We start from the raw sequence: 57,671 nt of genomic DNA on the forward strand, positions 1-57,671 counted from the left end.
AGGAAAATAATTGCAGCAGTTGATGTAATATTCAAAGCTGTTTGGACGGGATGCTTTGCCTGGTGTCATGACGATCGGCAAGATCATCTCTTCCATATCAGAGAATACATTGGATTTAAACATACCGCTGCTCACTGAAATATCTTTACCAACGGTCCTGACCGCCCCTTCGTTTGTCAGTTCCTTATAAAAGACTTTATCAGTGACATGTCTTCGTTTATCTCCTTTATCATAAATACAGTTATCTATTTTAAAATTGACCACATTAAAATCCATGCTCACCGGACTTTCATTCGTTGGCACAATCGTATTGTAAAGCAATGGGTTTAGTGCCGGTGTAAAAAAGGTAAGCACACTCCGGCGGTTCATCTTATGCTCATGCGTATCCTTTTTATCCAGGTAGATGTACTGTCTTGACTCCGACTCTCCCAGTCCTTTTGAAGTAATTTTATTGGTCACCCCATGGGTATTCAGGTAACTATGGATCGCATCAGAACGCGCCTCAGAAAGGTTCTGGTTATAAGCATCTCCCTGCCTGATGTCGGCATGTGATTCAATCAGCATTGGTGTCCCCGGACTAAGCTTTAGAAATTTCACCAGATTGTCAAGTACAGGTTTTGCTTCAGATTTGATCACAGACTGATCAGTATCATAGTAAACCTTGAGGTCAAACTTGAATTTCGTAATGCTCTTTGCATAGTTCAATTCCTTTTTATGATCGAAAACGATCACATCCGCTCCCCTGTCGCTAATCCAGATCCGTTCAAAGCCACAGCCAAATTTCTGAATAGAAACTTCCGCTTTTCCGGTTTTCGCCGTTTTAACCGCAGTACCAAATGTCTTCTGCACAAAGGTTCCAATCTTGTTGTTCAGGTATAAATGTGTGGCATGCATAAACGCCCCCTTGGCATCAGGAATATAGCCATTTACGCCATCCGACTTCAACTGAATATAAAACTGCTCTTTTGCCTGCTTAAATCCAATTTCAGTATTCCAGCCCATCGTATCTGCAGCAGGAATATTCACATCAATTTCTCCGTTCACACAGCGCACGCGATACGTCTTTTTTAAAGGCAGATCAGTTCCCACTTCCGCATTAAAAACTACTACAGTACAGTAATTTCCGTTTAAACCTTCCGTTTCCAGATGCAGTTTCAATGCCCTGCCATATTCTGTAGGATTATTGATCGTAAGCTGTGTATCATTTCCGGGTTCATCCAGTGTCCATTGGGAACTCACCACTTTCGGCGGACAATAACCACCCACATACAAGCCCGTATTGTTCTTTGGATCTTTTATTCCAGACAGACAGGCCTCTACATAAAACAGGTAACTGCCGCATTTTTTTCTGGTGATCTGACATGCATAACATTCATCTGAGGGGATAGATTTCTTAAAGAATTCCAGTCTTCTGTTTTCGCCAAGCCTGAACCAGGTCATGTTTTTCTTCTTATCCGCAGCAGTAGTCCCGGGGAACCACTCTCCAACTTCGAAATACACCCATTGGTCGGGCGCAATAATCAATTTCTGATTAGGTATAGAGCGATTGGTATATACCGTTCCCTTTCCGGTCCATCTGATTTTTTTTACACCTTTTAACATACTTTTTATACCTGAGGGTTAGAAAATGTACTATTGGCATTACCTTCATCATTGAATTCAGGCTGCGTCACTTCCCTGATGTCAACAGCCGGATTTAAAGCTTTAGACACAGCTGGTTTTGCCTTTTCAAAATTCTCACTGCTCGCTTCTGCAATCTGCCCGTGGTTGAGAATTAAAATGCAGTCCTTTCCTCCAATCGGACAGGTAGCCTTACTGTCTTCCAGCAAAATCTTACCTCCATGGGTCAATGTGGTCTTCTCGTAAAATCCCGTCCATTCTGTGATCACTGCCTGGCAGGGTTTATTCATTTGCCTGGCACAGCTTCCAAAAGTATTTTTTTCCAGGGTAGCGCCAATATCCTTGTTGCTCGCAATCAATTTCTTTGATGCATCCTTATCGTTAGCATATTCTTTCTGGTGCGTCAAGACCTTTAATTTATCCGGCACAGTCCCAAAATTGCATTGACATATTGCCCCTTGTACTACCAAATGTTTTTCTGCCATGGCCTTCCTTTTTAAATTCTTTATTTACCAAATAGTGTATTAAACATTTTCGAAATCCCGGATTCAGAACGCTGTTCAGGGCCATCTAAAAACACGAGGTTCCCTGCTTTATGCGGATCAGTATTTAGGCTTCCCTGTTCTTCTGCTTCTCCCGTTCTAAACAGCAACAGCTCTACCGACTGCTTAACCGGACCGCCCGGATTCCATGTCGCTACTATAGATTGAATCGACTTAGTCTGTGCCGACAATAAATACCTTGCGGTATAATCACCTGTCAAGGCCTCTCCTTCTTCGATCTCCGGCATCGGCCGTTCGTCTTTAACGGTCCCCTTATGCCTCAGTATGATCTCTCCCGAATCATTCAAATAAGGTTCAGTGAACTGTTCGGTTTCAAAACTCATTCCTGCACCTTCTCCGGTCACAGGAAAGAACAAATCATCCTTAACCACTAAATCCGATGTATAAGGCTTATAAATAGAACAGAAATAACTGCTGATGAACAAATCTTTTCTGAAACATTCATTTAAAGACCATTCATCATAAATCACCTCTTCCATCAATTTTAAATACCGTTCTACCGCTTCTCCTTTAAAGTATTCCTGTAGTTTCCTTTTATGGGTAGGCCATCTTTCTATAATCTCCTCCCGGTTATGCACTTCCAGGTACGCCCCATCAAAGTCAACAGCAACCGACAAGGGATAAAACACCTGCCCTGCCTGATAAGAAAGCTCATCTATCGTCGTATTTGGGGCTACATCATTGATGTAAACCATGCTTGTGCGTTCTATTTTGAAAATCCTTGCCACCTCAGGAATGGTTTTGACATAGCTGACCATCAGTTCATATTTGACTGCATCTTCACTCTCCCCTTCCTTATAATTGATCAGCAAACCGTAAGACCTGCTAAAATAAGGTGCCACCAACTGCAGCTTCAGCGAAAAATTACCGCCAAACTGTACCGCGATCTGATCGCTTTCCATCGTATTTGTCTTTTCTTCCATATCCTGATCAAACTGACTTATCTAAAAAAGCTTTGGGTTTTTATCTCCTTAAAAGGGATTTCCTTATCCCCGATCTTCAGCTTTACCGTCGCATCCTGTTTACCTTTATCCAATAAGATCAGCAATTCCCCTTTTTCATTTTCCTTAAGATTTGAAAACACGGCAAAAGCTTCTTTTTCATCAAATTTGATTTCCGTTCTCAATTCTCTTTTCTGATCATCCAGCCAGTAAACATTCAGCTCTTCTATTACCCCGGCCTGCTGATCAGTGATGTGCTTTAAAGCCTCCCCGAAAACAAAATCACGTTCCTTATTGAAATAGTCCAGGTCTATCCGCGTAATCGTGGCCGTACTTTCGATCACTGCTTTCCAGAGATACCGTTTTCTCAAACCTTCCCAATAGTCGTAGGGAATCTTTCCGTTTTTTATCGCTGTCTGAATCTCTTCCGGAAGCTTTTGCAGCCTTGCATCGATGTATTGCAGCATCGTCCCATCCATATCGGGATAAATCTTCTTCCAATCCAGCTCCCCGACCGGACTTGCTTTAAAATGGCCGACCTCCACCTGCTTATTTCTAACCCCCGACAACCAGACGACGACATCGCCTCCGGGAGCCATTCCCACCTTAATCATTTGATAAGTACCACGCCCACCTTCCACATCATCCGGATATCCTTCCGCAAACAGCGAATCTATTTTCCTGGTATCCAGCTCAAATTTGCCGGCATAATTTTTCTTTTCAGCATAAGAGATCCAGGACAATTCCAGTCGCTGAGGCGCTTCTTTTAATTGTTCTCCGGCAATATTTACAGAGCCGTTCTCTCCCCAGCCATAGTCTACCGTTCTTCCATTGGGGATGTAGATACTGCCTTTAGTTCCGTAATAGAAAAAACCGCTGTAAATTTCTGCCGGATAATTTTCCGGCGCACATTCTGTAGGTAACCATTCGTATTTTTTCATCTTTTCCTGACAAGAGCTTATGGTAAATGAGCTGAGCGTAATTAATAATAAGAGGAGTTTTCTCATGGCCTTTTGTTAAAAACAACCCTTTCTCTTTCTCCCTGATCATTGATCGAAGGTTCTTTTCCAACTCCATCCCAGCTGGAAGAAAAATGCAGGTATCTGTTCCTTAATTCGTATAACATGTTCCGGTCTCTTACCGTTTCATTGTATTTGGCAGCTGGATAAACGCCATGGTCTACCATATTTTTGATGGATTGCAATTGCCCGGCAGTGTTAAAGACCAGGGCCGGAGCGGTCTTGAGTATGGCAAAATTCCTCAGTCTCGTGTACACATCCACTAAAGAAAGGTCCGAATTGCGCAATGGTGCTGCCGGTATTTTATGCTTGCTATCGATTTGCCCATCTTCGAATTCACAAATTTTCTTTCCGAATTCGAACATCAGATGAAGCGGAATAAGGCTGTATTTATTACTCAACACCCTGTTTCCAACGAGTTTATAAGGATCAGGCTGCGACATTTGCTGTTCCCTGTACCAGCCCTGTGCAATCAGCTTGTTCTTTTCCGCATTGATGAGTTTTTCCCTGTTCAGGAAGGACAACATTTCTTCTGCGAGGGAGACTTCCTCATTCACATTATCCCGGTAACTTCCCCCCACATCCGAGTGCACACCAGGGAGGGAGATTTCAATTCCGGTAGAAACTGAAGTCAGCTCGAATTTCTCTCTATGTTCATCAGCAGCAGTCAGGTGAACGATATTGGAGGCCTGATCGATGGCATTCAGGTTCAGTTCCGTGACATCATTGCTGTGCTTGATCCCAAAGGCAGAAACGGTATCATACAAACCTGCAAAACGGATCTTTACCCGGCTTATCTTTAACTTTTTCAGTTCCAGATGAACCCCAAACTGTCCGCGTGCAGGCATTTCTTCTTTGGAAGCGGGAAAACCGTCCGTATCAAAATACAAGGCAGTGCCATCTTCGGTTTCCGACTTTCTCGCCTTATAAGGTGCCTTGGTGATCTCATAGACAAAATTCCTTGCTGCAGCAGCGCCCCTGCTAAAACCAAATACGTCGACCGTAAGGGTATCTATATTCTTGCTGCTGCGTGCCTTGATCTGTTTCGCCAATTCCTCACAACCACGCTTTACCTTTGCCCTCACTCCGGTTACCCCGGTGCCTGTCCCCATATTGGGAACATTGTCAAAATTATCATCTGAAGTTCCGATCCCCTCCACATAAATAGAAAAGTAAAGTGCTTGTTTCTTGTACATTTTCTCGAGGTGGTCTACATTGGTACGGTCATTTTCATAACTCGTATTGTCCTGCCAATACATCTTCGTTCCTGATACCTTCCGATAAACCTCACTATTCCCGGATTCGCGATGGGATACATTTTTCCTGTTGTTTCCGGTTCCGTCAAAGAAAAGCCCCACGGTGATGTTCACCAGGTCTTCCTTGACCACCATTTTATCCGGATCACCGTATTCAATCCCATCCGTGGAAGTCTCCTGAATCTTTTGTCCAGCATTGGTATGAATGTCCTTTGCATAGGCCGTATAATCCTGAGCTGCAGTTTCCCGCATGGTCCCATTCGCTATTTTTATGATGTTGCCTTTCCCAATCATGATGCCCTGTTTTACCGATCAACGATCTAAAATAAATTACTTTTATCTCCGCTATTGTTCTTAATGGCTTTGGCGGCATGTTTAACCACATTTCCTTCCGCGCTGTTATACGTCAGGTTCCCTGTGGCTGTCTTGGTGATATTGGTTGCCTCACTTTGGTAGGCTTCCACCGCCATCTCGGTAATATTCGCGGCATACAGCTGATAATCGGCGCTCACCCTGATCTCATGGTTTACGCCTACCTGTGTATTCATATTGTTTCCTGCAGTGGTCAGGATATTTTTTCCAACCTGTATGTTCAGGTTCTCCGCCACATTGATCTGCATGTTCTTCGAATTCAAGGTCATGTTTTCGTTTGCAGTGATGGTAATGTTACTGCCGGTGGTGTCGATGTGGATGATGTTTTTCTTGACATCAGTAATGGTGATCCCATGCCCCGATGGCCCGTCATTGAACTCAATCAGGTGTCCGCTTCTGGTGGCAATACTTTTCATATGATTTGAACTCGAACCTCCGGCACCTGTATTTCCATGGAAGATACTTCCCATCACAAAGGGACGGTCGGGATCATTGTAACGGAAACCCACCACCACCTGATCGCCCACCTCCGGAATAAAGACATAACCCCTGTTTTTAGAAAAAGGTTCACTTGTTCCCGCATCAGGAGTCAGTACCCGGATCCAGTCTGTAGTCGAATTGTCTTTCTGCCAAAGCATCTGTACTTTTATCCTTCCTGTTTGGGAGGGATCATTGTTATCGGTAACGATGGCAATCTGGGCTTCTGCCTGGGGTGCCTGAATATGTGCAACCGGCAACACCTCCGTATTGGAAGGCACACCTTTAAAGGTATTGTTATAACGTCCCAGGCCATCTATCTGATGTGTAATTTCGGTTACCAAAAATTTCCCTACGGAATCCTGACTAAATGCCGCAGCACCCACCCGGTGAGACACCTGCACATCGGCAATGCTCCCGATATTGAGTGCTGTATTCGTACTCTCTCCAGTAAGATCGGAAAGATTGGATGCCATGGCTGCCTTATGTTTATCGGCCAGTTGTTCCAGCTGACTTTTATTCTCGACCCTCGGTTTAACCGGTGCATTCACCTTACTTTCAAATACCGAATTCGATTCCTGAAAAGCATGTTGTGCATAATCGTTTAATCCTTTACTGAGGTTCGCTGATCCGGTAGACAACCTGTTGTCTTCCTCAGAACGATAGGAATAGTAAGAGAACTCCATCGGCTGAATCCTCACCGCCATGTTCATGAAGTTCAGGTTTTGCCCATGTACGAGGGAAACCGAAGTTGCTGAAGAAGGTTTTCCAAAATGTAAGACCTTTCCATCATAATAGAAAAACTCTCCATATTCAGAGCTCAGCCTGTTTAAGAAAGAGAAATTACTCTCCTTAAACTGAGTGATGTATTTTAAAGCTGAATCGTAACCTGGTTTGATGCCAAACTCCATTTCATTGCCAGCCAGTGACGAAGTGATTTTTTTTACGATCTCCTCCAGCTTCATCTCGCTGTAGGAAACCAGGTTCCCTCCCGTTTCCAGCAGAATGGTTGGTGAGAAGCCCTTGATGATCAGGTTTCCTCTTAAGCCATGACTCTGCGCCAGGTTAACTTCACAAACCAGGCCCTTAAAGTCCATGTTTCCCTGGTCAATGCTGACAATAAAACTTTTCCCTACCCAGGATTTAGACTGGTCAATCCGGAATGATCCGGTTTGTTCAATCACATCCTGGTTAATGATGAGTTCAAATTCATGGTGGCGGTTAAAGGCCTGAGTAATTCTCAGTGAGTTAAAATGAATGATTTTCGCATCATCAATGTGTATTTCCAGATTTATTTTCTTTTCCATCCTTCAGAACTTTAGCGGTTAGGTTGATTTTTAGCTTAAACGGGTTATCCCGGGCCACTTAAAACTGAGCATCTTTTTTCCAGATGCTGTAGTGTGCGTATTCCCAGGTCCCCTGATTTTGCCGGTACCATACGGTGATGTTATCCTGACTATTGTAGGCCCAGGTATATTCTTTAATCTTTATATCGCGGGAATTACGTTCCCCTTCAGGCACGTAATTGTAAATTTCTATTCTAAATTCAGAGAGTGGCCTGGAAAGGTCAAAAGAATCGGTAGCCAAAGGCTTCCCGAACTTCCGCAATGCCTCTTCCGGCGACAATCTTTTTAAAATTGTTTCATTGGAACCAGCAAGCTCCCGGTCATGAACAGACCCTGGATTTCCAAGGCATCCCATCAGCAGCATCGCGCAAAATGCGATCAGGTGATATGGCGCTCTAATGACCATAGCTCAGTTCGAATTTAACTCCAGGAATGAGACCGTTGATGGTTTGTTTAATGAAAGCCAGGTGTGTTTGTTTAAGTTCTGTGCCGGTATTCATCATCCCCGGAAAATCACGAAGCGAATTTTCCCAGGCAACACCTTCTGCACGATAACTGGTAGGATGGTAACATACAGGAGTTCCTTTATGCCCGAATGCATGAGCCGGAGGGCATTGATCAACAGAATCCAGCTGTACTTTCCGCGTATTCCAGCGGAGATCGGTTTTAGGATAGGTTCCTGCGCTGATCTTATTGGCCGCTACTGTCCAGTGCGCACTATTGTCGAGGACCCAGCTGACGTCAAAAGAAGTTTTGATCACAGAGGGATGGTAATTTGAAGGCAATATCGATCCGGGGCTCAGCTTCAGCAATAGCTTCGCTCCCCAGACTGATCGAATGAGCCTTTCCACCTTGCTATGAAAATCTTTCGTTTCCGCATACGTCCACTGGCTTGTACCCGGAACATTGTTCCAGTCGTACTTCCAGCGCTGCAGCACTTTAAATTCATTTCGGGCAAGGTCGAATGTAATGCTAAAATAAGGGGTATCCTTTTTATAGAGTATCATAGGTAGATGATTCTAAGCGCATTAAATCAATGAATAGTCAAAGCCAGTCCGAAGACCGGCCTTAATTTACCTTCCCACTAGGCTTTTGGCCAATCGTTGGTATGCTCAGCGTTGCCCAGTTTCAATTTCCTTGCAGAAATGACAAAGCTTAAAGTCATAGGGGTATTGTCATTCACCGCAATTCCTTCATTGTACTGAATGATATAACCATCTTCAAATGAAAGTTCCTTCATCTTTGCATCCTCTTCCCCTTTTTTGAAGATGATATTTCCTGATAATGCTTTGTATTGGTTGTTTACCATTGATTCAATGATTGAAGTATCCTCAGTAGATTCCACTTCAATGTGAATAGTTCCACCATAAACACCTGAAGATGGGCGACCTTTTGCGTCAACATCTCTGTTTAATGAAAAACTGCATTGCAGCACATCGAATTCTTTAGATCCTAAAGTCAATCTGGTTTTAAAAGCCATGATAGTATTATTTTAATTTGTCAATAATGTTGTGAATTGATTTCTTCCCTAAAATTAAATCAATATCTGATATAACAGTATGCTGCTATAAAAAGATGAGGAAATAAAAGGAAGGCAGGTTACGCTTTCGGCCAGTCGTTGGTATGCTCAGCATTGCCAAGCTTCAGTTTACGGGCAGAGATCTGGAATTTCAAGGTCATTGGGTTGTCCCCAACGATATTGATTCCTTCGGAATACTTAACGATGTATCCATCCTCAAAATGAAGTTCTTTCATCTTCGCATCTTCTTCTGTTTTTTTGATCAGAAGCGTACCGGTTAAAGGTTTGTATTGATTGTTTACCATGGACTCCACGATTGAAGTGTCTTCGGTCGATTCAATCTCTATGTTGATTGTTCCGCCATACACTCCGGAAGAAGGTCTTCCTTTTGCATCTACATCACGGTTGAGGGAATAAGAACAATGAAGTACATCGTACTCCTTGCCCGAAAAGTTTAATCTTGCTTTGAAAGCCATAACTTTATTTTTTGGGTGAAATATTTTTATTTACTATTCACAATAATAACAAAAAGTCTGCCAATATCGAAATTCCGACTTCCTCCTTGCTGAACAAGCCCCAGCGGCTGATTGGGGACGCTGCCCCCATTCCTTTCTGTTGAACATCTCTGCAACCTGTCTAAAAACTGGACAAGGATATGGCTTATTTTCAAAAAAAAGCAGGACCAGCAATTGGTCCTGCGTATTTTTTACGGATTGGAAAAAGCCTATGCTTTTGGCCAGTCGTTGATATGTTCTGCGTTACCGATCTTCAATTTGCGCGCCGATATTACAAAACTTAAAGTCATTGGCGTATTGTCGTTAACGGCAATACCCTCATTGTACTGGATGATGTAGCTGTCTTCGAAAGACAATTCCTTCATCTTTGCGTCTTCTTCGCCTTTTTTAAAGGTGATCGTGCCTGAAAGTGGCTTGTACTGGTTATTTACCATAGATTCGATCACTGAAGTATCTTCTGTAGATTCTACTTCAAGATGGATTGTTCCACCGTAAACACCTGATGACGGACGTCCTTTTGCGTCTACGTCCCTGTTCAATGAAAAGCTGCACTGCAGCACATCGAATTCTTTTGAACCTAAGTTCAGTCTGGTTTTAAATGCCATGATAATGTTTTTTGAATGTTAAACTTCCTGAATTTGAATTATGCCTTTGGCCAGTCGTTGGTGTGCTCAGCGTTGCCGAGTTTCAGTTTACGGGCAGAGATCTGGAATTTCAAGGTCATCGGGTTGTCCCCAACGATATTGATTCCTTCGGAATATTTCACAATATATCCGTCTTCAAAATGAACTTCCTTCATCTTCGCATCTTCTTCTGATTTTTTGATCAGTAAAGTTCCGGTTAAAGGTTTGTACTGGTTGTTTACCATTGCTTCGATGACAGAGGTATCTTCAGTTGATTCGATCTCGATATCGATCGTTCCACCATACACTCCGGAAGAAGGTCTTCCTTTTGCATCTACATCACGGTTTAGGGAATAGGCACAGTGAAGTACATCGTACTCCTTGCCCGAAAAGTCTAATCTTGCTTTGAAAGCCATAACTTTTGGTTTTAGGGTTGTTATTTAATTAACTAGTCCTATAACGTCAAAAAGTTTGCCATTATTACCTAATAATCAAGAGGATATCGGAAAATAAATAAAAATATTTTCAAAACGCGCTTTCCGGCGCAATAAGTCATTTTCTTCCTGAAAAAATAAAAATCCTTTCTTTTCGCGGTCTTACATCATCTTGGAACCGAAGCTCTCCAGTTTCCTCAGCCATTTCTTACTGTAATCATTCTCAAGGGAATACAACTGACCAATGGTACTGGTATGGACCGGATGAAAGCGGCAGTTTTCAAAAACGTTTCTTTTTATAGACAGGTAAGTTACTTTCTTGTCTTGTTTCCAATACTCAAAAGTCTCTTCATCCAGAATCGAGATGATGCGTGCGGATTTGCCGCTGAAGTTATTGCTGATGTTCTGGAACTTGGACACAAAAACCTGATCAGGCATAAAGAGCCTGTCGAAAAAACCTTTGATCCGTGTAGGGATAGATGATAAATATACCGGACAGAATAAAACGACATGGTTTGCCCACATGATCATGTCCAGTGCGCGCTTCAAATCCGGCTCCAGTTCAGGAACCCGGTTGTTGAATTGCTTATTGGAATTAAAGATCAGGTCAATAATTGCAATTTCCTTTACATGTGCACCGGCATCCGCGGCTCCTTTATGGTAGGCCTGGATCAGGTGGCTTGTCGCAGCGGTCTTTTCAGGATCACCATTGATGATCAATACTTGTTTCATTTATTCCCCGGCCTAAGTAAACATTGAGGTGCTAAATTATAAAGAAATTGTTAAGTCAGGAAATGCAATCCGGCTTAAAAAAAAATCCGGAGCAGATTTATTCAATCTGTCCGGATATTGTTTAAAAAAGAAAAAAATTATTAGCTATTGCTGCGCATATTCTGAGCTCCAGGTGGTTTCCTCATCCTCCCCTTTCTGACCATCAAGTTTCACCACGAAACTTTTTGCAGGGAAATAAGGAGTAATGTGAATGTCCAGGTGGATTTTATCTTTCTGTACTTCATCACGCTCAAAACGCATGATTTTAAAACGCTCGATCAAACGCTCAGGTCCCTGAATGCCATCCAGGAATTTCACGATCTGTCCGCGGAGGTCCTGTTCTGTCTTAGAAGTCCAGTTTTCAAATGCCCTTCTGTTCAGGAAGTCGAACAATACTTTGGTCACGTAATCAAATACACGTACTACAGAATAAGTCTGCAGACCGATGTTATCTCCGTTGAACAAGGTCTTGGCCGAGAAGGCCATTACTTTTCCATACTCGTTTACCATAGGCACCAAACCAATCCTTTCCAGGTGGGAGATCTCGCTTTTCTTCAGGTCAAACTTCACACCGTCGATATCGTTGATGGCACCATGTTTTTTACCTGCAGTTACCTGCGACATCAGGGTGTAATACATCTTACCAGCCAAAGCTGCAGATCCCGGTACGGTTAAATCGTCTTCTTCACCTACTTCAGCAACTTTCCCTCTTCCTACCAGCCAGTTACAGGTCATGATGGTATTTGATTTGAAGGCATCGCCACCGGTCAGGTTCGCAGCTGTAAACAAGTCAATCACATCATCCGGCTGATCAAGATCCGCGAAATCAGTTACGAGCATTGCCTTGTTTTCATAGGCGATCTTGCTCCATTTTTCTACCACTTTATTGGAGCCCATATAACCAGGGATTACCATTAAAGAGTAGTTCTCGCGAAGGTCAAGCCTGTCGTATTTTTGTTTCAGCTCATCGCTTACATAATCGATAAACCTTGGATTGTCCAGGTCTTTGATCTGGTCCATTGAAGCATTCATCATGATCACATTCTTCACTTTGTCTGCTTCTGTATTTTGATAGAACAGGTTTACTGAACGGTAGGCCTGCTCCAGCTCTCTGGTACTTTCCAATGCAGAAGCAATGTTCTTATTCAGGTTTTCTTCTGCATTTTTCAATTTCTCTGTGCTTTTATCTACCATAGAAGCTACAGAATCAGAACCCTCCAATACGTCAATCCACAACTGGATTTTCTTTTTCAGTTCTTCTCTTTCCTTTTTCTTTTCATCACCGGTCAGGAAGATCTGCTTTCTTGCTTTTCTTTCCGGATTTAAGTTCTGTAAACCATCTACTGTTGCTTCCAACAGATCAAAACCACCTACTCTTGCCAGTTTATCCAAACTGTCCTGAAGGGAAAGTTTCTCCTGACTTTGCTTTTCCGCGGGCTTAAATGCCGTTTCCTGTGATGAATCCTGTGCTATTTTTTGTTCTTCTGGAGTTGCCATGCTAATATTTTTAAGTCGTTCTTCGGGGATTACTGAATTATTTATTCTCTTCTAATTCAGCCACAAAATTTTTCAAAGCACTGATAAAAGCACTTTTTGTTTCTTCATCATCAAGCGTAGCTTTCAAAGTCTTGTTCGACTTCAGTTGCTTGATCACATTCAGGGACATTTCCCTTTCGATGTTCACATTGCTCAGGTGGGTACTTTGGGTGATGATGTGCTTCACGGCAAAGTCACCAAGGTTGCTGAAATGAAGGGTCTCAGGTGTGGTAGATCCGTCTTCTCTTTCAAATGCAACATTTACCTTTGGTTTATAATGGTTAAAAACTTCCTGTACAGTTTTCAAACCCTCTACTTTTTCAGGCTTGATCGGATCATTATCTGTCAGCTTCTGTATGAATAAAGTTTTATTATAGGCAATGTCTGCAAACGCTTCGGAGGTATCTATTTTTCTTTCGTTACCGCCAATTTCATAGTTAAACATAGTGTTGATATTTAAGGGTTTAAGATCTTTTTTTTATTAAAAATATTGAATTTAATTAAGAAAACATTATTTACCTATATTTTGTTTTCCAGTTCAGTTACAGCGCTTTGACCGATAATTTCCCATTCCAGACGCTCCTCGTTTTCGTGTTTTTTAATCACAATCAGGTTTCCTTTTTTCAGTTCTCCGGAGATGATATATTTGGAAATCGGCCTTCTCAGCTCATTCCTGATCACTCCCGACAACTGCCTGGCACCGTATTTTGGGGTAAAACCACTCAGGGCCAGCATCCTGACCGCTTCCGGTTCTATCTCAAAAGCAATGCCTTGTTTGTCCAGTGCATCGATTAAGCTCTTCAGCTGAATTTCAAAGATGCGCACCACATTGTGCTCTGAAATCGGTGCAAAAGGCACAATCTCCGATAAACGCGCTAAAAACTCAGGTCTGAAATGTCGGGCCATGATTTCCATCAGCTGTTGTGAAGTAGGGATCTCTCCTTTGGCCACCTGCTCCGCAATCCATTCACTTCCAATATTCGAAGTAAACAAGATCAGGGAGTTGGAGAAGTCACCTTCTTTACCCAACCTGTCGTGCATATGTCCTTCATCTAAAATCTGAAGGAAAGTATCAAAGACCGAAGGGTGTGCTTTTTCAATCTCATCAAAGAGCAGGACCGAATAAGGCTGCTGCCTGATTTTATTCACCAATAAACCACCTTCTTCATAACCCACATATCCCGGAGGCGCACCATACAGCAAGGCTGCAGAATGTTCTTCCTTAAATTCGGACATGTCAAAACGGATCATTGCTTTCTCATCATTAAAGAGAAACTCGGCGATGGATTTGGCAAGTTCTGTTTTACCGGTTCCTGTTGGCCCCAATAAGAAAAACGATCCGATCGGTTGTCCTTTTTTGTTCAGTCCGCTTCGGGATTCCAGAATCGCATCCGAAACCGCCCTTAAAGCCTGGTCCTGTCCAACTACCCTTCGCTTCAGAAACTGCTCCATATTCAGGAGTTTTTCTTTTTCCTGAGCCTGGATTTTTCCTAAAGGAATTCCGGTTTTATAAGACACCACAGAAGCGATGTCCTGCTTGTGGACTTCATCCGTTTTCTGCGCTGCCAGTAATTTTAACGCTGCCAGGTTCTTGCTCAGGTAATCCCGATACTCTTCGATCGTTTCAAAGGCTTCTACCTGCGTTTCGTCGGTCAGCTGACCCAGCAGCACCGGGCTCACCTTATCCATCAGCTGGCTGTACAACCAGCGGTAATCTGCCAGCCTGGTTTCGGCTTCTTCTTCCAAAGTTTCCAGCTCGTTAAGCCTGGCGGACAATTCTTCCAAAACTTTGTCAGAAGTATCGTTCATCATTTTCATGGCGGCCATGGTCCTGTCCAGCAAGTCAAAAGCGGAATCCGGCAGACGGCGGTCTTTCATATAACGTTTTGCCAGCCTCACACATTCAGGGATCGAATCCGGCTGAATTTTCAGCTGGTGGTGGTCCTCATATTTTTCCTTTAGTTTCTCCAGCATTTTAATCGCTGAAGCCTCATTCGGTTCATTGACCTGCAGCACTTCAAACCTTCTGCTGAAAGCCTGTTCAGGTTCTATAATTTTACGGTATTCATCAATCGTGGTTGCACCGATCACGGTGATTTCTCCTCTGGCCAGTTCCGGTTTGAGCAAATTGCCCACTCCCCCACCAATAGGACCTTTATTGTCAAGAAGGGTATGGATCTCATCAATAAACAACACCGCTTTATCAAATTGTTTGATCTCTTTCAGGATGTTCTTCAGGCGGTCTTCAATCTCCCCCTTATAAGAAGCGCCTGCGATTAATGAACCCAGGTCGAGTTCAAAAAGCTGAACTCCTTTGAGCAGTTCAGGAACGTTATCTGCAATGACATCCTGTGCAAAACCATCCACAAGCGCAGTTTTACCTACCCCTGCATCACCGGTGATGATCACATTCGGTTTGGTGCGCCTGCAAAGGATCTCCATGATCATCCTTGCTTCCCGGTCCCTGCCGATGATCGGATCTGTCTTTCCATCTCTGGCAAGGGCAATCCGGTCGATACAGTATTTGTGCAATGCACTTGCTGCACCCGAAGATTTAGCTTCTTTCCCAGCTCCTCCTGCCGGGGAAACCACCTGCTGAATTTCTTCATCCTTGATGTACAGGTCCAGCAGTTCTCTTTCCCTGATCGGGAATGATTTCAACTCATCTGGTTTAAAACCGATGGTAGGCTTACACAATGCCGTAAGGACGCATACCGGTGTAATCAGGTCCAGCCCCAGCTTGATCCGGATGTGATCCGCTTCTTCAAAAACCTTTGCAATCTCCGGACTTCCTTTGACTTCGTCCGGAGCCGAAGCCGTCTTATCCAGTTCTTCGATTCTTACTTCTGCCCATTCGCTGATGTATTCCTCATCTTTGCCGATAGACGATAAAAACTGTCTCAAGCCCACCTCTTTATGCATCAACCCTTTCAACAGGTGTGCCGCAGTAAATTCCGGGTTATGGTATTCCTTAGCCAAAGATTGTGCAACCCTGATGGCTAATTTTACTGATTCACTGATATTTGTAAGACTCATAATTTAAATGCTAAGGGGTTTCTTTTTCAACAGGTGCAACAAAATTCTGCTCCGTGATGTAGTAATAAGTCTTTCCGTTGGAAATGAACTGCTGACCAACCTGAGTACTTCTCTTGATGCGCTCACTCGAACCGATCAAAAATTTCAAATAGTTCTCAAAATCTACCTGCGGCATTTTACTTCCTCTCTTCAAATCCACCACCGTGTATTTGTTTAACAGGTCATTTTGAATCGGTAAACCCGTTACCGTCCTGAAATATTTGGCCAGGCTCATTTTCCTGATGTCGCTGTTGGAAACGTCCATGTCTAACAACTGACGTTGAATATTGATGTAATTCTTTACCAGTTTACTTCTGAAGGAAGACTGATCCGGCTGAAGGTTCTGACCGATCATTAAAGAAAAAATATCGTTCAGTTGTTTGAATTCCATGGTATTTAAGACCACCGAGTATTGCAACAGGGACTTATTCTTGGCCACAATGTCGTCGGCAACTGAATTGGTCATGTAATATTTAAATGCATTGTGCGGCATTTTATCCGCTACATCACCATATACCGGAGCTTCCAGCTGTGATTCTACGGTAACCGATAAATTCTTGCGTTCTATCCCGGTTAAGCGGAAGGCACTATCCAGGGAGCTGATCTGGCTGTTGATGTCCATATCCGTTTCTTTGATGAAACGTTTCAGGGCAATGTTCATGGATTCCGCAGAATTCACAGATCCTTTTGTCGGGAAAACTACCCCACCCTGAATCAAACTGTTTTTAGGGTAATCCAGGTAGTAAGAAATGGAATCCAGTTTACTTGTATTGTAAGCCTGAGTACTATTTAATCCTTCTCCTTTTACCAAAAATCTTTTCTTTCTGTCTGCCGCATAAACTGCTGCGTCAGATACTAATTTCTTAGACTGCAATACAAAGTTGTTAAACAACTGATCGTAATCGCTATACATCTGGATGGCCAGCAATCTCGCGTCTACCTGTGCAAAATCTTCTGTCAGCTGGTTCAAACGGTAAGCTGTAGCACCTTCATTTCCGGTACTTCCGATCAATACGATCAGGTTGGTTTCATTATGGTGATTTTTTAACAGGTTTAAGCCTGCTTTAATCCCATCATAAACCGGCTGGTGGGCAATCCTTCCATTGCATCCTTCTGTTTTCTTCGCTTCTTTAGAAAGGAAAGACATCAGTGTTCTGTAATCCGGGGATAAAGACGGAGAACTTAAAATTCCTGTAGCCGCGCAACTTACCCCATCTCTGTAAACCACAGCACCATAGCTTAAATTGTGTTTTTTACCATATTCATTGAAAACATTTTCAAATGACTGAATCGTGTTCGTCAATCCGGAGAAATACCTGGTCATCGGACTTCCGCCGTCGACTACAAAAACCACATTGATTTTATGAATGTTCTTTCTCAGGTCAAGATAGCTCAGGTAAGGCAATGCCGAACCGCTGATCGTGATGACTTTATTGTCAGACTTGTTGTATACATCGGCTGCAGTTCCCAATACATAACGTCCGTTTCCTTCTTCCGCAACTACCGGAGAGCTTCTCAGGATCAGGTCGTTTGTACCCAGAAGCGGGTCCATATGTACGCCATGAAGGGCGAAAGCCACAGAATCACTTTGTTCGTAAGAGTTGATCTGTAAAGGAGAAATGAATAACCTGTTCCCCCAGTTATGAACTGCATCCGCTGCAATCCATCCATAAACACTTTTTCTGGCACTATCTGCCACGAGCTGATCTTCATTTCCAATCAGGTATTTCTTTCCATCTTCAGATTTTTTGAAAATGTAAGAGATCTCATGCAGCCTTATTTTTGCCGAACGTTGTTTCAACTCCGGAGAATTGTAAACATAAGCAGAATCGGTATTGTCATAATAGAACTTAGACTCTGTCATCGGCATTTTACCATTGATCACAGCGATGGATTTCTCCGGATAACCGGATTTCTGATTGGAATAAGAACGCTGCCAAAGCAAAAGCTTTGACTTCGGAATCCAGCCATAGCTGATCGCGCTTTTTTTATCATTGATCTTTCTGCCCCTGATCATTCCTGCTTTGTACTTGATCAGTTTCAGGTATCCGTTTTCTTCTTTGGATACATAAAAAGGCTCCATAAAGTTCAGTTTCTTCATGATCAGACTTCCGCCCGGAGCGGTGGTCGTATAGTTTTCATCCCTGTCGGAAAAAACGATCCAGGGTAAGTTTGTCGTTTTGCCGTCGGTACTTAAATCCGTATTCGCAGATGGCTTTTCGAAAGCCTTGGGCATATATTTTACTTTCTTCCCAAATGCTGCCGGCGACTGTGCCATAACAAAAGCAGCTTGGGTGATGAGTACTAAGAGGGAGATAATTCGTTTCATAGATGGTTATTTTACGGTCTTGGCTGAATGTTGTTTGATATTTACCAGGATGGCACAGTTAGAAGTAGGGCTGATGGTCAGTTGTGCTTCATCTACGACGATTTCACCACCAAAAGTTAATCCCATACAGTAAGAATAAAAGTCGCTGGACTTTTTCACGTTATCCTGTTCTACAGCAACAGTCACCTTTTCGCTGTTGCACATATATTTCCTTGTCAGGTAATAATAATTAGAGTTAAAGTCAGCACCATTGGCAATGGCCTGCAGCCTCGCCCTGATGTCATCAATCACTTTACGTTCACCTTCTCCCGGCAATACCAGTTCAGTATCGATCACTGCGTTCGGATCGGTAATAAAGATCTTATGGTACACTGGTCTGTGTCCTCTGTCGGTGGTGAGCTTCACCATGTATTCTCCCGGTGCATGGAAAGTGTACAATGCAGTTCTTCCTTTCACATCCACACGTCCTGTTTCTCCAAAAGCCCATTCATATAAACCGGCTTTTCCTTCGGCTTCGAGTCTGACCTCTTCATTAACCACACCCGAGGTAGGACCGTTAATGCTCACTACGGTATCAACGGCCATACTTACCGTATCCCTTATATTTACCGGGAATTGCTCGCGCAGCTCTCCGTCAACGGTTAACCTTACGATGTAAGAACCTGATTTCAGATAGCGGTAGCTTCCGTTTTGCGTATTCGATTTGGCGCCATTACCAAATTCCCAGAGCCATTTTTTGGCATTTTTTGTATTGTCTGTAAATACAAGGTCTTCATTTAGGTAAAGCTCATCTTTTAAGATCCTTGCATCAACATTACGTTTATCAAAGACGGAGCTCTTAAAGAAAAAGATGATTGCTGCGAGAACGAGTATTGCGATAAATATGTACAGGAATATATATCCCTGCGAATTACTGCTCACTGATTTTCCATTGGTAGTGGTATCGGCCATATGCTTGTGGTTTGATTGTTTTTATTCGGTTATTTCTTATTTCTGGTTGCCCATGGTTTGTTTCAAACGATCGGTAGACAGGTTACAGTCCTTCAGGGAATTTTCGACTATTTTCATGTCATTGTTATTTCCTTTCAGTTCTCTCCTATCGTAAAAAAAGTCATTGTACAACTGTGAGGCCTGAAGAAATGTTTTATAGCGTAAGTCTGAAGCCCTTCTCTCGTAATTTGACTTGATGGAGTTCAGCGAGTTCTTGATGTCATTCTCCAGGAAAACAGCTTGCACCCCCGGATCGAAACTGATGATTTGTTTATAAGTCGTGTCTACTGTAGCACGCTGATCTTTGACTATTTCTTCAAATTCCGCATTCTGCGACAACTTATCTGCGAGGTCCTGTTTGGACACCATCCTACCATCTCCATAATCGTGGAAAAGGCCGAAGCTCAAAAGTGTAGCGGTAAACAGGAAAATTCCGATAAAAAACAAAAACTGCTCTCTTCTTTCTTTTATACTAAGTTTGATCATCGTGCTTATTTAAATATTCCTGATTTCAATTTCTTGTTTCCGGCCAGATTTGTCTTACGGCAAGATTCCAACTGGTACTTTAAGCGCGCGATGGCCACTTTCGTCCCCAATAAAGAATCCTGAATCACTGCCATCTGTACGACATCATCGGTCATCTTTTTGTAGAGCTGAAAACTGCCGGCATCCGACTTCTGTTCTTTGATGATTTCCCGGATCCTGAAGTTTTTGTTCTGGATGTCTTCCAGTATGATCGCCTGATTGTTCATTTCAACAGAACCAATAACAGTAGAACCGTTTTTGGACAATTGCTGGAAGCGCTGCAGGATCATGTCAAAATTGGTGTTGATCTCTTTTCTTTTGGCGAGCAGCATATCTGTTTGCTTCACTTCCTTTTCCAGCAACTGGTATTCAAATTTTGAGGATACAAAAAACAGGTATACACAAAGAATTGCAAAAGAAGTAAGCAGGATAAAGTTTAAAACAAAGAGCCGGTAAGATCTGCTAAGTTCCTGAGCGTTGATTGGTTTCATAGTGGGATGGTTGGTTTGGCATTGAGCTGCATTAAGTTTTTAAATACGAAAACATATTTTTATAATTTTCTTATAACGTCACCCTATTTCATTTTTTGGACGTAATATTGATTAACCATTTACCAATTATTGTTCCATTTAAGCATAACGCCATGTCAGATTTCTTATACAATAAACCATTTCGACTAAAAAACATCTTCGAAAACAAGGATTTAAAAGAGGCTGATATAGGGAAATCTATCTCTCAGAACATAGAACTCATCATTTTCACCAGGTATGGGGAACACCGGCACAACCGCAATTTCGGATGCGAAATCTGGGACCTGGATTTCGAATTAATTGTAAGTGAAACCACCTGGGAAGAAAAATTCCGGCAATCCTTATTGCGTTCCATCACGCAATATGAGCCCAGATTGTACCAGGTAGAGGTAGAAATTAAAATGAGTGAGGTAGAGAAGATATTTTCCATCAGAAATGTTACAGAAATTAAGAAAAAGGTAGATATCTCTATCTGGGGAAAAATGAATATAACAGGAGAAAAATATTATTTCAACACTGGTCTGTTTTTAAGCCCATTATCCAGCTAAATCAAATTGTTCTATTTTAAGGATACTATGCACACAATTATAGACAGTCCCATTAATCCATCAAATTAATCATTCTCTAAAAGATGAAAAACATATTTTACTCTTCAAAAGACGAAATCCGAAATAGAATCCTTAAAAATGCACAAGACTATTGGGGAATAAAGAATACCAATGATTTTGATCCATTGGTAAAACTGATTATCGAAGCCCTGAGCACCGAAATATTCGGGGTTTCCAATGATGTTAAAAATCTGGAAAACAGAATACTCGACAAAATCTCCAGAATTCTCGCCTCAGACACCTTAACCTCTGCCCTTCCTGCCCATGCAATCCTTCATGCAAGGCCATTTGAAGCGATAGAGACCATTGATACCAAAACTCAGTTTTTCCACCGGAAAAAGTTAAAAGACAAAAATGAATCGAATAAGGAAAATGCCATAGACGTATTTTTCAGTCCGCTGAAACCGGTAAAAGTATTCAACTCCGGGGTTTCTTATCTCGCCAACGGGAACAACTTGTTTCAGATCGACGGGCAGCACAACAAACTACTCCTCAGCAATACCATTCCGGGGAATTCACTCGAAAACAACACGATCTATATCGGTGTGGAAGTGGCGCCCGGACTCCCGACATTTAAAGGCATGAGCTTTTATTTTGACTGGAGAAACTATGTCGTGAATGACCATACCTACGACCTCCTTTCTTTGTCCAAATGGTCGATCAACAATGCTCCGGTCAACATTTCCCTGAACAAGTTTCATATGGAACCGGAAAACAATTTCCAGTCACCCTTTGAAAAGCACGATGTGCTGAACCTCCTCAATGAAGACATCCAGGCCTTTTACTCCAGTCGCTTTCTAAGCATCGACGACGAGAATATTTTCCTTCCTCATCCTTATTTACAACTCTATCCAAAGGAGTTTGAAAATGTCTTTCAACCGGGAAGCCTGGTCAACTTTAAAAAGCCGGTCCTTTGGTTTAAAGTGCAGTTTCCGGCAGCCATATCTGATGTGATGCTCGATGAACTTCACATCTCGACCAATGCCTTTCCGGTCGTGAACAAGCGGATGTTTGAGATCAAACACCGCCTGAAAATGATGACCAATATCATCCCGGTAAAGCTGCAGGACCATGAACAGTTCTTATCCGTACAGACCCTCAGTGATAAACTGGGGAACACCTATACAGAAATCCCGCATACCCATTATGACGATCGTAATGTCGGCTCCTTTTCCATCCGTTATGGCGGTTCAGAGCGTTTCGACGGCAGGAATGCGAAGGAGGTTGTCGACTATCTTTTCGAGCTTCTGAGGGACGAAAAGGCTGCTTTTTCTGCTTATGGTTCTGACTTTTTAAACAGCTCATTAAAGGACCTCGAACAAAACATCTCCATTATTGAGCAGAAAACAAAGGCACAGCTGAGCATGATCAAAGAGCTGCTGAACTATGTGATTGTAAAGCCATTGAACAATGCAGACATCATGTTTCTGGAATTCTGGACCACCAATGCGGAAATGGGAAATCAGATTCGTTCGGGAAGTCATCTGCAATCCTTTGAAAGTAGTAAAGTGATGCCGGAAAGTCTGTTTCTACTGAGCAATTCTAAAGGCGGAAGGGCACGCTTAAATGCAGGAAACCGCGTTCAGGCCTATAAATACGGCCTCACTACCGGAAACAGACTCGTGACTCAATCTGACATTATTAATTTCTGTTTCTATGAACTGGGCACCAAGATCAAGGCGGTAAACATCCGGAAAGGACTCATGTCGACACCAAACCCAAAAGAAGGTTTCATCAAAACGACAGATATTGTGATCACGCCCAGTCAGCAGAACGAACTGAGCAGGGAGGAATGGAAGTCCATGCTGGAGCTGACGAAATCAAAACTTGAAATCCGCAGCACCATGAACATCCATTACCGTCTGATCCTCGATTAGAGGTAAACGGTAAAACCGAGATAAGCATTTTCACTATCCGCACCTAAAGAACCCAACCTGTTGGCCTCAGCGGCGAGCAGGTTGACCTTCACCTCGGTCTCTACGGGAACCAGGTAAGATACCGCAAGGTCGATGATGCGGGAATGGGCAGTCCCGGGCATAAAGCTGAGCAGGCGTTGTGTAGTTGTAGGCCCAATATTAATGATCATTTCCTCTTCATCTGTTGCAAAACTGTTGCCGATGATGGAGTTGATCCCAAGCGCACCGAAACCAAGTTTAAACTGCATATGCTCGTCTATTAACTTAGGCTTAACATTCGATTGCTTCATCAATACCTCCACCGGAGTCTTGAAAAGGACCGAAAGCAGCTGACCAAGGAAGGTAACGTCGTTGCGTTTCTGATGAATGACCGGCAAAAGGTGCATCCAGATGATGCTTTGTTCTTTATCAAATAACTCGAATTCTTTCCATTCTGCGGCAAAGATTCTGGTGAGCTCGCTATAAGTTGTTTTTTTATCCAGTCTGTTTTCATACAGCTCCAGAATGGTCTTCAGGTGATTGATCTCTGCTTCGAAAGGCATGAAGAACTTTCTGGCATCTTTTTCCTCCGCTCTTCTAAACTGAACATCTTCAACCATTTGCTGCTCCGACATTCCGGAGCTTCCGGTAGGTGGATTATGAAAAAGGCCTTCCGGCAGCATGTCATATAAGCCTTCCTGATGGCTTTCAATATTGATGCAATCCTTGCGTTTACTCTCAGAATAATAAAAAACATGGCTACCGATTTCTTTGGCAAATGCCCTTTTTCTGGGACCGGCAGGAAGTACGGCAATCTGATCGGCCTCGAAATCTCCCGCTTCGATCAGTTCCGCAGCCAGGGCTGTAGCCTTAAAATCCGTCTGGAGATCATTTTTCAAATGTAAACTGTCTTTCATATATTTATTTACCGCATACTTAAACCTACATACCCTAATAATTATACCATTTTTATATTAAAAAATTTAAGGTACTATATTTGTTAACAGATTAAGCATAAATCATCAAATACTATTTAATGGACGTTCAATCATTTTTTATTCGTTATTTACTTTTTCCCTTAATCTTCATCGTCTCCGCTGCGCTACTCTCTATTGTCAACAAGAAAAATCAATTTCTAAACAACAAAAGACTGATAGTAAGTATTTTAGTACTCAGTGTATTCCTTGCACTTCCCGGGTTTCTTGGCTTTTTAAGCTTTGATTTTATGCCATGGGGATATATTATTTGTCAAATCTACTATACAGGACTCGGAATTCTGTTTGTCTACCTGTTCACAAAATACTACCCAAAGGAATTGCTTGAGAGAAAGTTCTTTGTAATATTTGCGATATTAATTAGCTGCCTGCTGAGCTTCTATCTTTTCCAGCTGGCCTTCAACTGGCTTAGCGACATTCACTTTGGAATCTGGGCTGCAACAAGCCTGGTCACCTTCTTTGTCCCGGTGTTATTCTGGTGGGCCTATGTGGCGCTGATCAGCATTCCAACGGAAATTTATAAGATCTGGCAATATCCATCAAGCCCTTTGAACATCAACATGGACCACCTTGATTTTGACCGCATGCTGGTATTGGAACTGGAACTTTATAAAAACACCAACGATCCTGAACCCCTGAAAGTAAAAGCGAAAGCACCGGAAAACATGGTATTTGGCGATTGGTTCTATAAATTCATAGAAGATTATAACCTGAAATTCCCTAAAACCCCGGTGAAATACATGGGGGAAGATTTTGAATCGTTCAAATGGATATTTTTCATCAAAACTTCTTTCTTTAAGAAGAACATTTTTATTGATCCGGACCTTGACATCATCAACAATGGCATTACAGAAAAAATGACCATTTATGCAAAAAGAGTATCTGAAAACGCTAATAAACCAGAAAAAGTAGGTGACGAATCTATTTTTATATAACCGACGACTATGATTTCACCATTAAAATATAAGCCCGTTAACTGGGTGGACGGCATGAAGCTTTCCAGCAATCATTTTATTGCTACAGATCAATTTAACCAGGACTTTGTAAGAGATGCGAATTCCGTATTTATAAACCACTTCAACTATGGTCTGCTCCCTCCTTTTGCAGGGCAGCGCCTGTCGCATGATATTGAGATCATGGAAAAGGCCACAAACCATATTGAGGTTAAAGTAAGACATTGCAATGCCATCACTGCCGAAGGTTGCAGAATAGACATTGAAAGCTCTTCCAACTTTGAGGACCAGCTTACTTACAGCCAATATTTTAGCAGTGAAAACATAGACCATTCCAGGGTGATGGTATTCAACATCCTGCTGATGGTAAACCCATTTGAAAGAATGCCTTCAGGAAATCCTGATCCGGAAGACAACCCGCCGAGGTATCCGGACATTTCCAAAAACTACAGCATCATCATCCTGCCTGCTTCAGAAATGGCACCTAAAGCCACAGACAGCTATCACCTGACCATCGGACAGCTGATACAGGAAAGCGGCAGAATTACCATCAATCACAATTATATCGCCCCCAGCAGCAGCATGATCAGTCACCCTGGCTTAACGCGGTATTATGAACTGTTCAGTAGCCTCATCAATGACCTGCAGCTTGCGGCCTTTAAAATCATCGATAAGACCACCGGAAAAGATTCCATCACACCATTGGGTAAAAATATCCGTTTGCTGTCAGAAAAACTGCTGGATTACATCGCACAGATCTTCTTCAATTACAGGAATTTCGGCTATCAGCAATCTCCGGTCTATATTGTAGGTTATTGTTCAAACCTTGCCCATGTGTTCTTTACCGGAATCAAACTGGTAGAATCTAAGGAAAGAGAAGAAATGTTAAAGTATTTCTATGAATGGAGAGATGTAACACCAGGAAACTTCGAAGAAATCCTTGCGCGGATGATAGAGATGGTCTATGACCATCAGAATATCTATGCTTCCATGTCCATGACCGAAGAGTTTTTAAAGGTCATGGTTGCCCTTTGGAATAAGCTGGGTATGCTGGAATACATTGGTCAGCGCAAAGAAAACATTGTTGTTGCAGAACAACAGGTGGTACAACAGGTTCAGACGAAAAGAAGCTGGACATTACTGGATTAACAGCATCCGAAAAAACACCTCATTTTACATACGTACAGAATCCCGTTGGAAGCAATTTCAACGGGATTTTTTTTGGGGTAAAAAAGGGTTCAGACCAGTCCATGGACAAGTAAAAGACAGCCGGCAGGAATACACTTGATAAGCCCGTTTTTCACTCGTTGCTGACCCGCCTTTAACACGCTTTCAAGCGGGCTTGCACCGAGTATAGACCGAGCTTAGACCGAGGTCAGACCTAGCTCAGGGAAAACGGGGTATTTCCCAGTCTTTTACCTGTCTTTCAACAAGCCCAAAGGCAAAGTTTTATGCGCCTTATTCCTGAGATGGCTTTACATAAAAGCGCTCGGTTTTCTGTGGTATTTCTATAAGTGCGCTACATTAGGCATGGCATTTTCGAACAGCTCTCCGATTGATTCCAGATAACCTTTCCTTGTCTCTTCATCGCAAACAATTACGTTAGAGAAAAACCGGTGTTCCAAAATTCGCAGTCCTGTAAAACCAAAGGTATTTTCAGCCACAGTTCTCATGGCATCGAAAATCCCTTTGTCTGCATAATTCTGCTCTTCTGAGCCCACAGTATTGAGGATATAAAGGTCTTTGCCCTTTAACATCTGTTCCAGGCCATTTGCTCCGTAGCGGTAAGCGAATCCATAGCTCAGCACACGGTCAAAGTATCCTTTCAAAATGGCCGGCATTCCCGTCCACCAAACCGGATGAACAATAGTGATGAGTTCTGCCCAAAGAAAGTGTTCCTGTTCTACACGAATGTCTTCAGGAACTGTCCCTGATTTAAAAGACAAAAGATCCTCCGGTGTCAGGACCGGGTTAAAGTTTAACGCATAGACATCGCGGATTCTCGTTTCCTGTCCTGCGGCTTGCGCATATTGATTTACAGACTCCTTAATCGCATGGTTAAGGCTCGCCGGATTTGGATGGCAATAAATAATGAGGTGTTTCATGGTTCCTTAAATTTGTTAAGACAAACTTAGGACACCTGCAAACGGGGGTATTGTAAGAAAACGAAACAGCCCCTTTCTTCCGAGTAGTAAATACTTTTACCATCCTGAAGAAAGGGGCTGAATGTTTATTTCAGTGCGATTTCAATTTTTTTCGAAGCCTGGTTCCTAAAGACTTCTACCGTTGCTTTCTGACTCAGCTGTAAGCCCATCTGAATCGTCATCAGGTCTTTCATATTCTTTACCGGCGCATCGTTAAATTTCAGGACCACATCATTAGGCTGCAACTTTCCATAAAGGATACTTTTCTTTGGAACTTCCAACACCAGCACGCCTGTTTCTGTGGCCATCCCTGTTGCTGAGCGCTCCCCAAGGGTATTTAGGTTTTTTACTTTTGCACCAAGGAAATCATAGCTATCCTGCCCTTCTGTTTTCATCTCTGAAATCAATACCGGTAATTTCACCGGCTTCACCAAAGCTTTCAGGGAAAGAGAAGTGACCCCAAAGTCGTTCATCGGAAAATTCTTAAAGCCCAGCTTCAATGCAGGAGAACCTGGTTTTACCCGATAGTCTCCAATACTTGCTTTTATGAATTCAGGGTCTCCAAATGCAGAACGCGCATCAGTACCTGCCTTTTGTGCCGCAGCTAATGCCTGCTCATCCGGAAACAGGTTCGCGTCTACTTCTTTGCCCCAGTCGTTCACACGGATCGGGAAATAGTTGCGGGTTACAATGTTATGTCTGAATACATCACCGCTCTTGTTAAACCATACATGTGGATGAAAGGAATTGTTCAGGATCACATTGTTTTCTACCGTTCTGAAGAACCCTTCACGAAGTTTCAATCCTCCGTTCAGGCAAACATTGTTGTAGATATGGTAGTTTGAGGAACCATCATCCAGGTCAATATCCCATCCATGATCACAACGAAAACGGTTGTCATGAATCACGATAGGTTTAATCACATCCGCAGTGATCAATGCAGGATTGTCTTTTGCAATCCCCGCCATCACTGCATAATCCGGATGCCAGTAGCGGTCGCGGCCCCAGGAGTTAAAAGCACCATGATCTCCCGATTCCAATACCGTATTGTAAACATCATTGTATGCGATCAGGTGTCCTCCCCAGGTGCCTTCACTAACGTTTATTCCTGCCCTGGGCACATCATAAATCGTGTTGTGGCTCACCTTAATGTCCATAGCCATGGAAATCTCCACTCCTGCAACCTGCTTTTCTACGCTTCCAAGGCCATACATCAGGGTATTTTCTACCGTACAGTCTGAAGGATAATTGTTTGTTTTTGGTCCCGGGACCCGGTCTATTTCATTTAATGGTACAAACTGTCCATATTCAAAACTTGGAGAGCGGACCGCTTTGGGATCGCCAACAAAGCACACACCACTTGCTCCGGCGAAGGCAATATGACATCCTGAGACCAGGTTGTTCCGGTTGTAATTGCTCATAAACACGGCGTTACCACCAACCGTATTGAAGAAACAAGTCTTAATCACGCAGTGCTCCGCACCTTCCATCACCACTGCTCCTCCGCGATAAATGGTCCAGTCACTCCGCAGCAGCGGCTCCTTTGTTTCCATAAAGGTTCTTAAAGTATGACTCAGTTCCATACCTTCAATCTGAATGTTCTTTACCGGTTTTTCTGCTGTTCCGCGAAATTCAAAGAGTGATTTCAACTGTGGGATTTCGACCACTGCTTTTGTTAAATCTGTTTTTTGCTGCGGATAGAAATAGAGGACCTTTTCTCTGTTATTGTAATACCATTCTCCGGCGGTGTCCAGCTCTTCAAAGATATTTTCTACATAACGGTATTTATCGTGCATTCCCATCTGACGGTTGTTCTGAAAGCCACCTTCCAGGGTTAATTTCCCTTCCCCGTCTTTTCCGGAAATCAGGTATTGGTATCCGCCCCATTCGTGCTTATGGAGGGCATGCACAAAACCGCCTTCCGGATGGCTCCATCCTTTCACCCGTTCAGGACTGATCGCATCGGCCGAAGCGCCACCAAAGAACCTGATGTCCGGGTTATAATTCGGATACCTCGCCATGCGCTGCTGTTTTCCATTCAGGAACAACTGATCGAAGGACAGGTCCCCGCTCAGCTTAGCTTGTTTAATGAGGCCTTTATAAGGTTCCCATTTGAGCTGTAAAGGTTTTGCGCCACTTACTTTCACCTGCTCTCCCGGGTAGGACTTATAGGTGACCTGCTCCCCACTATTCCGGGAATCCAAACCCGTAAAAATCACCGGGGCTGTCAGGTAATAGGTTCCCCCACGCACATAAACCGTTATGGCACCCTTCATAGACCTTAGGGCCATTTGTGCCTTTTTAAAAGTGGCAAAAGGCTTTTCTTTGCTGCCAGGATTTTTGTCATTTCCCTTGCTGGAAATATAAAGCTCTTTAGCAAAGCTGTTGCTGCTTAAAAATAAACACAGCAGGCAGCTGAGTAAGGAGATCCGGGGCCTTGTCGTACGTTTCATAAATCAACAGGATTATTTTTTAATTATTTATATACTGGGTTTTGAGCAATGTTATTGTTGACCACCTCTTTATCAGGAATCAACCAGATTTGGTTATAGGCACCGATCGGATTGATCAGCCCTGCCCCTCTTCTGTTTTGAATATTTTGCAGGCTATTCGTCCTTTTCAAATCAAACCAGGTGCTCCCTTCCAGGCAAAGCTCCCATTTCCTTTCCATCCATGCTGCTTCCCGAAACTGCTGTTGCGACAATCCGCTTAAGTCCGGCACATTGGTCAGGTTTGCTTTATCTACCCTTGCACGTTTTCTGATTTCGTTGATATAAGTATAGGCCGCTCCCGGTCCGTTTACTTCATTTTCCGCTTCAGCAGCGATTAAATACATTTCTGCCAGTCTGAGGTAGGGAAAGGTATAACTCACGATTGCTCCTGAGGAAGTGGTTCCGGAAGCTACACCGGAAACATCTGCGAATTTCTGAAAGAAAGGCTTCAGGGTTGTTCCATTCGGGCCTGCAAAGTTTTGAACAATTCCCCATTCTTTTCTCCGGTCGCCGGTAGCAAAGCTATTGATGAACCAGTCTGCAGGAACAAGGATCGGGTTATAGGTGGCCGCAGTTAAGGTCAGCCCATGTACCGGATTTCCTCCCAGGCCAGTCACATACAGTTGCTCCCAGATCGACTCAGAGGTATAACCTGTTTTATGAAATACGCCTGCAAAATCATCGGCCAGTTTGAACTTTCCGGAATTGATTACCGCTACAGCTTTCTCTTTTGCATTGGCAAAGTATTGTGTCTGCTTCAAAGGATTTCCACCCATCGTGAGGTAAACCTTAGCTAATAATGCCGTAGAAACCAGTTTATAGACCCTGCCCTGAGCTGTTGTCGACTCAGGAAGGTTTGCTTCCGCATAATTTAAATCTTCCAGGATCAGTTTATAAATTTCGGTCTGTGCTGTTCTCGGCATTTGTAAATTGGCATAATCTGTAATCGGCTTTACAGGCATAGGAATGTCACCATATAGCTGTACCAAATAAAAATAAGCATATGCCCTCAGAAAACGGGCTTCGGCCATCAGTTGTTTTTTCTTCAGCTCTTCCAGCGGGCCTTTAGGCAATTCGTCCAGGATAAAATTTGCATTCTTGATGATGGAGTATGCGCCTCCCCAGGCTTCTCTGGTATTGTAATAAAAATCTGCCGGAGCGTTCTGGTACATCGGCAGTGCCTGTTCAAAAGCAGAAGCGGGAGCACCATAAATATCGGTACACATCTCCAGCATCATCGCCGTGTTTCCGGAGTACAGGGGCAGGCCTGAATAAATCCCCACTACGGCAAGTTCATAACTATCAGGGTTCTTAAAAAAATTATCCGGGGAAATAAAGGTCTTAGGATCTTCCTCCAATGCCTTTTTACATCCGGAAATGACGCTGGTCATCAACAATAAGGTAAGCAGGGAATAGGTGATATATCGTTTCATGATCTGTTCTTCTAAATGATTAAAAATTAACTTTAACACCAGTGGTAATCGATTTTGCAGCAGGATAATTTCCCCTGTCCCATCCGTTTACCGTGGACACAGACCAGGAAACTTCCGGATCATAACCCGAGTAATTAGTGATGGTAAAGTAGTTCTGGGCACTCGCATACAGGCGAATAGAAGCGATGTTCAGGGCCTTCAGGACTTTTGGGGAGAAGGTATATCCCAGTGTCACATCTCTTAGTTTCAGGTAAGAACCGTTTTCCACCCAAAGGCTGTTCGCATAATCTCTGGTATTCTGCATACTCGCACTTGAGGGCTTATCGCCGGTATTACTTGTTCCGGGTCCTTTCCATCGGGCATCAAAAGCTTCCTGTGTTGGCGTCCAAAGGCCATTCAGTGTCAGGTTATATTTCCGGAACTCATTTACGATCTTATTTCCAAAAGAGCCCACAAAGAGCAAACTCAGGTCGAAGTTTTTATAGCTAAAGCTGTTGTTAAAGCCAAAAGTGAATTTAGGCGTCATATTGGCCAGCACATGTTTGTCCGAATCGTCTACCCTTCCATCACCATTGTAATCCAGAAACCGGTATTCTCCTGCATGTTTTTGGGGTTCTCCATTTGCTACCGCTTCGGCATCGGTCTGGTAAACACCAGCTACCGTTTGTCCGTAGAAGGAATGCATCGGCTGACCAAGAATCATCGGGAACCAGTTTCCTCCAGCCCTCACCTCTTTATATAAAATTGGGCTGCCATTAGCGGCCTTTCCCAAATCAGTCACTTTATTGGTATTATGGGAGAAGGTCAGGGAAGAAGACCATTTGAAATCCACTCCTTCTATATTTCTGGTGTTCAGCTGGAATTCAAAACCACGGTTTTGTACAGAGCCCAGGTTTTGAAGCACGGAACTAAAACCCGAAGACTGAGGCAGGTCTACATTTAACAACAAATCATTGGTCTTTTTATCGTAGTAATCTGCCGTAAGCTGGATTCTATTTTGGAACAGGCCCAGATCGATTCCCAGGTCGAGCTCTTTGGTGGTTTCCCATTTCAGGCTTCTGTTCGATAATGAGCCCAGCTCATAACCCAATACCGGTTGGTTATTAAAAACAGGGTTTACTGCCCTTACCCTGGCCAGGGTCTGATAGGGATCAATCGCCTGGCTTCCGGAAGCGCCATAGCTCGCCCTCAGTTTCAGGTTGGAGATCGAGGCATTGTTCTTCAAAAAGTCTTCTTCCGATATTTTCCAGGCCAGTGCCGCGGAAGGGAAAAAGGCGTACTTGTTGTTTTCTCCGAAAACCGAAGAGCCGTCGAACCTTCCCGTAAAAGTCGCAAAGTACCGGCCCATGTAATCATAATTGATTCTGCCGAGATAAGAAAGCAGGCTTCTTTCTCCAAAAGAAGTAGTAGGCAATGCTTTGTTGGTGGCTCCCTGAATGTTATTATTCAGGTAATCATCCGTCACAAATCCCGAAGCTATATTGCTGTTCAATCCTTCAGCTTTATCATACTGATAACTAAATCCGGCCAGCAGGTCCAGGTGATGCGCGCCAAAGACCTTATTATAGTTCAGCGTATTTTCATTGACAAAAGAAGAGCTGTTGGTATAGCTTTTAGCCGCTTTACCAGCCGGCTGTCCGAAAGTAATGCTTGGCGGGTTATACGTATCGATCTTATTGTTGTTGGCATCGATACTTACACTGCTTTTAAACTTCAGGTCTTTAATCACTTCATAGGTAAAAGCGGCACTTCCTAAAATCCGGAGGGTATTGCTGGGATTGTATTGTTCTTTTGCCACGCCTACCGGATTTGTTTGTCCCCAGCTCACGCCTGTAAAGACCGTATATTTTCCATTGGCATCGTATACGCCCTGGGTAGGCGGCATCACCATCGTCTGAAAAGGCACCCCACCAAAATCTGCACCGGCATAATTGGCCTGTTTATACCGGTCCTGAACGATCGATAAGTTGGTATTGAATTTTAATTTTTCAGTTAATTTCTGGTCCAGGTTGATTCTGGAAGAGAACCTTCTGTAGTTTGAATTTTCGATGATTCCATTCTGATCGAAGTAGCCCAGCGAAGTATAATACTTTGTGTTCTCAGAACCTCCGGAAAAAGATAAGGTATGGTTCTGAACAGGCGCAGTTTTGTAAACCAGGGCCTGCCAGTCTGTACCTTTCCCCAGTGCCCTGATTTGATCATCAGTAAAAGGCAGGGCTTTGCCATCATTGGCAGCCACTTCATTCTGGAGCTGTCCGTATTCCGAGGCATCAATCAGGTCTTTTCTTTTTCTGAGGTTTTGAAAACCATAATATCCATCATAATTCACCTGCAATTTTCCGCTTTTTCCGCTTTTTGTAGTGATCATGATGACCCCATTCGCTCCTCTGGAACCATAGATTGCAGTGGAAGATGCATCTTTCAGCACATCAATCGTGGCGATATCATCCACATTGAGCTGGGCAGAAAGCCCCTGAGATAAAATCCCATCGATCACATATAGGGGTGCATTATCACCGCTGATGGAGTTGGTTCCGCGAATGGAGATTTTCATTCCTTCACCAGGCTGTCCTGAGCCCTGGTTCACCTGTACACCAGCCATTTGTCCCTGTAAAGTCTGGGCCACATTGGAAATACCCTTTACCTGCGTGATCTTTTCAGACCCGATGGAAGATACCGATCCCGTCAGGTCGGTCTTTTTTACCGCACCATAGCCGACCACTACCACCGATTCCAGCTGTGCGGGTTCCTCTTCCAGAACGATGTCCGACATTGCGGCCCCTTCTACCTTTATTTCTCTCTTTTTAAAACCTATAAAGCTAAAAACAATCAAATCTCCGGGGTTTGCGCTGAGGGAGAACCTGCCTTGTGTATCCGTGCTCGTTCCCTTTCCGGCGATTCCTTTCAGGGTCACGCTTACTCCCGGCAGCGGTTGTCCTTTCCCGTCCAGCACCCTTCCTTTGACTTCAATCGCGAGGACAAGGGGGCTATTTAACTGATCGCCGGGCAGCTCCTTTTCAACAATGGCTATATTTTTACCAATCACTTTAAACGTTAAAGGCAGGTCTTTAAGACATTGGGTCAACACCTCATTAATGGATGCATTTTTCAGTTTTACCGAAACATTTACACGGCTTGCATCATAGTTCTTTATGAAGAACACATAATCCGTTTGTTTTTCGATCAGCTGGAAGACTTTATCCAGCGTGGTATGCCGTTCGTTGAGGTTGATCTGGCTATATCCTTTTGCACTCGCGTACATCAGGCCTATCATCATCAGGAAAGTGGTTAATTTCATGACTATAAGTATTTTTCTTGGGCGCCATGTTTGGGGCATAGCTAGGTTAAAAGCATTTATTTTCATACTTTTGAGTGTTTGGGTTAATACAAGAATTCGTTTCCAATTGATTTTTTTATTCCTGATTTCATCAGAAATCCGGGTTGACTCAAATACTTACCGTAGAAGTACTTCGAATACTTCTGCGGTTTTTTTATGTCGTTCCCCTAACGGTGGTTCACCGTGTCCTGAGTGCTCTTTTCATGTGTAAGTTTGGTTTAGATTTGGTTGTTTTGTTGGTTATTGTCTATTTCTTTTTAGCCGAAGGAGATAGAATGCTCATTTTTTTTCCTTCGATCTTAAAATTAACTTTCGAAAAGCTGAGGAGTTCCAGGGTCTGTGCAAGGCTGGTATTCCGGTGAACCTTTCCGGAGAACAAGGTTGGCGGAACCTCTCCCGTATAGCTCACCTCTACATCATACCATCTGGACAACTGACGCATCAGCGTTTGCAGACTGGCATTTTTAAACATAAAGTATCCTTCTTTCCAGGCGATGGCCATTTCGGTATCAACCTCCTCCACTTCGATCCTGTTTCCTTTAATTAGCGCCTGTTCTCCAGGTTTAAGTACTGCCAGATGTCCGGATTCCTTTACCTTCACGCTCCCCTCCAATAAAGTGGTCCTGATGCCATTTTCATCAGGATAGGCGTTCACATTAAAATGCGTTCCCAATACTTCTACCTCCTGTTTATTGCTGAGCACTCGGAAAGGTTTTACTACATCATGGGCAACTTCAAAATAGCCTTCCCCTTTCAGTTCCACCCTTCTTTCTCCGGCAACAAACCGGGTGGGGTATTTCAGCGCCGAAGATGAGTTTAGCCAGACTCTGGTTCCATCGGGTAAATTGATCTGATACTGTCCTCCTTTTGGGGTTTCTATCGTATTATAGGTGATGGGGGCATTTGCATTTTGAGCGCTGGAAGGATCTATAGCGTAGATCAGTTGTCCCTCTGCTGTTTTACTGATATTGATTCCTGCCTGTTCTGCAATCTTGCCTTCTCCCACATCGGTCAGGATGACCTTCTCGCCATTGGCTAAGGTGAGGATGGCCTTATTTCCCCCTGCGGGAATATCCTGAATATAGGATGTGGCTTTTTGCCGGGAAACAGGCAGATAGTTTGTTTTATAGAAATAAGTCCCTGCCGCAATGCAGAATAACACCGCCGCTGCCGCCGCTATCCGGGGCCAGATTTTAGGTGCTGCTTTTTGTGCCGAAAGTCCTGATCTTTTAAGTGTGCCTTCCCAGATCTCTTTATTGAGGTGTTCGAAATCTTCATCTTCAGTCAGCCGTTTTCCGGAAGCTTCTTTCATATACCAATGGTCTACCCATGCCCTTTCTTCCGGGCTTGCGGTTCCATTGTTATATTTATCGATCAATAGCTGTGCTTCCTGCCTGTCCATAGTTTTAGGATTTAAGGTAGAGTTTCCTCCCCATTTAAAATAAAACACATGAAAGCTCCCCGGGGGGTATCGGGTATTAAAAAATATTTAACCGATGATCAGCGAAGAAAGGCAAGTACTAAAAGCGCCGCTCCACCCGATGTTTTCAAATGATGTTTGATTGCTTTTATTGAATTGTGCACCTGCTTTTTAACGGTTTCTTCCGAAATTCCCAATCGCTCTGCAATCTCTTTGTAGGAGAGGTTTTCTTTTCTGCTCAATTCAAACACCTGTTTCATCCGGGGCGGAAGGCTTTGAATTTCGCGTTCGATTGCTGCTGCCAGGTCACGTTCGTTCAACTCATCCATCGTTGCTGTACTGGACTCGTTGATAAATTTGGCCAGGGAATTTAAATAAGCAGCCTGAAATTTGTTCTTCCGGATCAGGTTTAACACCTTATTCTTTGCCATCACATAGAGGTAGCCGGAAAGGTTCAGCTGATCCGGAATCCGGTCGGAACTGATCCATAAGGAGCTGAAAAGTTCCTGAATGACATCTTTTGATTCTTCTTCATCGAGCAACATTTTATACACATGGCCGTACATGATCCGCCAGTATCTGTCGTAGATTTCTGTAAATGCGGCCTGGTTACCGGTCTTTAAAAGAGCCACCAATTCCTGATCAGAAAGCCTGTGCTGAAATGTCATTCGTTATTTATCCCCCAACGAATATAGGAAAACTGGCAACAATTGCCTGTAAGCTGAGTTCTAAATCTTTCGCCCGAAAGCCTCTGACCAGCAGATTGCTTAGCCAGCTGGTGTTTTTAGTTCTGAGGCCTGTTTAGCTGAAGCTGATAATTTCCGGGGGTGATACCTTCCATTTTTTTGAAAGCACGGATAAAATAATTCGCGTCGCTAAATCCAAGCTCGTAACTTATTGCAGCTATTTTTGCATTCGGATCGCTCAGCAACTGCTTTGCCCTGATGATCTTTTCCGAAAGGATAAAGTCGTTGGGACTAATGCCCAGTTCCCGTTTAAACAACCTGTAAAAACTCGCTTTACTCATACAGGCCTTGTCGGTGAGGCTTTTGATGTTGATCTTTTCGCTCAGGTTGGCCTTAATGTAATTGAGCACATAGGTTAGCGGATTGCGATTGGTATTGCCGGTATCGCCAACCATCGTGTTCAGGTTTTGGCTTTGCATGATGCGCACCAGCAGCTCTTTCAGGGTGAGGTCTGCAAGGATATCTTTGGAGCCCGATCTTTCGGAACAGATCCGCACCACCTTATTGATTAAAGCGGCAATCTCCTCATTGTTTTGAAAATGATATTTATCGTAATTTAACATCCATTTACTGGAAGGGTCTTCTTTTGGAAAAAACTCATTCAGGTAGCTGATCGTCTTTTTAATCTGTTCCTGATCGATGGCGAGTGCGATGCATTGGGTGGGGTTCTCATTTGTGGCTTCCGGAAAATCAATATTCATCGCTAAAGAAGGAGGAATAATTACCGTTTGCCCGGGATAATAGTCAAACTCCTCCCGTTCCTGTAAATGCATTACCTTTTTCCCCCTCAGCATACTGGTGATTACAAAATCATTAAAACTAAGGGGCACATTGTACGATTCCCTGTAAGTTTCAAAAACATTCAATTCGCAGCTTTCCAGCGTATAAGCCGTTCTGTTCTCCACAAGGGTCAGTAAACTTTCTGGTCGGCTAAGGCCTAATGGATTTAGTCTGTGCTGCATATCAATATGATTTTTTAGTGCTATACAATGAAACAATTATACTATCTACCCCCGGGATATTGCCCTAGGTTTGTATAAGCAGGGATGAACCTGCAGAAATAAATATACTTCATAAATCATTAAAAAGACGATATATTCATGGAAAATCAAGTAAAAAGACCGTCATTTAAACCGCAATACGACAATTTCATCGGAGGTAAATTTGTAGCTCCTGTAAAGGGCATTTATTTTGACAACATCTCTCCAATTGATGGAAAAGTATTTACCAAAGCGGCAAGATCCAGCAAAGAAGATGTGGAACTGGCCCTTGATGCAGCACATGAGGCCTTCAAAACATGGAGTAAAAGTTCGCCTACCTACAGGAGTAACATCTTACTTCAGGTTGCACAAAAAATCGAAGACAATTTAGAATACCTGGCGACAGTAGAAACGATAGATAACGGAAAAGCCATCCGGGAAACACTGGCCGCAGACCTGCCATTGGTGGTAGATCATTTCAGGTATTTTGCAGGGGTGATCAGAGGAGATGAAGGCACTATTTCCGAACACGATGAACATACGGTCAGCATTGCTTTACATGAACCAATCGGTGTGGTGGCGCAGATCATTCCATGGAATTTCCCCTTGCTTATGGCCACCTGGAAAATTGCACCGGCCCTTGCTGCAGGATGTTGCACCGTAGTTAAACCGGCAGAACAAACACCGGTTTCCATTATTATTTTAATGGAGCTCATCGGCGACATTCTTCCTCCGGGCGTGCTGAACATCGTGAACGGATATGGAATAGAAGTCGGGAAGCCATTGGCTACCTCATCCAGGATCTCCAAAGTTGCCTTTACGGGCAGCACCACTTCCGGACGTCTGATCATGCAATATGCGGCAGAAAACATCATTCCTTCAACGATGGAACTGGGTGGAAAATCACCGAACATCTTCTTTGAATCGGTAGCGGATGAGGACGATGCCTTTTTCGACAAAGCGGTAGAAGGTGCAGTCATGTTTGCCCTAAACCAGGGAGAGATCTGTACCTGCCCTTCCAGATTGCTGATCCAGGAAAGCATCTACGATAAATTTATTGAGCGGGTTATTGAACGGACTAAAGCGATAAAAATAGCACACCCATTGGATAAAACCAGTATGATGGGCGCCCAAACCTCTAACGAGCAGTACCAGAAAATCCTTTCTTACCTCAGCATCGGTAAAGAAGAAGGTGCAGAAGTGCTGACCGGCGGATCGGCCAACAAACTGGAAGCTGACCTGGAGAGCGGCTATTATATCGAGCCAACCATCTTAAAAGGGCATAATAAAATGCGCATCTTTCAGGAGGAAATTTTCGGACCTGTAGTTTGTGTGACCACCTTTAAAACAGTGGAAGAAGCGATAGAAATTGCCAATGATACGTTATACGGACTGGGTGCAGGTGTCTGGACCCGTGATGCCCATCAACTCTATCAGGTACCAAGGGCCATCCAGGCAGGACGTGTATGGGTAAACCAATACCATGCCTACCCTGCGCATGCGCCATTCGGTGGATATAAGAAATCCGGTTTCGGCAGGGAAAACCATAAAATGATGTTGGATCATTACCGCAGCACGAAAAACATGTTGATCTCTTATGATAAAAACAAATTAGGATTTTTTTAATGGTTGAAGTTCATTCCCGGGTTAACCCTGTTAATCCGGGAGTTTTTTAATCAAATTCATCAAATACCATGAGCATCAAAAGAATCTCGACTACAGAAAAAGCCAGGGAAGTCATTGCAAAATTAAAGGAAGAATATGGGGAACTGATGTTCCACCAAAGCGGGGGTTGCTGTGAAGGCTCTTATCCGCATTGCTTTGAAAAAGGCGGATTTCTGGTTGGCTCCAACGATGTCTGCATCGGAGAGATCGAGGGCTGTAAATTTTATATGGCCGGAGATCAGTTTGACTATTGGAAACATACCCATCTTACGCTGGACGTCATCGCCGGCCGTGCCGCCAGCTTTTCCCTGGAATCTACCCTGGACATGGGCTTTCTGATCCATTCCAGACTATTTACCGAAGAAGAGCTCAAAGACCTTGAGCCGGTGATCCCTATGGATTAAACCGCAAGTTCCGGATTGATGCTGCGCGGTCTATGCCTTATCTTGCCTCCGCCTTAAAAATATGGCAATACAGATATGATTTTTCATTTGAACCTTGGCGCTGATCCCGATGAACGAAAAAAACAGCTTTCTTCTTTAATCAGAGCCGGCAAGATCAAACTTGGAGGCTATAAAAAAAACAAAATATATGGCCTGCTGAATTGCGCCTCAGGGAAAAGCATGAAGGTAGAAAACAGGGTTTTCTTCAAAGATGAAAATGAAGCCCTGCAATCTGGTTACAGGCCTTGTGCCCGCTGCCTTCGGGAAGCCTACAAAATATGGAAATCAGCCCATTAATGATATATTTACGCCCTAATCCCCTTTTTATGATGAAGATCGCTTATGTTTCTTACCAGATCCAGGAAAAATACACCTCAGCTACTGTAGATGAGGATAAAGCCTTACTCGACTTTTTAACCAATAAAGGACTTTCTATAGAACGCGTGATATGGAACGATCCCGCAGCAGATTGGAAAAGCTATGACCTCGCCGTCATCAAATCCCCATGGGACTACCATGAGCACATTGCAGCATTTAAACAATGGCTGGACCACATCGAATCATTGAACCTGAAACTCCTGAACCCCTATGAGCGGATCAGATGGAATATGGACAAGCATTACCTCGGCGAAATTGCAGCTTCGGGCTTAGCCGTGATCCCTTCCTTCTTCCTTGAAAAAGGAGATCTTCTTGATCTGAATGCACTGACTGCTCATTTCAATACCGAAAAATTAATCATCAAGCCTTGTATCAGTGCAGGAGCCAAAAACACGTTTATCATAACTGCGCAAAACCTTGCTGATTATGAAGCCCAGATCAACGGGTTATTACAGGAAGAAGCTTTCCTTGCCCAGCCTTTTATGCCGGAAATCCATGATGGAGAATGGTCTTACCTGTTCTTTAATGGAAAATATAGCCATAGTCTGTTGAAAGTACCAAAAGATGGCGACTTCAGGGTACAGAGTTACCATGGGGGAAGTGTTAACGTACAGGAGGGTGTCGACAAACATATCAAAGATGCCACAGCTTATGTGGAGCAGTATGCAGCAGGTTGTTTGTATGCCAGGGTTGATGGATTGATCGTAAACGGAGAACTGAACCTGATGGAACTGGAACTGATTGAACCTTACCTTTTCCTGAATACGCATCAGGAAGCTTTTGAAAGTTATTATCAGGCTTTATTGGCCGCTTTATAAACAGCACAAATTAAAAAAGGCGGTCTGAGGTTTACCCACACCGCCTTTTTTGTAACATCAGTTATTTATTTCATCAACTCTTTTAATTTCTTTGGCAATGCTTCTCCTCTCAGGTTTCTGGCAATAATAACGCCGTTCGGGTCGACCAGATAATTGGAAGGGATGCCCTGAATTCCATAATAGGTAGAAACTTCATTTTTCCAGCCTTTTAGATCAGACACCTGAGTCCATGGCATCTTATCTTCCTCCACTGCCTTTTTCCATTTATCAGCACTATCATCCAGCGAAACCCCCAATACGGTAAACCCTTTGTCTTTAAACTCGTTGTAAGCCTTCAGAACATTGGGATTCTCTCCCCTGCAGGGGCCACACCAGCTTGCCCAGAAGTCTACCAACACATACTTCCCTTTAAATGAAGAAAAACGAACGGGTTTTCCTTCCATATCATTCTGGGTAAAATCAAGCATCGCCTGGCCATTGCTTCCTTTTTGGAGCACTGCTAAAGTGGCTGCCATCTTTTTCCCTCCCGGACTTGCCTTCAGACTCGGATCTATTGATTTATAGAGTGCAGCCAGTTCCGCATAATCTGTACTCATGCCCAGATCTTTGATATTTGTCAGGCTCACATAACTTTTGGGATGTTTCATGATAAATGCCTTATTCAAAGCGTCGGATTCTCTATAGATTCTAAAAAGTTCCTTTTCTATCCTTGCGATTGCGGTGCTGTCTTTTGCCGTTTCTGCTTTTTCATATTCCAGGTAAAGCTGCTTCTGCTCTTTATTCAGGGCTTTTTTGGTCATCTTTAACGCATTTTGCTCCTGCTGCGTCTTTCCTCCCGAAATCAGCATATCTTCGGGTGCAGTTGCATTTCCTTTGATACTTACCGGGGTATTTTCAACATATAGCTCCAGCTGCAATCCTTTCCGGTCGGTCAGGTAAATCCGCGTAGGTTCCTTCACCGTTCCTTTATAGCTGAAAACGCCATTCTTTACGGAGACAGAATCGCTTCCGCCCAGACCGTAGATATACATATGCGGACTTTTTAGTCCTTCAATTTTTCCGTTGATGGTATAACCATCTTTTTTTACCTGCGCAGTTGCAAACAGGCAAATGCTGCTTAAGCTTAATAAAATGATATTCTTTTTCATATTCAGGGGGTTTTAGTATCCAGGGTTTTGTTTAACTAAGTTATTTGAAGCATCTACAGTTACTTGTGGTATGGGAAGAATCAGCTTATCTTCATCTGTAAGGCTTTGTTTTACGGCTGCAGCCTGCAAATCGCCGTTTTTAATGTAACGAACGATATCGTACCAATCCTCTCCTGATTCTGCACCCAGTTCCAGTTCTTTCTCCTTCCTGATCAGGCTCAGTAATTCTTTCTGTCCGGCAGCGTTCAGTTCCGGATTACCCCGTTTGGTATGCAGGGTATTTAATGCCCTCAATGCATCTTCTAAATTTCCTCCGGGCCTTCTTGCTTCCGCCTCTGCATAAATCAGGTAGACTTCTGCCAGGCGCAAATAGTATTCCGTATCGTTTTGACTTCCTTCCACACCCGTACTGAACTTTCCATTGCCATGCCATTTCAGCAGATCCACAGGATCTGTAGAGGTCCTCACAATAATCGATTTTCGCTGATCTTGTCTTAACAATTCAGTATAACGGTCAGTAAGCTTATATCCCCCACCGGTCCAGTAATAGGATTTTCCATTTTCATAATAGATGTTGTTGTTATTGGCAAAAGTGATGGAGCCCAAAAGGACTTCATCAGCATTGTACTTTTCCTTTGTAAAAAGATTCACAAAGTCTGCGGACAATACTGCCGGACCAGACATCACTTCCTTAGCCAATAAGGCTGCCCCGGCATAATCTCTTTCATACAATAAAACCCTTGCCTTTAAAGCTTTTGCAACGAGTTTTGTCGCATAGCCCTTCATCACTCCGGTCTTATATTCCGGGCAATCACGAATGGCCACATCAAGATCTGAAAGTATAAATTCGTAAGATGCTTTGACCGTGGCTCTGGCCGCAACAGCTGAATTCGGAACATTCTTGATTTCAATTCCGTAAGTGGAGCCCATGTCCCAGAACTGACCGAAAAGACGCAGAATATAAAAATGTCCCAACGCACGGAGAAACTTTGCTTCGGCAATAATCTGTGCCTTGCGCGGATCTGTGCTGGTCAACGCCTCTGTTTTCAGGATCACAAAATTAGCCGTCTGGATCAGTTGATAGGGACCACCATATAAATAGCTGTTTAAGCTGCTGTTATTTGCAGGAACATTATTGCTCAGATATGGAGTACTGGAGATGCCGCTGGCTGTTACGTTCAGTCCCATCAGTCCAACATAAATCGGCGTCTGATTGGCAAGGGGTTCATCCCTTAAGCTATAGTAGGTACCTGCCAATAATTTCTCAGCAGAAGGAATATCGACTACCACAGTACTTTCATCCAGTTTATTTTCCGGCTTAAGGTCTGTAACGTCTGTTAATTTGCAAGCCTGCAGTCCCATGAAAAGCATACAGCTTAAAGCGATTGATATAGATTTCATCGTCATCTTTTTAAAATTTAAGATTAACACCAAACGTGATACTTTGGGTAGTTGGATAAGTGGCAGTATCCCTTCCATGATCTGTAAATGTATTTTCACTGTTCACTTCCGGGTCCAGGCCTTTATATTTTGTCCAGGTAAATAAATTCGTCATTCCGGTAAATAAGCGGACCTGCTGAATGTGCATCTTTTTTAACAGTGCGGAATTAAAAAGATAACTCAACTGTACATTCTTTAGCCTCAGAAAAGAAGTGTCTTCAATAAAACGGTCGGTATTCGTATCAACGTTCTGTGAAGGTCCGTTCGGCACATTTCTCGGTTGCAGTGTATTGGTATTTTCAGGGGTCCATCCGGTCAGTACCAGGGAAGATACATTGTTAAGGTAGCCTTTGAAAACATCATTGTTCTGTTCTCTTGACACCTTGCTTCCCACATCAAACTGAAAAAGTGTACTCAATTCCAGTTGTCCGTAACGGAAAGTGTTGTTCCAGCCTCCAAAATATTTCGGGTTTTGAGAATAACCCAGAATTGACCTGTCTTTGGTATCAATCCTTCCGTCTCCATTGAGATCAACATACCTGACATCTCCCGGAGCAGTCCTCGAAGTCTGATAAAATGCACCCGGATTTCCTGTAACTAACCTTGCATTGGCATTTAAGGCATCTATTTCCCCCTGATTCTGGTAAAGTCCATTTGTGCGGTATCCTCTGATTCCGTTCAAAGGAAGTCCTTCGGTCAGAAGAATTGTGCCATACAATGCGGTTCCATAGGTTTTTTCAACTTTGTTTTTATTGAAGCTGATGTTAAAATCAGAGATCCAGGTAAACTTATCTGTATTTACCGGAATGGCCGACACGGTAAACTCCCATCCCTGATTGCTCACATCTCCAATGTTCTTGTTTTGGAAACTGTAGCCATTGGATGAAGGGATAGCAGGCCCCGTAATCATGCCCTCTGTATATTTTCTATAAAAATTGACGGTCGTCTTTAGCCTTGATTTGAAGAAACTCAGCTCCAGGGCAGCATCGGTCTGCGTTGTCCCTTCCCAGCGGATGTCAGGATTCGGCTGCCCGTCGTCCGGATTTGCCCTGAGCCCATTCACACCATTGTAGAAATAGCCCGTATTAAACAAGGTTAAAAAGCCAAAACTTCCAAATGCCGAGGTTCCTGTTTTCCCCCGGGTTAGCCTTAACTTTGCATCATCAATAAAGCTGAATCCCTTCATAAAGTTCTCCTGAGAAAATCTCCAGGCCAGGCCCACTGAAGGAAAATATCCCCATTGGTTTTCAGGTCCGAATTTGGTGGAATTGTCTGCACGTCCACTTACCGTCAGGTAATACTTTCCGTCGTAATTGTAATTCGCACGAAGAAAATAGGACTCCAGTCCACTACTTTCCCCTCCGCTACTGTATCCATTTATCGATCCCGCAGAACCCAGATTGTTCAGGACATCATCGTTAGGAAAGTTAATGCTGCTGACGTTACTGAAACTACTTTTGTTTAAGGTCCAGGAAGCACCTGCTACTGCATCAATATGGTGTTTATCAAAAGCTTTGGTAAAACTGAGGGTATTGTCAAAGATCCTGTTTGTATATTCGAAGTTTTTATCCGTTCTCGATCCTTTTTGATTCTGATTGATGGATGCAAGCATCCAGCCTGGGGTATACAAAAAGCCGGCATTATGATTCACATCATAGGAAAGGGATGACCTCGCTTTTAAACCCGGAATGATCTCCAGTTCCGCATATACGGAAGCCAGTAAGCGCTGACTTTCATTGATATCAGTCGACATTCTGGACACTACGGGGTTATCGTTGAGCCCGTCGTTTGCATAAGATCCATCCGGGTTCCGAACCGGAACATCGGGTCTGTAGTTCGCAGCTCCGTAGTTCGTATACATAGATGAAGAACCACCTGTTTGCTTACTAACACTGTAATTCAGGTTAGTCCCGATTTTTAGCAGGTTGAAGAACCTGGATTCTACGTTGGCACGCAGGGAATAACGCTTAAAACCGGTATTGATCAGTACGCCTTTCTGATCTGTTAAACCTGTAGAAAAGCCATAATTGGTGTTGCCATCCTTGGATGCTCCCATTACGCTAAGGTTGAGGTTCTGGATCAGGCCTTTCTGGATCACTTCCCTTTGCCAGTCCGTATTTGCAGTTCCCGGGAAACCCTGTGCTTCAATAGGAAGCCCTGCTTTTTCATACGTTTCGGTCATGAATTTTACATATTCCGGACCAGACAGTGCATCCAGAAATCTATTCTGGCGATCTGTGGAAACATCATAATTTAAACTAAAAACAGGTTGTTCCCCCGCCCGGCCTCGCTTTGTAGTCACAATAACCACTCCGTTTGCAGCCCTTGAACCATAGATAGCAGTCGCCGTAGCATCTTTTAAAACTTCGATATTCTCTACATCATTCATATCTATTCCAGCCAGTGGATCCATCAATCCATTGGCTGGCGTGAAGCGCGCAGCATCCGTTCCACCCCCATTGAACAGCTGGACCGGAATCCCGTCAATCACAAATAACGGATCATTCACCCCACTGGCAGTAGACAAGCCCCTGATCCTGATCGAGGCTCCCGCACCGGGGTTCCCGTTGGGTCTGCTCACCTGAACACCCGCAGCTCTTCCTGCCAGGGCTTGGGTGAAATTCGTGGCCACCTGCTTTCTCATTTCATCTCCACCAATTGTGGCCACCGTGCCGACAAGGTCCTTTCTTTTCGTTGTTCCATAGCCGACAACCACTACTGCTTCCAGTTTTTCCTGACTTTCAGCAAGGGTAATCCTCAGATTATTTTCGCCCCTTACCGCAATATCTTTGGTCTGGTATCCCAAATAAGAAACTGACAGTACCGCGTTTTCTTCTACCTGTTCCAGGCTAAACTCTCCGCGGCCATTGGTCTTGGTTACCTTGTTACTTCCTTTGACCTTTACACTTGCTCCTGGCAGTGGAAGCCCCTTTTCATCAAGCACAAGCCCATGGATGTCTATGGCCTTCAGATAGCCAACCAGACGATCAAGAAAGGTCCTGTCTATTATCTGAATTACAATGGTCTTATCTTTAACAGAGTAGGTTAAATCACTTGCGGCAAGCGCCTCTTTCAATACTTTTTCCAGGGTTTCATTCCGGAAAGCAACATCTATATTTTTAACCTGCTGGATTTGTATAGATTGCCACAGGACATCATAACCAGTCTGTTTTCTGATTTCATTGAAGATATATTTGAGGGAAGCATCTTTCTTATTTATCGTGATCCGCTGTGCAAATCCGCTGGCATTGACCTGTAACAGGAGGCCAGTCATTAAAATGATAACTAACTTCATCACTAAAAGAAGTTTAGGCGGCAGCCATAGTTTGGGCATACCAAGGTTAAAAGCATTTATTTTCATACTTTTGGTTTGTTTTGGGTTAATACATGAATAGTTCTCTAAAACTTTTTTCCGGTTGTACCGGAGGGGTTAACTCAAAATCATTGCGCATCCCGAGGCCAATCGGGGTGTGCTTTCTTTAAGTTACCCTCAACGCTTAAGTCTGGCCCTGTAGTTGTTTTTTCATCGTTGGTTGTTTATGGTTTGTTGATATTTATTTGAGCTTACGATACCTGGTGGTCTCAGGGCATCACCGTAATTTTTCTTCCTTCAATTTTAAAATGAACAGCATTGGTCAGTTCCAGCATCTCCAATACTTTAGAGACATTTTCAAACCTGTTCACTGTTCCTCCAAATACCTGCTGAGCGGTGATCTTACCTTCGTATACCACCTCTACATCATACCATCTGGAGATCTTTCTCATAATGCTTTCAATCCTTTCATCGTTAAACATGAACCAGCCCTTTTTCCAGGCAATCTCAAATTCCGGATCTACGGTAATTACCCGAATGGCAGTATTCAGACCTGCTTTTTTATCGTTCCAGGCCTGTTGATCAGGAGTCAAGACAACAGCATGAGCGCTTTCAGGGTAACTGACGGATACTTTTCCTTCCAGTAGGGTCGTTTTCGTAAAGGGTTCATTGTCGTATGCATTGACGTTAAAATGGGTTCCCAGTACTTCTACCTTTGCCCTGTCGGTCTGCACGATAAAAGGTACTTTCTTAGGGAACTGTCTGGCAACTTCAAAATAGGCTTCTCCTTTTAAGACCACCTTCCGCTCTGCAGCAGAAAATGCAGTGGGGTACTCCAGTGAAGAAGCAGCATTTAGCCAGACCCGGGTACCATCGGGAAGAATAACCTGATATTGTCCACCTTTAGGAGTGGTTATGGTATTATAGGCGACCTTTTGCTGTGCAGACGGCTTTCCGCTTAATGTATACAATAGCTGGCCATCCCGGGTTTTGGTTACTTTTATTCCAGGTTCTTCTGCAATTGTTCCATTGACGGCGTCTGTCAAGGAGATATTACGCCCATCTGCAAGGGTAAGCACAGCCCTGTTTCCTCCAATACCGATCTCGTTTTGCCGGTAAGAAATCCTTTCCTGCTGCCGGGCCGGCCGGAAGACAAAGAAAATTCCAATGCCCAAAACGAAGAACAATACTGCAGCAGCAACCATCCGGGGCCATAACCGCAGCGAAGAAGAATGGTCCATATGCCTGGTCAGTTTTTCCAGCCCAAGCAGGTATTCCTGCTCTATTTTCTGCTGACTAAGATCAGTAGCCTCAGTCTTGTATTTAAGATACCAGCTTTCTACGGTGACCTTTTCTTCATCCGTAGCGATTCCTGAATTATACTTATCTAGTAGATCTGTTGCTTTTTTCATTGAGTTGTGCTCCCATAAATATTACGGGCTGTAAACAAATGACACCTAAGCCCGGCTCATAGAGTAGATGATTATTAAAAAAAGATTAAAAAGATATTTACCCCTAACTTTTCTCTCAAAATACGAAGCGCATTTCTGACCTGGGTACGTACCGTATGCGGGCTCAGATCAAGCTCCAGGGCAATCTCATTATGGCTCATGTCCAGGTTACGGCTCATTTCAAAAATCAAACGCATCTGTGGAGGTAAAGCCGCAACCTCTTGTTCCACGAGCTGTATGAGTTCTTTTTCTCTCAGGGCCTCTTCGGTAATATTGCTTCCCTGCTCCATAAAATTCTTTAAGGAAAGGCTGTAACTGTCCCGTACTTTTTGACTTCTATACAAGTTCAGGATTCTGTTTCGTACAGAGGTATAGAGATAGGAAGCCAGGCTTCCATTCAATTGAAATGAGCTGCGGTTGTCCCAGAGGGTAATGAAAAGCTCCTGAATGATGTCCCTGATTTCCTCCTGATCGGGCAGGCGCCGGTAAGCATGACTATAAAGAAGCGGTTGATAACGTTTGTAAATTTCTGTGAGCGCTCCTTTTTCCCCATGCCTTAACATGAGGGTTAATTCCTGATCAGAAAAAGTATGGTAAGCCTTCATTAATTGAATACGGATGCAGCTCTGACACAAAATGCAGCAGTATAATATTTCCCCCTTTCAATTATAGCGAATTATTTTTGAAATGCGGGCATCAGCAGAACCGGGCAAGGCTAATAATCACCGTTCCTGTAAAATGTAGAATTTCCAGGCCAGGAAGGTCATTGAGGAGCAATACTCAACTCCTTAACCTTTTTCACCGGCCAAAGCGTGGATATAATGGTGAGCGTTCCCGCTACTGCACCCAGGATTAAGGAAAGAATAACTGCATCAAAACCATAACCTTCCGGTACGGTCAGCTGGACAAAAAACGTTGCCAAAAACATTACGGTTACAGAAGCAGCGCCATTAACCCCTGCCATTTTAAACATGAACCTGTTCTTGGTAAAATTGTCAGGCAGCACAAAACCGGCCTTTCCTTCTTCCGACAGGATAATGGTCTTCCTCAACATATCAAAAGTGATGATAAAAGGCAGAAACAAGGCCATAGGCAATAGAAAACGGGCAAAACAATATTCGCCCTGAAACAGATAAACCGGTCCCAGGTTGCGAAGGGTCAGGTAAGGGATTACGGTATTGAAAATAACGTTGGGAACAATATAGAGCAACAGCTTCTTCTGCACAAACTTCTTCAATATCGCATCGCCCTGTGTTTTCATATTAAGCATAGCTCAGCATTACATGTGTCCTCAACAATTCCATCGCCTGATCTCGGATTGCCTTTGCCTCCTCTTCCGGTAAAAAAGAATCATTGGAGAGAAAAGTAAAATCCATTCTCTTTTTAAAAGTACTGACCACCAGGGTATTTGCATTCCTCCATGGAAAACCAACATTCGGACTGTATAAGGTTTCCAGCTCAAAGGAATCGTAATCTTCTGCAATCTTCAGTCTCCCCATGTTGGAAAGTGTAATGTCGTGCCCGCCATCTGTGGTTTTCAGGTGTTCCAGCATCTTATCTACAGCACCATGAAAATATTCACTCATGACCAGGAGCTCATGGACTTTCATTGCGGCAATCTTCTTTTTCAGCTCAGTTTTTAACTCCCTTGCTTTTGTCCAGAAGTCCTTGTCTTTATTCCCGGACAGGGAAAGCTCTGCGATGGGTGCAAATGCAAATAGTGCATCTGTTTTAATCTCTTCCACAAAATGCCGCACATCTACCGGACAAATCACCTTGCCTTGTGCTTTAGCACCTCTTACCAACTTAAAGGCCTCCAAAAAAGCGACACACAGCGCCGCATGCACCGTCAGGCCTGCATCTTTACAGGCAGCTGCCAGGGCTGAAGTTTCCGGCTCCTCCAGCTTCCAGTGCAACAGATAGGCTTCTCCTTTCGGATGTTTGTTCTTTGCCGACTTAAACAGAAAGAATAGCCTGGCTAAAACCACAAAAACCTTCGTTTTTAAAACCTTGGCAGTACTGCTGGTAAATGAAGAAGAAAGCAATTCCTCGATCGAATTAAAAGCCGGGTAAGGCAGCAATTCCTCTTCCGGATGATCCAATAACCGGAGTATTTCCGACATCAACGCTACAAATCCGGTTCCGTCGCAGATACAATGCGGACATACCAGCAACAGTTCCGAAACTTCCGGCCCCTTAATCCAGACCAGCCTGGCCAGAGGGAGCGATTCTCCGTCAAACAGTGTTTTCCATTCAATTTTAGACTGCTCCTGCCAATCCTCGTCGCCGATCCGCGTTACGGTCCTTACAGGAATTGCCGAAAGGTTGTTGCCCGATACAAAATGAGGTATCCCCGCATCATCTTCCTTTATCCGGGCACGCAATAGGGGATGCTTTTGCTGTATTTTTGCCAGGGCAATCCGCAGATTTCCCATGAGAACAGTACCTTTTATTTTAGCTACAAAAACACAGTTAAGTGCTGTTTCTGCATTTACATACATGATTCTTTCGCCAATGATCAGTCTTCTTCTCATAGTTTATTGATGATTTCTATTAGTTTATGTTGTATTGCAAGGGCTTCGGTATAAGGAATAAACCCTTCACTCGCGACGAAGGTAAAATCCATCTGTCCGCGGTAAGTAGAGGTCACCAGGGTGGTGGTATTGCCTAAAGGCCCAATCACTGAGGGACTGAATATCGTTTCGAGTTCAAAGTTTTGGTATTGGTGTGCGATGTCTATTTTCCCCAGATTGGAGAACATACAGTCATTACTCGATTTCCCATATTTTAAAAACTCCGTAAACCTGCTTAAGGAAGCATGGGATTCTTCCATCATCATGATCGTTTCATAGGCATCCAGCTTAGCCGTTTTCCGGTCTATATCTTCCTGCATCTTTCTGGCATTGTCAAAGAAATCCAGGTGCTGATCTGCGGAGACCACGAACATCAATCCAAAAGCAAAGATGTGGTCTCTTTTGATTCCCGGTGCAAACCTGCGGATGTCTACGGGACAGGAAATCTTATTGTGAAAACCGGCTTTTCTGACCTCCTGAAAGGCCTGTAATACTACCGCGCAAAGCACCGTATTGACCGTTACCTTTTCAGATTTACATTTGAGTATCAGGCGGTCGCTGAGTTCTTTTTCCAGCTTCCAATGTATCATGTAATCTTTCTTGCGTTCTACCAGGTGCTTTTTCAGCGGAACAATCCAGAGTGCAAAAGTTGCCACCCCACCAATCAGCTTCGCCTTGATGATTTTCCTTCTGCTTTTCAAAATCTTCGCAGGGATAATGTCCGCTATGCCCATAATCGGCTCTTCTTTACCGATATTTACCGTACCATCATCCAGCAGCAGCAATAATTCTGCTAAAATTGCCATTGCAGAACCCCCATCACAAAGACAGTGGTGAATCACCAGGATCAACTCCGAAACCTCAGCACCTTTAACCCAAACTACCCGCATCAAGGGACCTTTACGGGTATCAAATGCCCTGGACCATTCCTGCATCGATTCCTGCTCCCAGTCCTGATCTCCTGTTCTTTCCTTAATCCGGACCGGAATCATGGAAACAGCCCCCTCCTCCACCACAAACCAGGGCATGCCCTGTGGATCATTTTCTACTGCTGCATTCAATAGAGGATGTTTCTCCTGCAGCTTCTTTAAAGCATGCTGCAGGGCTGAGTCAGGGAAAGTGCCTTTGATTTTTATTGGGATCAGGGCATTAAAAGGCAGTTCTCCATTTCCATGAAGCATCCGTTCGGCAAATAGCAATTTCCTTCTCATACCGGTTAGTTGAAGGTTACCAATTCCTGTTCAGCCGCAGCAAATTCTTCCAGCAGCTGAACTGCTTTATCATTTCCTCCTGCAGCAATAAAAGTCTCTTTAATCCGCAATGCTGCGTTTCTGTATTGCGGGTTTTCCAACAGTTCAAACACGGCATTTTTAAGGTCTTCAATACGGAGCCGTTTATAGCGGATCTTGATCCCGCAACCTGCATTTTCGATCAGTTTGGCCGTATGAAAATGATCGTAGGCAATCGGTGTGATCAGCATTGGCAATCCGTTCATGAACGTATCGTTTACCGTATTAAATCCACCATGACAAATTACCATATCCATCATCGGCATCAGCTCTGCCTGGGGAACAAAACCGTTAACAATAAAGTTATCCGGCCATTTTTCGAAGATATCAGGGTTTGTTGCTGCAACAATGGTTACAGGCGCATCCGCAAAAGCATCGATCAGTTTCTGAAAGAACGCCGCCCTGATGTCAACGAGTAAGGTTCCTAAAGAAACAAACACCTTTGGTGTGGTCGCCCGCTCCAGTCGCGCCCAATCAAAGGCAGCATGGTTTGGCCTTCCTTTAACCGGACCAACGAACTTCATGTGCGGTTCCGGGTTTTCAATTCCGGCAAATTCCGGAGAGGTGAAAACCAGGTTCAGCTTCCGGGAATGGATCACAATATCATCTCCATATACCTTAAACTCCCGCTGTAAACTTTTCACCAGATTCTCCTGCCACTCAAATATTTTAGGAGCGCTGTTCGCCGTATCTCCCATCACATCGGGAGGTACAGGCGTAGTGGTCACACTGGGAATGCCCCTGATATGGGCCAGCAGCGCGCCGGCAAAAGTAATGCAATCGTTTACGATCACATCTGGCTGCCAGGTATCCACAAACCTTCCCAAACCTTTCATCATGATCCGGGCAATCGGAACATAGGTTTCTTCCAGTGCAAGTTTCATCACTTCAGGGCCTGAACAGGCAGGGCCGTCATCCTGGCGTTTCAGGATCTGCTGAAGTTCTTCCCGGTATTCTGCCAGGTCTGCTTCAGGGTATATATATGCACCCCCTTCAGGGATATGTTTTGCATCAACAGGGATTACCCCCAGCCATTTTACCTCATGCCCGCGGGCAATTAAACTGGCACCAATGCTTAATGTAGGACTGATATGACCAAAAAACGGCGGTACAACGAATAAAAACTTTGACATCATTTCTTCTTTAATTGTTTAACAATCTATTACAGGCTCCTTAGCCAGTTCTGCCAGCAGGTCGGCCGCTTTTTCGGTTCCCCCTGCCTCGCTGAATGAACGACTGATTTCCACAGCAGCCTGCTTAAAGCAGGCATTCTCTAATATTTCTGCAACCGCTTCTTTCAGGTGTTTCGCTTTAAAGCGGTTAAAGTTTAACCGCAGGCCTGCACCTACACGGACCACTCTTCCTGCTACATGCGACTGATCATAGGCAATGGGCACCACCACCATGGGTAAACCATGGGTTAAAGTTTCGCAAACCGTATTGTGGCCTCCATGACAAACCACAGCATCCAGATGAGGCAGCAGTTCGAGCTGAGGGACACTGCGCTGAACGATGAAGTTGGAAGGCCATTGCTCAAATAAAGAAGGATCAGAAACCACCACCACCGTCAAGGCTTCATTTTCAAATGCTGCTATTGCTTTCGCAAAAAAGCTTTTTTTATGCTCATGATCGAAGGTGGTACCAATGCTCAGGAGGATTTTCTTATTTCCCTCCTGCTCGTTCAGTTTCGCCCAGTTGAAAGGGACCTGCTCTGTTCTCTGGTGAATCACAGGCCCTACAAAGCGGTAGTATTCGGGAAGTTCCATTTCTCCAAAGAACGCTTTGGAGGTCAATACCATGGTCAGCTCTCCGGAACAGGCAATAGAGGTTTCATTATGCACACCGAATTCTTTCTGCAGGGCGATCACCTGGTTCATTTCCCATTCATGAACCTTAGGAAGTTCGTCCATCACCTTAATTGCCGCAGGTGCCGTAACCGAGGTGGCATAGGTATAGCCTCTATTTGCCGCAGCAATTGCACCGGCAAACATTTGATGATCAGTGATCACGAGATCGGGCTTAAAGCGGTCCAGCCAACCGGCAATCCCTTCATAGCTGTGCCTGTTTAAAGGAATGAGGACTTCTTCATACAAAAATTTAATGCTGTCGATTCCGTAAACAATCTTTTTAGTGATGATGTCCAGGTACTTTTCACTGTCCTGTTTCTCCAGGTCAGTCTCTTCATATTGGATCAGCAGGAGCTCTCCGCCTTTCGGAAGTTTCGGGGCTAAGGCAGGATCTAAGGTAATCCATCCTACCTGATGCCCCCTTTGCAGCAATACTGCACCGATGCTCAGTGTTGGATTGATATGACCTGTTAAAGGCGGAACTACAAATACAAATCTTGCCATAGGGGGATTTCTTTAATTCTTAAAAAATGTTTCCATTAGGTTTCCTATGCTTACCGGTTGCTGGATGGGCACATTATGGTCTCCATCAACTTCCATCAGCTCCACTCTTTTTATTTTCTTTTTTAACGTCTTCCCTGCTTCCAGGCAATTGGAGCTGGCACCATAGAGCAGCAATGTTTCCTGAGAAATATGGCCGATCTCCGCGGCGCTGAAGAAATCCCGTTCCCTGATCATATCGCTTTTGATGCTCGTTTCATGGAACAGGTATTCGTACATGCGGTGATTTTTTTCCATCTGCCGCTTCCCCATTTTTGATTTGGTGGTATCGGCGAAGTGCTGAACATAATACTCCAGAAACTCCCTGCTGTACTCATCAATGATGTCCCTGGTTTTATCGTCGTTCGGATCAGGCGCTTCGATCACCGCCAGCTTCTTTACCTTGTCGGGAAAGCGGGCGGCCATTTTCAAAGAAATCAATCCTCCGAAACTATAGCCTGCCAGGTGTACCGACGACAATTCCAACTGGTCCAGCAAGGCAGACAGATCATCGGTCATGCTGTTCAGGTCGTAACCATCTGCGATCTTTTCGCTCATGCCATGACTTTTCAAATCGTACATCACGACGTGGAAATGTTTCGCGAGGATGGGGGCAATGTTAAAATAATAAACAGAGAGGTTGCTGAACATGCCATGAACGAGCAGTACCGTCTCTGCGGCTCCTTTATTCAGCTCCTGAACATGAACAGCACGTTTCTCTACGTTAATTACTGGCATTCTTCAATGTAATTGACAATCGTCCCCAGATTCAGGTTGATCAGTTCATCCAGGTCCATATTGGACAACCAGCCGGTAAAATCAATCTGTTCTCCGAAATGAGTCTTTATTTTTTCTGAGAAAGAGACAATCTCTATGCTGTCCATTTCCAGGTCTTTGGTAAAGGAGCTTTCCATCGTGATCTCCATCTCTTCCACAAATTCTTCGCCGATCACTTCCGTAATAAATTGTTTCATAAGATCAAAGATCTCGCTGCTGTTCAGTTTCGTTGTTGAGTCTAAAGTGTCCATCCGATGATATAGTTTTTATGTTTAATGGTTCTGATGATGATGTTGTTAATTCTTAATTCTTCGCCCATGATCTCTTCGATCACATAGGCTTTTGGATTTCCCTGTAAACCTTTTCCAAGGAATTTGCCATAGGCTTCTTTGGCCACCCAGAAACGGGTCGCCCATTCGGTCTTGTCCTTATCTGCCAGTAAAACCTGTTCTGCTGCTGAAAATACCAGTTCATAAAAGCCCTCACTGCGCTCCTCTATCTTTTCCATGTCGATCCCTACAGGACCATCATAGCGGGCAATCCCTACGGCATCTGTGCCTTTATGGGCGAGAGAAATGGCAATCCCATCGGTCATGGGCCCCTGCAGATAAGGCTTATGAACTTCATCAGACCGGATCTCAAAAGAGATCGGGTAACAAGCTTCGTTCTTTTCCTGGTTTAACAGATTTCTGACGGCATCTTTTACCGCCACCCGGCTGATGATCCATTCCTTTCTTTTGTTCGGCAAGAGCGACAGGTGGTGTTTTTTCTCCTCCTGATTGAAATAGCGTTTCAGGATAAAATCCCAGGAAACCACCCGTGTATAGGCATTATGAAACAGAAAAACTCCCGGTGCCACCTCTTCCGACAAGCGGTTGTGCAGCGGCGACATGGATACTTTCCATAAGGCTTCATCAATTTCCAGCCTCCTGTTTTGCCAGCCGGTAACGATGGCCCAAACCTCAGCATCCCTTTTCATTACAAAATCTGCGGTGGCAAATTCATCGTTAAGTTCGGTCAGCACACAGGTACATTCGAAAGTCCCCTGCTGGTCCATCAGTGCTCCAAAGAATTCTATTTCCTGGATCTTAACGGGAAAAGCGATCCGGTCTTTGGTCAGGGTCAACTGCAGCCACAAACCAAACAGCTGTCCGGCATTGTCCAGCAAGGAACCTTTACCGCTCCCTCCTTCAATGATTCCGGTGATCCCCTTTTCTCCTACTTTGATCAGTTTCCTGATCCCCTGATATCCGGGACCATGGAACATATGTTCTTCATAGATTTGTGTGGCTGTGCGGTCGATATTCAGGGATTCGCCTATGTCGAAATTTCGCCCCGGGGCCCTGGTCAGCTCCGTGTTCAGCAGAACTTCTGCATTTGCAAAACGTTCCAGATTGAGGTATACCAGGTGTTCTGCCTTCCATTCGCCGGTAATGGTCTCCCGGAAAGGTTTAGCCACATTCATCCATTGAAACACTTTAATGTTCTGAATCTTATGGACACGCTCTACCGGAGCCTGTTCTGCAGCAATCTCCCCGAACATTTCAAAGATCATCGTCATGGGAATTACCGGATCCATATCGTCTACACAAGGCCAGCCTTTGGGTTGCCTCAGCAGGGAATGGTCCACGAGGTAGGGGCAATTCTCCAGGCTAATGTCTATATTTTTTGTAAAGGGCATTCTTACCGGGGTGACCACCAGCGGTGGGGCCGCTGGTAGTGTCCCGGATTTCGGAGCGTACGCATTGAGCGTAAATGACTTATTCTGAAACAACTGAAACAATTCGGATTGAATCCCCATCATTTCTTCTACATTTTCATTAAATGCTTTCATCAATGGATGGGCAATATCTTCCATAATGGCCGCTCCCCGGGGGGCCTTATGCTGCTGTTGAAGGGCCAGGCTTTTTAGCCCTGCCATATTGCTGACCAAAGGTAGTCCGAGTTGTAGTTTCAGTCCTTTTTTAAGCAATGGCTGCTGCTGGTCATAGCCCATAAACTTCATTCCGGCTTCTTTTCCTTCCACAAATAAAGCGGCCAGCACGCGTTGTAACTGTGCGAGACCGGACCTCACTGCGGTATTTGAAGATACTGTGCTGCAATTCTTTCTTTTTAAGGTATCGTCAATAAATCCGATCAGTCCGCCGGAACCCACCTGAATAAACATCCGGGCACCTTCCTCATAAAGCTTTTCGGTCAGCTCGCGAAAGCGGACGGGCTGTATGAGGTGCTCTACACTGAGCCGCCTGATGGCTTCAAAACCTTCGGGGTACAATTCCAGTGTAGTGGCAGACCATAAAGGAAATTTTGTCTTTCTGAATTCCATACTGCTCATCCCTTCGAGCATCATATCCAGCTTATCTGCTACAAATGGGGAGTGAAAACCGGATTGAAAAGGAAGCACCTGATGGAAGATCTGTCTGGCTTTTAAAATTGGCACCAGGATTTCCAGCGCAGCATTACTTCCGCAAAGAATCACTTGCTGCGGACAGTTGTCATTGGAAAGGTACAAGTCTTTAATTCCTTTGATGATGGGCTGCAACAG

At 43.9% G+C, this 57,671-nt stretch carries 49 protein-coding genes (2 of these 49 running past the window's edge); 8 read left to right on the top strand and 41 right to left on the bottom strand.

Annotated features, from left to right (window positions below; genetic code table 11):
• The 20 genes from DBR43_RS06710 to DBR43_RS06805 all read right to left on the bottom strand — a co-directional run.
• Positions 1-1,602: the 5' portion of an OmpA family protein gene (locus DBR43_RS06710; RefSeq protein WP_124579098.1), read on the bottom strand. Its footprint begins 1,323 nt before the window's first position; only the first 1,602 of its 2,925 coding nucleotides appear in the window; it begins with the start codon at positions 1,600-1,602; the stop codon falls past the left edge of the window.
• 5 nt (positions 1,603-1,607) lie between these two features.
• On the bottom strand, positions 1,608-2,105 hold the full coding sequence (locus DBR43_RS06715) for a DUF4280 domain-containing protein (RefSeq protein ID WP_124579099.1): 498 nt from the start codon (positions 2,103-2,105) through the stop codon (positions 1,608-1,610).
• A gap of 20 nt (positions 2,106-2,125) precedes the next feature.
• Positions 2,126-3,106 (bottom strand): hypothetical protein, encoded by a 981-nt coding sequence (locus DBR43_RS06720; protein ID WP_124579100.1) that lies wholly within the window; start codon positions 3,104-3,106, stop codon positions 2,126-2,128.
• 17 nt (positions 3,107-3,123) lie between these two features.
• On the bottom strand, positions 3,124-4,131 hold the full coding sequence (locus DBR43_RS06725) for a DUF2931 family protein (RefSeq protein ID WP_124579101.1): 1,008 nt from the start codon (positions 4,129-4,131) through the stop codon (positions 3,124-3,126).
• Entirely contained in the window at positions 4,128-5,693 is a 1,566-nt protein-coding gene (locus tag DBR43_RS06730) for a T6SS phospholipase effector Tle1-like catalytic domain-containing protein (RefSeq protein ID WP_124579102.1), read from the bottom strand. The genes DBR43_RS06725 and DBR43_RS06730 overlap by 4 nt, the downstream gene beginning before the upstream one ends.
• 26 nt (positions 5,694-5,719) lie before the next feature.
• Entirely contained in the window at positions 5,720-7,555 is a 1,836-nt protein-coding gene (locus DBR43_RS06735; protein WP_124579104.1) for a type VI secretion system Vgr family protein, read from the bottom strand.
• Positions 7,556-7,613: 58 nt separating this feature from the next.
• Complete coding sequence (locus DBR43_RS06740) at positions 7,614-8,000, bottom strand: hypothetical protein (protein WP_124579106.1); 387 nt, start codon at positions 7,998-8,000, stop codon at positions 7,614-7,616.
• Positions 7,990-8,601: a hypothetical protein gene (locus DBR43_RS06745; RefSeq protein WP_124579108.1), complete on the bottom strand. Its 612-nt coding sequence runs from the start codon at positions 8,599-8,601 to the stop codon at positions 7,990-7,992. The genes DBR43_RS06740 and DBR43_RS06745 overlap by 11 nt, the downstream gene beginning before the upstream one ends.
• A 77-nt stretch (positions 8,602-8,678) precedes the next feature.
• Positions 8,679-9,074 (bottom strand): type VI secretion system tube protein TssD, encoded by a 396-nt coding sequence (gene tssD / locus DBR43_RS06750; protein ID WP_124579110.1) that lies wholly within the window; start codon positions 9,072-9,074, stop codon positions 8,679-8,681.
• Positions 9,075-9,193: 119 nt separating this feature from the next.
• Entirely contained in the window at positions 9,194-9,589 is a 396-nt protein-coding gene (gene tssD, locus DBR43_RS06755; protein ID WP_073230876.1) for a type VI secretion system tube protein TssD, read from the bottom strand.
• A 248-nt stretch (positions 9,590-9,837) separates the two neighbouring features.
• Positions 9,838-10,233, bottom strand: coding sequence for a type VI secretion system tube protein TssD (gene tssD, locus DBR43_RS06760; RefSeq protein ID WP_069377472.1), 396 nt, complete (start codon positions 10,231-10,233; stop codon positions 9,838-9,840).
• Positions 10,234-10,271: 38 nt separating this feature from the next.
• Positions 10,272-10,667 carry a type VI secretion system tube protein TssD gene (tssD, locus tag DBR43_RS06765; RefSeq protein WP_069377473.1) on the bottom strand — a complete coding sequence of 132 codons (396 nt, stop codon included), beginning with the start codon at positions 10,665-10,667 and terminating at the stop codon, positions 10,272-10,274.
• Between the two features lie 180 nt (positions 10,668-10,847).
• Positions 10,848-11,417 (bottom strand): NAD(P)H-dependent oxidoreductase, encoded by a 570-nt coding sequence (locus DBR43_RS06770; protein WP_074609953.1) that lies wholly within the window; start codon positions 11,415-11,417, stop codon positions 10,848-10,850.
• Positions 11,418-11,561: 144 nt separating this feature from the next.
• Positions 11,562-12,953 carry a DUF5458 family protein gene (locus DBR43_RS06775; protein ID WP_124579111.1) on the bottom strand — a complete coding sequence of 464 codons (1,392 nt, stop codon included), beginning with the start codon at positions 12,951-12,953 and terminating at the stop codon, positions 11,562-11,564.
• A 37-nt stretch (positions 12,954-12,990) separates the two neighbouring features.
• Positions 12,991-13,437, bottom strand: coding sequence for a hypothetical protein (locus tag DBR43_RS06780; RefSeq protein ID WP_124579113.1), 447 nt, complete (start codon positions 13,435-13,437; stop codon positions 12,991-12,993).
• A gap of 74 nt (positions 13,438-13,511) precedes the next feature.
• A complete protein-coding gene (locus DBR43_RS06785; protein ID WP_124579115.1) occupies positions 13,512-16,028 on the bottom strand; it encodes an ATP-dependent Clp protease ATP-binding subunit in 2,517 nt (838 codons plus the stop codon).
• A gap of 10 nt (positions 16,029-16,038) precedes the next feature.
• Positions 16,039-18,396, bottom strand: coding sequence for a type VI secretion system protein TssR domain-containing protein (gene tssR / locus DBR43_RS06790; RefSeq protein WP_124579117.1), 2,358 nt, complete (start codon positions 18,394-18,396; stop codon positions 16,039-16,041).
• A 6-nt stretch (positions 18,397-18,402) separates the two neighbouring features.
• The gene (locus DBR43_RS06795; protein WP_124579119.1) at positions 18,403-19,347 is read right to left on the bottom strand and encodes a PKD domain-containing protein; all 945 of its coding nucleotides are present in this window, start codon (positions 19,345-19,347) and stop codon (positions 18,403-18,405) included.
• A 36-nt stretch (positions 19,348-19,383) separates the two neighbouring features.
• Positions 19,384-19,872, bottom strand: coding sequence for a type VI secretion system transmembrane protein TssO (locus tag DBR43_RS06800; protein ID WP_124579121.1), 489 nt, complete (start codon positions 19,870-19,872; stop codon positions 19,384-19,386).
• A 5-nt stretch (positions 19,873-19,877) separates the two neighbouring features.
• Complete coding sequence (locus tag DBR43_RS06805; RefSeq protein WP_124579123.1) at positions 19,878-20,402, bottom strand: hypothetical protein; 525 nt, start codon at positions 20,400-20,402, stop codon at positions 19,878-19,880.
• Positions 20,403-20,554: 152 nt separating this feature from the next.
• Between DBR43_RS06805 and DBR43_RS06810 the strand changes: the two genes are divergently transcribed.
• Both DBR43_RS06810 and DBR43_RS06815 read left to right on the top strand, forming a co-directional pair.
• Positions 20,555-20,989, top strand: a complete 435-nt coding sequence (locus DBR43_RS06810) for a GPW/gp25 family protein (RefSeq protein WP_074609939.1) — start codon at positions 20,555-20,557, stop codon at positions 20,987-20,989.
• A gap of 83 nt (positions 20,990-21,072) precedes the next feature.
• A complete protein-coding gene (locus tag DBR43_RS06815) occupies positions 21,073-22,926 on the top strand; it encodes a type VI secretion system baseplate subunit TssF (RefSeq protein ID WP_124579125.1) in 1,854 nt (617 codons plus the stop codon).
• On the opposite strand, the gene DBR43_RS06820 is transcribed toward DBR43_RS06815, so the two are convergent.
• Complete coding sequence (locus DBR43_RS06820) at positions 22,923-23,861, bottom strand: type VI secretion system baseplate subunit TssG (RefSeq protein WP_124579127.1); 939 nt, start codon at positions 23,859-23,861, stop codon at positions 22,923-22,925. The genes DBR43_RS06815 and DBR43_RS06820 overlap by 4 nt on opposite strands.
• A gap of 119 nt (positions 23,862-23,980) precedes the next feature.
• Here DBR43_RS06820 and DBR43_RS06825 point away from each other — a divergent pair, with 119 nt between their 5' ends.
• Both DBR43_RS06825 and DBR43_RS06830 read left to right on the top strand, forming a co-directional pair.
• Positions 23,981-24,874 (top strand): TssN family type VI secretion system protein, encoded by an 894-nt coding sequence (locus DBR43_RS06825; RefSeq protein WP_124579129.1) that lies wholly within the window; start codon positions 23,981-23,983, stop codon positions 24,872-24,874.
• A 9-nt stretch (positions 24,875-24,883) separates the two neighbouring features.
• Complete coding sequence (locus DBR43_RS06830) at positions 24,884-26,041, top strand: hypothetical protein (protein ID WP_124579131.1); 1,158 nt, start codon at positions 24,884-24,886, stop codon at positions 26,039-26,041.
• Positions 26,042-26,400: 359 nt separating this feature from the next.
• Here the strand turns inward: DBR43_RS06830 and DBR43_RS06835 are convergent, their stop codons facing one another.
• The 7 genes from DBR43_RS06835 to DBR43_RS06865 all read right to left on the bottom strand — a co-directional run bounded on the left by DBR43_RS06835 (position 26,401) and on the right by DBR43_RS06865 (position 37,426).
• Positions 26,401-26,997, bottom strand: coding sequence for an NAD(P)H-dependent oxidoreductase (locus tag DBR43_RS06835; RefSeq protein WP_124579132.1), 597 nt, complete (start codon positions 26,995-26,997; stop codon positions 26,401-26,403).
• Between the two features lie 125 nt (positions 26,998-27,122).
• Positions 27,123-29,489, bottom strand: coding sequence for a PDZ domain-containing protein (locus tag DBR43_RS06840; RefSeq protein ID WP_124579134.1), 2,367 nt, complete (start codon positions 29,487-29,489; stop codon positions 27,123-27,125).
• Positions 29,490-29,512: 23 nt separating this feature from the next.
• Positions 29,513-30,961: a RagB/SusD family nutrient uptake outer membrane protein gene (locus tag DBR43_RS06845; protein WP_124579136.1), complete on the bottom strand. Its 1,449-nt coding sequence runs from the start codon at positions 30,959-30,961 to the stop codon at positions 29,513-29,515.
• Positions 30,962-30,980: 19 nt separating this feature from the next.
• Positions 30,981-34,259 (bottom strand): SusC/RagA family TonB-linked outer membrane protein, encoded by a 3,279-nt coding sequence (locus DBR43_RS06850; RefSeq protein WP_233602894.1) that lies wholly within the window; start codon positions 34,257-34,259, stop codon positions 30,981-30,983.
• 286 nt (positions 34,260-34,545) lie between these two features.
• Positions 34,546-35,700, bottom strand: coding sequence for a FecR family protein (locus DBR43_RS06855; protein WP_124579138.1), 1,155 nt, complete (start codon positions 35,698-35,700; stop codon positions 34,546-34,548).
• 98 nt (positions 35,701-35,798) lie between these two features.
• Entirely contained in the window at positions 35,799-36,386 is a 588-nt protein-coding gene (locus DBR43_RS06860; RefSeq protein WP_124579140.1) for an RNA polymerase sigma factor, read from the bottom strand.
• A gap of 116 nt (positions 36,387-36,502) precedes the next feature.
• A complete protein-coding gene (locus DBR43_RS06865) occupies positions 36,503-37,426 on the bottom strand; it encodes an AraC family transcriptional regulator (RefSeq protein WP_124579142.1) in 924 nt (307 codons plus the stop codon).
• Between the two features lie 138 nt (positions 37,427-37,564).
• On the opposite strand from DBR43_RS06865, the gene DBR43_RS06870 reads away from it, so the two are divergent.
• The 4 genes from DBR43_RS06870 to DBR43_RS06885 all read left to right on the top strand — a co-directional run bounded on the left by DBR43_RS06870 (position 37,565) and on the right by DBR43_RS06885 (position 40,748).
• Positions 37,565-39,070 (top strand): aldehyde dehydrogenase family protein, encoded by a 1,506-nt coding sequence (locus tag DBR43_RS06870; RefSeq protein ID WP_124579144.1) that lies wholly within the window; start codon positions 37,565-37,567, stop codon positions 39,068-39,070.
• A 68-nt stretch (positions 39,071-39,138) separates the two neighbouring features.
• The gene (locus tag DBR43_RS06875) at positions 39,139-39,513 is read left to right on the top strand and encodes a DUF779 domain-containing protein (protein ID WP_124579146.1); all 375 of its coding nucleotides are present in this window, start codon (positions 39,139-39,141) and stop codon (positions 39,511-39,513) included.
• Positions 39,514-39,588: 75 nt separating this feature from the next.
• Positions 39,589-39,849 (top strand): Ada metal-binding domain-containing protein, encoded by a 261-nt coding sequence (locus DBR43_RS06880; protein WP_124579148.1) that lies wholly within the window; start codon positions 39,589-39,591, stop codon positions 39,847-39,849.
• Between the two features lie 29 nt (positions 39,850-39,878).
• On the top strand, positions 39,879-40,748 hold the full coding sequence (locus DBR43_RS06885; RefSeq protein ID WP_233602896.1) for a RimK family alpha-L-glutamate ligase: 870 nt from the start codon (positions 39,879-39,881) through the stop codon (positions 40,746-40,748).
• 65 nt (positions 40,749-40,813) lie between these two features.
• Here the strand turns inward: DBR43_RS06885 and DBR43_RS06890 are convergent, their stop codons facing one another.
• The 13 genes from DBR43_RS06890 to DBR43_RS06950 form a co-directional block, all read right to left on the bottom strand.
• On the bottom strand, positions 40,814-41,896 hold the full coding sequence (locus DBR43_RS06890; protein WP_124579150.1) for a TlpA disulfide reductase family protein: 1,083 nt from the start codon (positions 41,894-41,896) through the stop codon (positions 40,814-40,816).
• A 12-nt stretch (positions 41,897-41,908) separates the two neighbouring features.
• The gene (locus DBR43_RS06895; protein ID WP_158622451.1) at positions 41,909-43,297 is read right to left on the bottom strand and encodes a RagB/SusD family nutrient uptake outer membrane protein; all 1,389 of its coding nucleotides are present in this window, start codon (positions 43,295-43,297) and stop codon (positions 41,909-41,911) included.
• A 10-nt stretch (positions 43,298-43,307) separates the two neighbouring features.
• A complete protein-coding gene (locus tag DBR43_RS06900; RefSeq protein ID WP_158622452.1) occupies positions 43,308-46,631 on the bottom strand; it encodes a TonB-dependent receptor in 3,324 nt (1,107 codons plus the stop codon).
• A gap of 287 nt (positions 46,632-46,918) precedes the next feature.
• Positions 46,919-48,061: a FecR family protein gene (locus DBR43_RS06905; protein WP_124579157.1), complete on the bottom strand. Its 1,143-nt coding sequence runs from the start codon at positions 48,059-48,061 to the stop codon at positions 46,919-46,921.
• Positions 48,062-48,135: 74 nt separating this feature from the next.
• Positions 48,136-48,705: an RNA polymerase sigma factor gene (locus DBR43_RS06910; RefSeq protein ID WP_124579159.1), complete on the bottom strand. Its 570-nt coding sequence runs from the start codon at positions 48,703-48,705 to the stop codon at positions 48,136-48,138.
• A gap of 158 nt (positions 48,706-48,863) precedes the next feature.
• On the bottom strand, positions 48,864-49,370 hold the full coding sequence (locus DBR43_RS06915) for a hypothetical protein (RefSeq protein ID WP_148090758.1): 507 nt from the start codon (positions 49,368-49,370) through the stop codon (positions 48,864-48,866).
• Positions 49,363-50,634: a phthiocerol/phthiodiolone dimycocerosyl transferase family protein gene (locus tag DBR43_RS06920; RefSeq protein WP_124579163.1), complete on the bottom strand. Its 1,272-nt coding sequence runs from the start codon at positions 50,632-50,634 to the stop codon at positions 49,363-49,365. The genes DBR43_RS06915 and DBR43_RS06920 overlap by 8 nt, the downstream gene beginning before the upstream one ends.
• Positions 50,631-51,884: a condensation domain-containing protein gene (locus DBR43_RS06925; protein ID WP_124579164.1), complete on the bottom strand. Its 1,254-nt coding sequence runs from the start codon at positions 51,882-51,884 to the stop codon at positions 50,631-50,633. Before DBR43_RS06925 ends, DBR43_RS06920 begins: the two co-directional genes overlap by 4 nt.
• A gap of 5 nt (positions 51,885-51,889) precedes the next feature.
• Complete coding sequence (locus DBR43_RS06930) at positions 51,890-53,098, bottom strand: glycosyltransferase (protein WP_233602897.1); 1,209 nt, start codon at positions 53,096-53,098, stop codon at positions 51,890-51,892.
• Positions 53,099-53,113: 15 nt separating this feature from the next.
• Positions 53,114-54,313: a glycosyltransferase gene (locus DBR43_RS06935; RefSeq protein WP_124579166.1), complete on the bottom strand. Its 1,200-nt coding sequence runs from the start codon at positions 54,311-54,313 to the stop codon at positions 53,114-53,116.
• A 12-nt stretch (positions 54,314-54,325) separates the two neighbouring features.
• Positions 54,326-55,087 carry an alpha/beta fold hydrolase gene (locus DBR43_RS06940; RefSeq protein ID WP_124579168.1) on the bottom strand — a complete coding sequence of 254 codons (762 nt, stop codon included), beginning with the start codon at positions 55,085-55,087 and terminating at the stop codon, positions 54,326-54,328.
• Positions 55,078-55,377 (bottom strand): acyl carrier protein, encoded by a 300-nt coding sequence (locus tag DBR43_RS06945; RefSeq protein ID WP_124579170.1) that lies wholly within the window; start codon positions 55,375-55,377, stop codon positions 55,078-55,080. The genes DBR43_RS06940 and DBR43_RS06945 overlap by 10 nt, the downstream gene beginning before the upstream one ends.
• Positions 55,365-57,671: the 3' portion of a type I polyketide synthase gene (locus DBR43_RS06950; RefSeq protein WP_124579172.1), read on the bottom strand. The gene runs 1,989 nt beyond the window's last position; the window shows 2,307 of its 4,296 coding nt (coding positions 1,990-4,296); its start codon lies beyond the right edge, outside the window; it ends in the stop codon at positions 55,365-55,367. The genes DBR43_RS06945 and DBR43_RS06950 overlap by 13 nt, the downstream gene beginning before the upstream one ends.

The sequence above is a fragment of the Pedobacter sp. KBW06 genome (genome assembly GCF_003852525.1).
GTDB lineage: Bacteria > Bacteroidota > Bacteroidia > Sphingobacteriales > Sphingobacteriaceae > Pedobacter.

Excerpts from the sequence above, each read along its gene's own strand:
- DBR43_RS06775 (WP_124579111.1), bottom strand. The coding sequence starts at position 12,953 with ATGGCAACTCCAGAAGAACAAAAAATAGCACAGGATTCATCACAGGAA.
- tssD (WP_069377473.1), bottom strand. The coding sequence starts at position 10,667 with ATGGCTTTCAAAGCAAGATTAGACTTTTCGGGCAAGGAGTACGATGTA.
- DBR43_RS06850 (WP_233602894.1), bottom strand. The coding sequence starts at position 34,259 with ATGAAATTAACCACTTTCCTGATGATGATAGGCCTGATGTACGCGAGT.
- DBR43_RS06940 (WP_124579168.1), bottom strand. The coding sequence starts at position 55,087 with ATGCCAGTAATTAACGTAGAGAAACGTGCTGTTCATGTTCAGGAGCTG.
- DBR43_RS06780 (WP_124579113.1), bottom strand. The coding sequence starts at position 13,437 with ATGTTTAACTATGAAATTGGCGGTAACGAAAGAAAAATAGATACCTCC.
- DBR43_RS06845 (WP_124579136.1), bottom strand. The coding sequence starts at position 30,961 with ATGAAACGATATATCACCTATTCCCTGCTTACCTTATTGTTGATGACC.
- DBR43_RS06815 (WP_124579125.1), top strand. The coding sequence starts at position 21,073 with ATGAAAAACATATTTTACTCTTCAAAAGACGAAATCCGAAATAGAATC.
- DBR43_RS06730 (WP_124579102.1), bottom strand. The coding sequence starts at position 5,693 with ATGATTGGGAAAGGCAACATCATAAAAATAGCGAATGGGACCATGCGG.
- DBR43_RS06930 (WP_233602897.1), bottom strand. The coding sequence starts at position 53,098 with ATGATGTCAAAGTTTTTATTCGTTGTACCGCCGTTTTTTGGTCATATC.
- DBR43_RS06795 (WP_124579119.1), bottom strand. The coding sequence starts at position 19,347 with ATGGCCGATACCACTACCAATGGAAAATCAGTGAGCAGTAATTCGCAG.
- DBR43_RS06855 (WP_124579138.1), bottom strand. The coding sequence starts at position 35,700 with ATGGACAGGCAGGAAGCACAGCTATTGATCGATAAATATAACAATGGA.
- DBR43_RS06720 (WP_124579100.1), bottom strand. The coding sequence starts at position 3,106 with ATGGAAGAAAAGACAAATACGATGGAAAGCGATCAGATCGCGGTACAG.
- DBR43_RS06830 (WP_124579131.1), top strand. The coding sequence starts at position 24,884 with ATGATTTCACCATTAAAATATAAGCCCGTTAACTGGGTGGACGGCATG.
- DBR43_RS06820 (WP_124579127.1), bottom strand. The coding sequence starts at position 23,861 with ATGAAAGACAGTTTACATTTGAAAAATGATCTCCAGACGGATTTTAAG.
- DBR43_RS06745 (WP_124579108.1), bottom strand. The coding sequence starts at position 8,601 with ATGATACTCTATAAAAAGGATACCCCTTATTTTAGCATTACATTCGAC.
- DBR43_RS06900 (WP_158622452.1), bottom strand. The coding sequence starts at position 46,631 with ATGAAGTTAGTTATCATTTTAATGACTGGCCTCCTGTTACAGGTCAAT.
- DBR43_RS06800 (WP_124579121.1), bottom strand. The coding sequence starts at position 19,872 with ATGATCAAACTTAGTATAAAAGAAAGAAGAGAGCAGTTTTTGTTTTTT.
- DBR43_RS06770 (WP_074609953.1), bottom strand. The coding sequence starts at position 11,417 with ATGAAACAAGTATTGATCATCAATGGTGATCCTGAAAAGACCGCTGCG.
- DBR43_RS06890 (WP_124579150.1), bottom strand. The coding sequence starts at position 41,896 with ATGAAAAAGAATATCATTTTATTAAGCTTAAGCAGCATTTGCCTGTTT.
- DBR43_RS06840 (WP_124579134.1), bottom strand. The coding sequence starts at position 29,489 with ATGAAACGTACGACAAGGCCCCGGATCTCCTTACTCAGCTGCCTGCTG.
- tssD (WP_069377472.1), bottom strand. The coding sequence starts at position 10,233 with ATGGCATTTAAAACCAGACTGAACTTAGGTTCAAAAGAATTCGATGTG.
- DBR43_RS06875 (WP_124579146.1), top strand. The coding sequence starts at position 39,139 with ATGAGCATCAAAAGAATCTCGACTACAGAAAAAGCCAGGGAAGTCATT.
- DBR43_RS06945 (WP_124579170.1), bottom strand. The coding sequence starts at position 55,377 with ATGGACACTTTAGACTCAACAACGAAACTGAACAGCAGCGAGATCTTT.
- DBR43_RS06915 (WP_148090758.1), bottom strand. The coding sequence starts at position 49,370 with ATGCTTAATATGAAAACACAGGGCGATGCGATATTGAAGAAGTTTGTG.
- DBR43_RS06880 (WP_124579148.1), top strand. The coding sequence starts at position 39,589 with ATGATTTTTCATTTGAACCTTGGCGCTGATCCCGATGAACGAAAAAAA.
- DBR43_RS06860 (WP_124579140.1), bottom strand. The coding sequence starts at position 36,386 with ATGACATTTCAGCACAGGCTTTCTGATCAGGAATTGGTGGCTCTTTTA.
- DBR43_RS06715 (WP_124579099.1), bottom strand. The coding sequence starts at position 2,105 with ATGGCAGAAAAACATTTGGTAGTACAAGGGGCAATATGTCAATGCAAT.
- DBR43_RS06740 (WP_124579106.1), bottom strand. The coding sequence starts at position 8,000 with ATGGTCATTAGAGCGCCATATCACCTGATCGCATTTTGCGCGATGCTG.
- DBR43_RS06825 (WP_124579129.1), top strand. The coding sequence starts at position 23,981 with ATGGACGTTCAATCATTTTTTATTCGTTATTTACTTTTTCCCTTAATC.
- tssD (WP_073230876.1), bottom strand. The coding sequence starts at position 9,589 with ATGGCTTTCAAAGCAAGATTAAACTTTTCGGGCAAGGAGTACGATGTA.
- DBR43_RS06870 (WP_124579144.1), top strand. The coding sequence starts at position 37,565 with ATGGAAAATCAAGTAAAAAGACCGTCATTTAAACCGCAATACGACAAT.
- DBR43_RS06865 (WP_124579142.1), bottom strand. The coding sequence starts at position 37,426 with ATGCAGCACAGACTAAATCCATTAGGCCTTAGCCGACCAGAAAGTTTA.
- DBR43_RS06735 (WP_124579104.1), bottom strand. The coding sequence starts at position 7,555 with ATGGAAAAGAAAATAAATCTGGAAATACACATTGATGATGCGAAAATC.
- DBR43_RS06785 (WP_124579115.1), bottom strand. The coding sequence starts at position 16,028 with ATGAGTCTTACAAATATCAGTGAATCAGTAAAATTAGCCATCAGGGTT.
- DBR43_RS06935 (WP_124579166.1), bottom strand. The coding sequence starts at position 54,313 with ATGGCAAGATTTGTATTTGTAGTTCCGCCTTTAACAGGTCATATCAAT.
- DBR43_RS06810 (WP_074609939.1), top strand. The coding sequence starts at position 20,555 with ATGTCAGATTTCTTATACAATAAACCATTTCGACTAAAAAACATCTTC.
- DBR43_RS06885 (WP_233602896.1), top strand. The coding sequence starts at position 39,879 with ATGATGAAGATCGCTTATGTTTCTTACCAGATCCAGGAAAAATACACC.
- DBR43_RS06725 (WP_124579101.1), bottom strand. The coding sequence starts at position 4,131 with ATGAGAAAACTCCTCTTATTATTAATTACGCTCAGCTCATTTACCATA.
- DBR43_RS06835 (WP_124579132.1), bottom strand. The coding sequence starts at position 26,997 with ATGAAACACCTCATTATTTATTGCCATCCAAATCCGGCGAGCCTTAAC.
- DBR43_RS06910 (WP_124579159.1), bottom strand. The coding sequence starts at position 48,705 with ATGAAGGCTTACCATACTTTTTCTGATCAGGAATTAACCCTCATGTTA.
- DBR43_RS06925 (WP_124579164.1), bottom strand. The coding sequence starts at position 51,884 with ATGAGAAGGAAATTGCTATTTGCCGAACGGATGCTTCATGGAAATGGA.
- tssD (WP_124579110.1), bottom strand. The coding sequence starts at position 9,074 with ATGGCTTTTAAAACCAGATTGACTTTAGGATCTAAAGAATTCGATGTG.
- tssR (WP_124579117.1), bottom strand. The coding sequence starts at position 18,396 with ATGAAACGAATTATCTCCCTCTTAGTACTCATCACCCAAGCTGCTTTT.
- DBR43_RS06905 (WP_124579157.1), bottom strand. The coding sequence starts at position 48,061 with ATGAAAAAAGCAACAGATCTACTAGATAAGTATAATTCAGGAATCGCT.
- DBR43_RS06920 (WP_124579163.1), bottom strand. The coding sequence starts at position 50,634 with ATGAGAAGAAGACTGATCATTGGCGAAAGAATCATGTATGTAAATGCA.
- DBR43_RS06805 (WP_124579123.1), bottom strand. The coding sequence starts at position 20,402 with ATGAAACCAATCAACGCTCAGGAACTTAGCAGATCTTACCGGCTCTTT.
- DBR43_RS06895 (WP_158622451.1), bottom strand. The coding sequence starts at position 43,297 with ATGAAATCTATATCAATCGCTTTAAGCTGTATGCTTTTCATGGGACTG.